At 52.9% G+C, this 43,281-nt stretch carries 29 protein-coding genes and 1 tRNA gene; 11 read left to right on the forward strand and 19 right to left on the reverse strand.

Features of this window, described 5'->3' with window-relative positions; translation table 11 throughout:
• Positions 1–181: 181 nt before the first annotated feature.
• Positions 182–2,194: an excinuclease ABC subunit UvrB gene (uvrB, locus tag ACNRUY_RS13470; RefSeq protein WP_488112160.1), complete on the reverse strand. Its 2,013-nt coding sequence runs from the start codon at positions 2,192–2,194 to the stop codon at positions 182–184.
• A gap of 413 nt (positions 2,195–2,607) precedes the next feature.
• Between uvrB and ACNRUY_RS13475 the strand changes: the two genes are divergently transcribed.
• Together ACNRUY_RS13475 and ACNRUY_RS13480 are read left to right on the forward strand one after the other, a co-directional pair.
• Positions 2,608–3,786 carry a pyridoxal phosphate-dependent aminotransferase gene (locus tag ACNRUY_RS13475; protein WP_488112186.1) on the forward strand — a complete coding sequence of 393 codons (1,179 nt, stop codon included), beginning with the start codon at positions 2,608–2,610 and terminating at the stop codon, positions 3,784–3,786.
• A gap of 84 nt (positions 3,787–3,870) precedes the next feature.
• A tRNA-Asn gene (locus tag ACNRUY_RS13480) sits at positions 3,871–3,946 on the forward strand.
• A gap of 1,333 nt (positions 3,947–5,279) precedes the next feature.
• Here the strand turns inward: ACNRUY_RS13480 and lapB are convergent.
• The 10 genes from lapB to gyrA form a co-directional block, all read right to left on the reverse strand.
• Entirely contained in the window at positions 5,280–6,452 is a 1,173-nt protein-coding gene (lapB, locus tag ACNRUY_RS13485) for a lipopolysaccharide assembly protein LapB (protein WP_488112161.1), read from the reverse strand.
• Positions 6,445–6,792 carry a lipopolysaccharide assembly protein LapA domain-containing protein gene (locus ACNRUY_RS13490; protein ID WP_488112162.1) on the reverse strand — a complete coding sequence of 116 codons (348 nt, stop codon included), beginning with the start codon at positions 6,790–6,792 and terminating at the stop codon, positions 6,445–6,447. Before ACNRUY_RS13490 ends, lapB begins: the two co-directional genes overlap by 8 nt.
• A gap of 8 nt (positions 6,793–6,800) precedes the next feature.
• Positions 6,801–7,106 (reverse strand): integration host factor subunit beta, encoded by a 306-nt coding sequence (gene ihfB / locus ACNRUY_RS13495; RefSeq protein WP_488112187.1) that lies wholly within the window; start codon positions 7,104–7,106, stop codon positions 6,801–6,803.
• Between the two features lie 241 nt (positions 7,107–7,347).
• On the reverse strand, positions 7,348–9,027 hold the full coding sequence (gene rpsA, locus ACNRUY_RS13500) for a 30S ribosomal protein S1 (protein ID WP_488112163.1): 1,680 nt from the start codon (positions 9,025–9,027) through the stop codon (positions 7,348–7,350).
• A 299-nt stretch (positions 9,028–9,326) separates the two neighbouring features.
• Positions 9,327–10,022, reverse strand: a complete 696-nt coding sequence (cmk, locus tag ACNRUY_RS13505; RefSeq protein WP_488112164.1) for a (d)CMP kinase — start codon at positions 10,020–10,022, stop codon at positions 9,327–9,329.
• Positions 10,023–10,202: 180 nt separating this feature from the next.
• Positions 10,203–12,440: a bifunctional prephenate dehydrogenase/3-phosphoshikimate 1-carboxyvinyltransferase gene (locus tag ACNRUY_RS13510; protein WP_488112165.1), complete on the reverse strand. Its 2,238-nt coding sequence runs from the start codon at positions 12,438–12,440 to the stop codon at positions 10,203–10,205.
• On the reverse strand, positions 12,437–13,570 hold the full coding sequence (gene hisC, locus ACNRUY_RS13515; protein ID WP_488112166.1) for a histidinol-phosphate transaminase: 1,134 nt from the start codon (positions 13,568–13,570) through the stop codon (positions 12,437–12,439). The genes ACNRUY_RS13510 and hisC overlap by 4 nt, the downstream gene beginning before the upstream one ends.
• Positions 13,571–13,629: 59 nt before the next feature.
• Entirely contained in the window at positions 13,630–14,718 is a 1,089-nt protein-coding gene (gene pheA, locus ACNRUY_RS13520) for a prephenate dehydratase (RefSeq protein ID WP_488112167.1), read from the reverse strand.
• Positions 14,718–15,803 carry a 3-phosphoserine/phosphohydroxythreonine transaminase gene (serC, locus tag ACNRUY_RS13525; RefSeq protein WP_488112188.1) on the reverse strand — a complete coding sequence of 362 codons (1,086 nt, stop codon included), beginning with the start codon at positions 15,801–15,803 and terminating at the stop codon, positions 14,718–14,720. The genes pheA and serC overlap by 1 nt, the downstream gene beginning before the upstream one ends.
• 224 nt (positions 15,804–16,027) lie before the next feature.
• Positions 16,028–18,640 (reverse strand): DNA gyrase subunit A, encoded by a 2,613-nt coding sequence (gyrA, locus tag ACNRUY_RS13530; protein ID WP_488112168.1) that lies wholly within the window; start codon positions 18,638–18,640, stop codon positions 16,028–16,030.
• A 594-nt stretch (positions 18,641–19,234) separates the two neighbouring features.
• On the opposite strand from gyrA, the gene ubiG reads away from it, so the two are divergent.
• The 3 genes from ubiG (at position 19,235) to ACNRUY_RS13545 (ending at position 21,539) form a co-directional block, all read left to right on the forward strand.
• Complete coding sequence (gene ubiG / locus ACNRUY_RS13535; RefSeq protein WP_488112169.1) at positions 19,235–19,954, forward strand: bifunctional 2-polyprenyl-6-hydroxyphenol methylase/3-demethylubiquinol 3-O-methyltransferase UbiG; 720 nt, start codon at positions 19,235–19,237, stop codon at positions 19,952–19,954.
• A gap of 67 nt (positions 19,955–20,021) precedes the next feature.
• Entirely contained in the window at positions 20,022–20,726 is a 705-nt protein-coding gene (locus ACNRUY_RS13540; RefSeq protein WP_488112170.1) for an HAD family hydrolase, read from the forward strand.
• 54 nt (positions 20,727–20,780) lie between these two features.
• A complete protein-coding gene (locus tag ACNRUY_RS13545) occupies positions 20,781–21,539 on the forward strand; it encodes a YciK family oxidoreductase (protein ID WP_488112171.1) in 759 nt (252 codons plus the stop codon).
• A gap of 55 nt (positions 21,540–21,594) precedes the next feature.
• Here the strand turns inward: ACNRUY_RS13545 and ACNRUY_RS13550 are convergent, their stop codons facing one another.
• The 4 genes from ACNRUY_RS13550 to ACNRUY_RS13565 form a co-directional block, all read right to left on the reverse strand.
• A complete protein-coding gene (locus ACNRUY_RS13550) occupies positions 21,595–22,515 on the reverse strand; it encodes an isocitrate lyase/PEP mutase family protein (protein ID WP_488112172.1) in 921 nt (306 codons plus the stop codon).
• A gap of 54 nt (positions 22,516–22,569) precedes the next feature.
• Positions 22,570–23,085, reverse strand: coding sequence for a lipocalin family protein (locus ACNRUY_RS13555; RefSeq protein ID WP_488112173.1), 516 nt, complete (start codon positions 23,083–23,085; stop codon positions 22,570–22,572).
• A 21-nt stretch (positions 23,086–23,106) separates the two neighbouring features.
• Positions 23,107–23,445 carry an N-acetyltransferase family protein gene (locus ACNRUY_RS13560; protein WP_488112174.1) on the reverse strand — a complete coding sequence of 113 codons (339 nt, stop codon included), beginning with the start codon at positions 23,443–23,445 and terminating at the stop codon, positions 23,107–23,109.
• A gap of 145 nt (positions 23,446–23,590) precedes the next feature.
• Complete coding sequence (locus tag ACNRUY_RS13565; RefSeq protein WP_488112175.1) at positions 23,591–24,328, reverse strand: esterase/lipase family protein; 738 nt, start codon at positions 24,326–24,328, stop codon at positions 23,591–23,593.
• 118 nt (positions 24,329–24,446) lie between these two features.
• On the opposite strand from ACNRUY_RS13565, the gene ACNRUY_RS13570 reads away from it, so the two are divergent.
• Complete coding sequence (locus ACNRUY_RS13570; protein WP_488112176.1) at positions 24,447–26,084, forward strand: HAD family acid phosphatase; 1,638 nt, start codon at positions 24,447–24,449, stop codon at positions 26,082–26,084.
• A 115-nt stretch (positions 26,085–26,199) separates the two neighbouring features.
• On the opposite strand, the gene ACNRUY_RS13575 is transcribed toward ACNRUY_RS13570, so the two are convergent.
• Positions 26,200–28,167, reverse strand: a complete 1,968-nt coding sequence (locus ACNRUY_RS13575) for a GMC family oxidoreductase (protein ID WP_488112177.1) — start codon at positions 28,165–28,167, stop codon at positions 26,200–26,202.
• 277 nt (positions 28,168–28,444) lie between these two features.
• On the opposite strand from ACNRUY_RS13575, the gene ACNRUY_RS13580 reads away from it, so the two are divergent.
• The 4 genes from ACNRUY_RS13580 to ACNRUY_RS13595 are packed head-to-tail and all read left to right on the forward strand — an operon-like array spanning position 28,445 to position 35,878.
• Positions 28,445–29,863, forward strand: a complete 1,419-nt coding sequence (locus ACNRUY_RS13580; RefSeq protein ID WP_488112178.1) for a hypothetical protein — start codon at positions 28,445–28,447, stop codon at positions 29,861–29,863.
• Positions 29,860–30,663, forward strand: a complete 804-nt coding sequence (locus ACNRUY_RS13585) for a chromosome partition protein MukE (RefSeq protein ID WP_488112179.1) — start codon at positions 29,860–29,862, stop codon at positions 30,661–30,663. Before ACNRUY_RS13580 ends, ACNRUY_RS13585 begins: the two co-directional genes overlap by 4 nt.
• Entirely contained in the window at positions 30,660–35,105 is a 4,446-nt protein-coding gene (mukB, locus tag ACNRUY_RS13590) for a chromosome partition protein MukB (protein ID WP_488112180.1), read from the forward strand. Before ACNRUY_RS13585 ends, mukB begins: the two co-directional genes overlap by 4 nt.
• Positions 35,102–35,878 carry a Wadjet anti-phage system protein JetD domain-containing protein gene (locus tag ACNRUY_RS13595; protein ID WP_488112181.1) on the forward strand — a complete coding sequence of 259 codons (777 nt, stop codon included), beginning with the start codon at positions 35,102–35,104 and terminating at the stop codon, positions 35,876–35,878. The genes mukB and ACNRUY_RS13595 overlap by 4 nt, the downstream gene beginning before the upstream one ends.
• Positions 35,879–35,960: 82 nt before the next feature.
• On the opposite strand, the gene ACNRUY_RS13600 is transcribed toward ACNRUY_RS13595, so the two are convergent.
• From ACNRUY_RS13600 to ACNRUY_RS13610, 3 genes are all read right to left on the reverse strand, one after another.
• Entirely contained in the window at positions 35,961–37,442 is a 1,482-nt protein-coding gene (locus ACNRUY_RS13600; RefSeq protein ID WP_488112182.1) for a peptide MFS transporter, read from the reverse strand.
• 310 nt (positions 37,443–37,752) lie between these two features.
• A complete protein-coding gene (locus ACNRUY_RS13605) occupies positions 37,753–40,014 on the reverse strand; it encodes a hypothetical protein (RefSeq protein WP_488112183.1) in 2,262 nt (753 codons plus the stop codon).
• 134 nt (positions 40,015–40,148) lie between these two features.
• A complete protein-coding gene (locus ACNRUY_RS13610) occupies positions 40,149–41,261 on the reverse strand; it encodes a DSD1 family PLP-dependent enzyme (RefSeq protein WP_488112184.1) in 1,113 nt (370 codons plus the stop codon).
• Positions 41,262–41,382: 121 nt separating this feature from the next.
• Between ACNRUY_RS13610 and ACNRUY_RS13615 the strand changes: the two genes are divergently transcribed.
• On the forward strand, positions 41,383–43,173 hold the full coding sequence (locus ACNRUY_RS13615) for a hypothetical protein (RefSeq protein WP_488112185.1): 1,791 nt from the start codon (positions 41,383–41,385) through the stop codon (positions 43,171–43,173).
• Positions 43,174–43,281: the final 108 nt, after the last annotated feature.

The raw sequence follows: 43,281 nt of genomic DNA on the forward strand, positions 1-43,281 counted from the left end.
TGATTAGTATGAATCATAAGGGTTACCTTTTTACGATTTAGATTTCAGTGATTTCACCCTCTATCTAAATCGGTAACCCTTCCCTTTTTTGAAGAGGGAATTGTCAGATCAGATCTGAACTAATGCACGTAATGTGCGCCCTGTTAGCCTCTCCCCCAAGCCCCCCCCTACCCAAAAGGGCTCAGTGCTTGAGCACCTGCTCCCGCAAACGGGCAATGTCATCCCGCACCGCCGCCGCCTCTTCAAACTCCAGGTTGCGGGAATGCTCCATCATTTTCGCCTCCAGCTTTTCAATGGTCTCCGCCATCACTTCCGGAGTCATGGTGACCTGATAACCCGCACTCGGCTCTGCCACTTTCCGTTGACCTCGTCCGGCTTTTTTCTTCCCGGGGGCCACAGCCCCTTCCAGAATATCCGCCACAGACTTATGGACCCCTTTGGGAACAATGCCGTGCTTTTGATTGTATTCCAGCTGTTTGGTTCTTCTGCGCTCGGTTTCGCCGATGGCCCGCTCCATGGAGCCGGTGATGCGGTCACCATAAAGAATGGCGTGCCCATTGATATTCCGGGCAGCACGACCAATGGTCTGGATCAGGGAGCGGTCTGACCGGAGAAAACCTTCCTTATCCGCATCCAGAATCGCCACCAGCGACACTTCCGGCATATCCAGCCCTTCACGGAGCAGGTTGATCCCCACCAGCACATCAAAGGCACCAATCCTGAGATCCCGGATGATTTCCACCCGCTCTACCGTATCGATATCCGAATGCAGGTATCTCACACGCACCCCCTGCTCATGGAGGTACTCGGTCAGGTCTTCCGCCATGCGCTTGGTCAGCACTGTGACCAGCACTCTCTCCTGTTTGGCCACGGTCTTGTGGATTTCCGACAGCAGGTCATCCACCTGGGTACTGGCCGGGCGTACTTCAATTTCCGGATCCACCAGCCCTGTGGGTCGAACCACCTGATCCACCACCTGGCCCTGATGTTCCTCTTCGTATTTGCCCGGCGTCGCTGACACAAAGATGGTCTGGGGTCGTCGGGCTTCCCACTCTTCAAATTTCATGGGCCGGTTGTCCAGGGCCGACGGCAACCGGAAGCCAAACTCCACCAGGGTTTCCTTGCGGGAACGATCGCCCTTGTACATAGCCCCCACCTGGGGAACGGTGACATGGGACTCATCAATCACCAGCAGGGCGTTATCGGGAATGTAGTCAAACAGGGTGGGCGGTGCTTCCCCGGGCTGATTGCCCGAGAGGTAACGGGAATAGTTTTCAATGCCCGTGCAATAGCCCAGCTCCACCATCATTTCCAGATCAAACCGGGTTCGCTGTTCCAGCCTCTGGGCTTCCACCAGCTTGTTGTTGTTTTTCAACACCTCCAGCCGTTCCGCCAGCTCCACCTTGATGGCCTCAACCGCATCCAGAATGGTCTGCCTTGGAGTGACATAGTGCGTTTTTGGATAGATGGTCACCCGGGGCAGCTTTCGCAACACCTCGCCGGTTAAAGGGTCAAACTCGCTGATGGACTCCAGCTCCTCATCAAACAGTTCCAGCCGGATGGCTTCTTTCTCAGATTCCGCCGGAAAGATATCGATCACATCGCCCCGAACCCGATAGGTGGCCCGACGAAGCTCAGCGTCATTGCGCGTATACTGTAGTTCAGCCAGACGACGCAACAGCGTCCTCTGCTCCACCTGATCCCCGCGGTCCAGGTGCAGAATCATCTTCAGGTAAGACCCCGGGTCTCCCAGACCATAAATAGCCGACACCGTTGCCACAATAATGGCATCGTCCCGCTCCATTAACGCCTTGGTGGCCGAGAGCCGCATCTGCTCTATATGCTCATTGACCGACGCATCTTTCTCTATATAAGTGTCGGAAGTGGGCACATAGGCCTCGGGCTGGTAATAGTCGTAATAAGAGACAAAGTACTCCACCGCATTATCCGGAAAGAACTCCTTGAACTCGCCGTATAGCTGGGCCGCCAGGGTTTTATTGTGGGCCATGATGATCGTGGGGCGCTGAATCTGTTCCACCACGTTGGCCACGGTGAAGGTCTTTCCGGACCCGGTTACCCCCAGCAGTGTCTGGCAGGCCAGGCCGGACTGAATCCCCTGCACCAGTTGTTGAATCGCCCCCGGCTGGTCACCGGCAGGACTGAAACGGGAAGACACCTTGAATGCTCGACTCATAAAACCCTTCGATTTCCTGGCTTTTTGACCAGTCAGCTGCCCCCGATCGCTTCAAAATCGTGAACAACCCCCCTGGATTGTGTATCATGCCTTGGAGACTGTCTGACTTATGCTTTCGAGCATAAAATTCAGTAGAACGAGCTAGATTTTTCGATGGATTCGTGCAAATAGCTGACCTATTTAATCGAATTCATCGTAAAATTTGGCCGTTCTTTCTGGATTTTAGGCCGAAATTGTCATAAGTCCGACAGGCTCCCACTGTTGTTCTCACTTACTTCGGAGAATCACTGCCACCGTCCGTTATCATACTGCGACGGACAGCTGATTACCTCAACGAAAAACAACCAGGAAACAATCAACACGGACGACGAACAACAGCATTATAATTCCCTGCGTGACAACCATAAACGAGGATCACCGTGACTCCATCCCAACGCGTGCAAATGGTCAAGCCTTCCCCCACCCTGGCGGTCACCGCCAAAGCCGCCGAGCTCAGAGCCGCCGGTCACGATATTATCGGCCTGGGTGCGGGCGAGCCTGACTTTGACACCCCGGAACACATCAAGGCTGCTGCCGTAAAAGCCATTGCTGAAGGGAAAACCAAATACACCGCCGTGGATGGCACCGCTGAACTGAAACAGGCCGTGATCGACAAATTCAATCGGGATAACGGCCTGGAATACGCTCCTAACCAGATCCTGGTTTCCAGTGGCGGAAAACAGAGTTTTTTCAATCTGGCTCTGGCCCTGCTGAACAAAGGCGATGAAGTGGTGATTCCAGCCCCCTACTGGGTCTCCTATCCGGACATGGTCACCATTGCCGAAGGCGTGCCGGTGATTGTCAAAGCGGGCCTGGAAAACCGCTTCAAAATCACCGCCGAACAACTGGATGCCGCCATCACTGACAAAACCCGTCTGGTGGTTCTGAACAGCCCCTCCAATCCCTCTGGTACCGCCTATACCCGAAAAGAGCTGGAGTCCCTGGCGGAAGTGCTGCTGAAGTACCCGGAGGTGATGGTGGCTACCGATGATATGTACGAACATATCCTCTGGAGCGACGAGCCTTTCTGCAACATTCTTATGGCCTGCCCGGCGCTGTACGACCGCACCATTGTTCTTAATGGTGTTTCCAAGGCTTACTCCATGACCGGCTGGCGGATCGGTTATGCAGGCGGTCCTGAGTGGTTGATCAAAAACATGAAGAAGATCCAGTCCCAGAGCACCTCCAACCCCTGCTCCATTGCCCAGGCTGCTGCGGTTGAAGCCCTGAACGGTTCCCAGGACTGCGTCAAGGAGATGCTGACGGCCTTTAAAAAGCGTCATGACTACGTGGTCGGCCGCTTAAACCAGCTGCCCGGCGTGAGTGCTATTGAGGGGGACGGCACTTTTTATGCGTTTGCGGACTTTAACGATGCCATGAAAACTCTGGGCTTTGAAAAAGACACGGACCTGGCCGCCCTGTTCCTGGAAAAAGGGGTTGCCCTGGTGCCCGGTTCAGCCTTTGGCGCTGACGGCTGCATGAGACTTTCTTTTGCCACCAGCGATGAGGCGCTGGAGAAAGCACTGGATCGACTGAGAGACACTCTGTCCTGAGGGTTATAGCTCCTGGAAACCCGGTTACACCGGGTTTCCGGTTGACAGCTCAGGCAGGACAGGTATTATTCCTGACAAGGTTATTCCCCGATAGCTCAGTTGGTAGAGCAAATGACTGTTAATCATTGGGTCGCTGGTTCGAGTCCAGCTCGGGGAGCCACTTTGCTTTTGTGATCTGCAGGCTCCATTTTCGCGTTCACCAGATCAGGCTCTTTATCATCAACACCCAGCTCGGAAACCACCTCAAACTTAACTCTTCTGCACCCCAGCTTTTTATCAGAGCCATCCCTGTAAAGAGCCAATTCCCATTCCATGGTTGTCACAAGGCGAAGCTTGTTTTCTTGAATGCTGAATTCGGCATGATTCTTTAAGCCACTCTGGTCCGGAAAAATAAGATACCCTGGAAAACGAGAAATAAATTTATCTGCGGCCTTCTGACTCATCCCCATCATCAAAGCCATTCCACCTTGTGCTGCATTGGTCTTAATAAACCTTCCTGCAAAGTCTTTATCCAAAAAGTCCATCTTTGATAACTTTAGAAAACGGGCCAGCTCGCGATCAAATCGACTCAACAAAACATCAAGAATAGCCTCATCGGTTTTCTGATGATTTTCCGGCAACTTCTTTTCCTGCTCCATATCATCAGAAGAGAAAATAATTTTCTCAAAGGGGTTTATAAAACTGCAGCTTACCCTCCTCCTTGGAAAGTCTTTTTTCAACTGTCCGTTTACTTGATCCAGAGAACCCACTGAAATCAAAGAAGAATAATCACCCACAACACCTTCATTATCATTTTCATCCGTTTTGGAGTAACTGAAATCATTAACACGGAATGCTTGAATAGAACAGTCATGCTGTAGCAAAACGAGGGCTTCCCCAATTCCATCTAAAAGGGGCTCATAGCCCTCCAGAGAGCACTCTCGTACATTAGCCGATAAGGTCAACCAATCTTCACCCAGCCTGTCCCGAAGAGCACAGGCCGAATCCGTATCCAGCCCCTTCACCCTTCCTTCTTCACCAAGGTAATATTTATAAACGGCATTCTGAAAATCAGCTTGATGACTCTCGTAATAATGGACCAGTTTCTTAACAGAGTCCGCCATGCAATGATGGTCGTCTTCTTCAACATTACTCACCCCTATGGGTAAATAGCCTTTGAGATTATCAATAATCTGAACTATCGCGCTCTTGTGCTGGATAGGTTTAAGAAGGCTTCCCAGACAGGCATAAGCAACTTCTCTGGCCGAGATAGAACATAACTCAAAATCCCTGCCATCACCAGAAGGAGGCATTTTCCGCTCTTGATCAAACCGACTGACAGCTCCACCGGCCACACATCCCTTCTCAGAGGGATCATCTCCACATGTGAGACCTTCATAATGGGCCGTCAGCTTATTTACATTGACATCCATAACTATCACCGATCAAATACGTCCCTGCGCAGCGATAAAAACACTGCACTGTTGATATCGACCGGAAAACAGTAAAGAAGTTCAATCCCCCTCAAAACCCTGAATCGGTTTAACTGCTCCCCACGAGTGGCAACCAGGGCATTGCCAGTGCATTTCCTTGCCGGAAAAGCCGCAATGGTCACAGGCAAATACCGGTTTAAGCTCCAGCATCCGTTCCGTAAGCCGCCGGATCAGCTGCAGACCTCCACCGGGCTCCTCTCCCTGATAGCGAAGCCTGATGCCAATCAACTCATGGAGTCCTTTTAATGTGGGGTGACGATCCAGCTGTGATGTCAGAAAATGAATGGCCTGCTGCTCACCGTTTTCACGGAGCAACAGTCGGGTCATGGCAATAATAACAGCACTGCCCGGCCGCTCATTAAGGCAACGACCGAGATAAGCCCCCAGGCCGCGATAGCTGCCGAGCCGCTCAAAACAGAGCTCAAGCATGGGAATCGACAGGGGCACAAAGCTGACATCCTGATAAGAAATACGCTGAAGTACTTTGATGACCTCTTTGTAACGTCCCTCTTCAAACTCTATTTTCCCTAGCAAAAGACTGGCCCGGACGCTGTTGCGGTCACGGGCAAATGCCTGACGAACGGCCCGGCGAGCCGAAACACGATCGTTTCTCTGAAGGCTGATTTCACTTTGCTCGCAGTAATAGTGAGCCAGAAACACGGAGTACTGCTCACCGCCGCTTTTACGCAGCCGCTCAGCCACTTCAATAGCACTGTGCCATTCCCGCTCGTGCTCATACACCTTGAGGAGTTGCCGAAGGGCTTCTCGCTGCATTGAGTGATTCTGACGGCTGATATCAACAAGAATGGCCTCGGCACGGTCCAGCAGACCTGCCGAAAAATAATCCCTGGCCAGAGCCAGTTGAACACAAACCGATTGCTGGGGAGTCAGGCTGGGACGGGCCAGCAGATCCTGATGAACCCGGATGGACTTCTCCACCTCCCCTCTTTTCCCAAACAAACTGCCCAGGGCAAGGTAGGTATCGACGGTATCATCATTCAGATCCAGCGCCTTGATAAACACATCAATGGCTTCATCAGTCTGCTCATTGATCAGATAATTGAGCCCGACGAAATAATCTTTGGAAAGGCGATTCGAGGAACCGGCGTTTTTCTTTTTCTGGTCACGCCAGCCAAAAAAATAACCAATAATAATTGCAGCAAGAACCAGCCCCAGTAAAGCAAAATCAGGCATCCGTTAACCCTTTGAGGGCGCTTGTTCTTAACTTCTGCAGCTCAGAATCCCGCCGCACCAGCTTTCTTTGCAGGCTGGCATTGGCAAGACGCAGACGCACAACCACAAGCAGAGAGCCCAACAAGCCAAGGATACCGCCCAGAATAAAAGGGACCATAACCAGTGTAGAGCTGCCTACCGACGGCAATGACCAGCCAAGCATTTCCAGGCTGACCTGCTGGGTATTCGACAACGTAAAATTGACAAAAAACACCAGCATCACAATGAAGAAAGCAAGAAGGAGGAGGCGCTTGAGCCATACGACAATCGTCGTGACAACAGTCAATTTATCGTCCGCCATAAGTCAATTTACGATCCGCTGATGCCCTCTTCCAGGCCACGGTTTACCCGCTCTCTCAGCTCTTTTCCTGGTTTGAAATGGGGAACATGCTTGGCCTGCAGCGTGACGGACTCACCGGTTTTTGGATTACGGCCCACTCTGGGGGCACGATAATGAAGTGAGAAGCTGCCAAACCCCCTTATCTCCACCCTCTCACCGGTTGCAAGCGCGTGGGACATGTGCTCCATAATCGCTTTGACAGCCAGCTCGATATCTTTGATGGACAACTGCGGTTGCAGTTGGGCAATCTGTTCGATCAGTTCAGACCGGGTCATCGTCATTATTCCTTTCCCTGCCACTCCCTGAAGGCCCGGACACCAGAACCACCGATAAGTGTTCCAGCCTCCATCTTTCAACCCCAAGCCTTCGCCGTTTACGACCAAGAAGATTCTACCCTAGCTAACCCAAACCGAGAAATCAAGCAACCCTTTGATTGCCCATAAAAAAACCGCGGTATAAACCGCGGTTTTTATTGCTTTTCCCCGAAGGGAATTAAGCCAGGCCTGTCAGAAAAACTTATTTGTTTTCCATCTGAGCCTTGATCAGATCACCAATGGTGGTCGGACCGGAAGCTTCTTCTTCCTGCTTGCTGCGCAGCTCTTTCATGGCCGCCTTCTCATCAGCCTGGTCTTTCGCTTTGATAGACAGGTTGATGTTACGGTTCTTGCGGTCAATGCTGATGATGCGAGCTTCGATTTCTTCGCCTTCCTTCAGAACATTGGTTGCATCTTCGACACGGTCAATGCTGATTTCAGAAGCCTTCAGAGTCGCCAGAACGTCTTCGGCGAGCTCAACAGTAGCGGCCTTGGCGGTCACTTCCTTGATCACACCCTTGACGATAGTGCCCTTCTCATTCAGACCGGCAAAGGAGCTGAACGGATCTTCAGACAGCTGCTTGATACCCAGGGAGATACGCTCACGCTCGGCATCAATGGCCAGAATAACGGCTTCAACTTCGTCGCCCTTCTTGTACTGGCGAACTGCGTCTTCACCGGCTTCGTTCCAGGAGATGTCAGACAGGTGAACCAGACCGTCAATACCACCGTCCAGACCGATGAAGATACCGAAGTCAGTGATGGACTTGATCTTGCCCTTGAGCTTGTCAGCCTTGTTGAAGGAACCGGAGAACTCTTCCCATGGGTTCTTCTTGCACTGCTTGATACCCAGGGAGATACGACGACGCTCTTCGTCGATATCCAGAACCTGAACTTCAACCTCATCACCCAGAGCAACCACCTTGGATGGGTGGATGTTCTTGTTGGTCCAGTCCATTTCGGAAACGTGTACCAGACCTTCAACACCTTCTTCCAGCTCAACAAAGCAGCCGTAGTCAGTCAGGTTGGTTACGCGGCCAGAGGCACGGGTACCTTCAGGGAAGCGGTTGGTGATAGCGACCCATGGATCTTCACCCAGCTGCTTCAGACCCAGAGATACGCGGTTACGCTCACGGTCAAACTTCAGTACCTTAACGTTGATCTCATCGCCAACGTTGACAATTTCGCTCGGATGCTTGATGCGCTTCCAGGCCATGTCGGTGATGTGCAGCAGGCCGTCAACGCCACCCAGGTCAACAAAGGCGCCGTAGTCGGTCAGGTTCTTAACGATACCCTTGACTTCCAGACCTTCCTGCAGGGAGCCCAGCAGCTGCTCACGCTCAGCACTGTTTTCAGCTTCCAGGACGCTGCGACGGGAAACAACAACGTTGTTACGCTTCTGATCCAGCTTGATAACCTTGAATTCCAGCTCTTTGCCTTCCAGGTGCGCAGTATCACGAACCGGACGGACATCAACCAGAGAACCAGGCAGGAAGGCACGGATAGTAGCCACGTCAACAGTGAAGCCACCCTTGACCTTACCACTGATAACACCCTTAACCACGTCTTCTGCTTCAAAGGCTTTCTCAAGCTCTTTCCAGGCTTCCATACGCTTGGCTTTTTCACGGGACAGACGGGTTTCACCGAAGCCGTCTTCAACCGCGTCCAGGGCAACCTGGACTTCATCGCCAACCGCGATGGTCAACTCACCGTTTTCATCCTGGAATTGAGCCTTGGGAATGACACCCTCAGACTTCAGGCCAGCATGCACAGTTACCCAATCGCTATCGATATCAACCACTACACCACTGACAATGGCGCCGGGCTTCATTTCGATTTCTTTCAGGCTCTCTTCAAAAAGTTCAGCAAAGCTTTCGCTCATGATCTTTCCTGTAACAACGTACTCACAGCCAGAGCGCTCATTATGAGGGTATCCGTCAACCATCAACCCCAGAGTGATAACTGCTTGCCGTCCACACCGCCAGCCAGTGTGGGTTACCTTAATCAGGACCGAATCGGCAGTGCTGGCATTACGCCTGAGCCGGTCCTCCAGTAAAAAAAGGATGAAGCAACCGCTTCATCCCCCGCTATCCCCCTTCCAGAAAAGGGGGCTTAAAACTTGTACGAAGTCAACCTTCGTCGTTAAAAGGAGTCTAGCAGCCAGCCATAAGTCAGACAGGCTCAAAGTAACCCTTTTAACTTCATTTTTGTCAGCACTTCATTAAAGACTTCCTGGATGCTCATCCGGGTACTGTCCATTACTTCAGCGTCGTCTGCTGCTTTCAGCGGCGACACTGCCCTCTGGCTGTCCCTCGCATCCCGGGCCCTGATATCTGACAAAAGGCGATCAAAACTAGCATTTATGCCCTTTTGATGCAACTGTTCATGGCGTCTTTTTGCCCGTTCTTCGGCGCTGGCGGTGAGAAAGATCTTGAGAGCAGCCTCCGGGAAAACCACCGTCCCCATGTCACGGCCATCCGCCACCAGGCCTGGCTTTTCCGCAAAATCCCGCTGACGCTGTAACAGAGCCCTGCGAACGCCGGGCAACGCCGCCACTTTTGACGCCATCGCACCAACCTCTTCCGTTCTCAGACTCTCTCCAACCCTTTCCCCTTCGAGAATAATCGTCAGTTCTTTTCCGTCTTCATCGGGAATAAACTGGACATCCAGATGCCCTGCCAACACTTCCAGAGAGGCTTCATCCTCAAAATCCACCCCGTGATTCATGGCCGCCAGCGCAGTCAGCCGGTAAAGGGCGCCACTGTCCAGCAACCCCCAACCCAGCTCCCTGGCCAGCAGGGAAGCAATGGTTCCCTTGCCGGAACCACTGGGGCCATCAATCGTAACCACTGTTACAGCAGCATGAGAATCACTCACTCACTTTTACCTTTTTTCCTGCAGGGGCACTGGCCATTTTCAAATTCAAGCCCAGAATATCGAACACCGCCTGCCTCTGGCGGCACAGCACCCTGCCATAAACAAAACATCCAGAATCGGTTGACAACAGCAACAACAGGACAGCTGCCTGAGCAATAACCCAGACAGCATTAGAGAAAATCAAGAGGACTTAACAGAAACCTTCATACCAGCCTCACCGGCCAGTGCGATAAAATTCGGAAAAGAGGTGGCCACATTGGCACAATCCAGAATCTGAATTTCCCCTTCAGCCCTCAGAGCTGCTACCGCAAACGCCATAGCAATCCGATGGTCTCCATGGCTGTCAATAGTACCACTGCCAAATACCGTTGCACCAGCACCGCCGGAACCATTGATAACCATGCCGTCCGGCTGAGGCTGGGCATCAACGCCCAGAATTTTCAGGCCGTCGGCCATGGCCTGGATACGATCACTTTCCTTCACCCTGAGTTCACGGGCCCCAGTCAGCACTGTCTGACCCTCCGCACAGGCCGCCGCCACAAACAGCACAGGAAACTCGTCAATGGCAACAGGCACCAGTTTTTCCGGTATTTCTATACCCCGCAGGCGGGCAGAGCGAACCACCACATCGGCCACCGGTTCACCACCGGCCAGCGCCTCATTTTCCAGGGTAATATCCGCCCCCATCAACCGGAGAATATCGATCACGCCCGATCTTGTGGGGTTCATCCCCACATGGGAAAGCCGGATTTCAGCCCCTTCGGCAATGGAAGCGGCCACCATAAAGAAGGCCGCTGAGGAGATATCAGCAGGGACATCAATATCCGTTGCTGTCAGGGTTGCCCCTCCTTCAAGGGAGACGTTGCTGCCTTCAACCTTAACGGGATAACCGAATCCACTGAGCATACGGTTGGTGTGGTCCCGGACAATGCCGGGAGCCTCTGTCCGGGTTTCACCACTGGCATACATGCCTGCCAGCAGCAGGCAGGATTGCACCTGGGCCGAGGCCATGGGCAGCTTATAATCGATACCCTTGAGGGGTTGACCGCCTTTGATCACTAGTGGTGGGCGACCACCTTCCGAGGTTTCAATCCCTGCTCCCATTTCCGTCAGGGGGGCAACCACCCGGTTCATGGGACGGCCGGAAAGGGACTCGTCGCCCGTCAGAGTGACATCAAAAGACTGGGCTGCCATCAGGCCCGCCATCAGGCGCATTGCCGTACCCGCGTTACCCAGATACAGAGGCCCTGGCGGCGGCTGAAGCCCCTTCATTCCAACACCGTGAATCACAACACGGCCTTCACTGGGGCCTTCGATCACCACCCCCATATCGCGAAAGGCCTGAAGGGTCGCCATGGCGTCTTCACCTTCAAGAAAACCCTCCACCACGGTAACCCCTTCAGCCAGAGCACCCAGCATGATGGAGCGATGAGAAATGGACTTATCCCCCGGCACCCTTAACACACCGGACAGTCGACCGCCCGGTCTGGCTACAAATGTTTGTGTACTTTCTTTCATACCTGCCATAAAAGCTCTTCTGGCCAACACTGTGGCAAAATGCTGCCGCGCCGCCCGGGCACGACTGAAAATCCCCATCAGGGTCTGACTGTCTTTTTCTATGATCGCCTTGCGAAACTGCTCGAGCCCCTGGGTAAAATGGTCCAGAGCCTCCAGCACCGCACTGCTGTTTCCCAGGGCTACGTCATGCCACATGACCGGGTCACTGCCGGCAATACGGGTAAAATCCCGGAAGCCCCCGGCAGCATAACGGAAAATATCCTGGTTATCCGGATTACCCGCCAATGTATCCACCAGCGAGAAAGCCAGAAAATGAGGAAGATGACTGGTTTTTGCCAGCACTTCATCGTGCCGCCGCACACCCATCTCGGTGACGACAGAACCGCAAGCCTCCCAGAGCGACTTGACCAGAACAAGCGCTTCCGGGTCGGTATTGGGAAGCGGGGTAAGAATCAGGTTATGGGCTACAAACAGATCCGGCTTTGCTGCAGCCACCCCGCTTTTTTCCGACCCGGCAATGGGATGCCCCGGCACCAGGTTGACCGGAACTTCACCGAAAGCAGCTTCTGCCGCCCTGACCAGGGCTTCTTTGCTGCTGCCGGCATCGGTAATCACCTTACCTTCAAGGGAGCATTGAGCCAGCTCTTTGAGCACCGGCTCCATGGCCAGCATGGGCACGGAAACCATGATGACATCGGCATGGGCCACCCCTTCGGCAATGGAGTTGCAGCCCCGGTCAATCACTCCCAACTCAAGCGCTTCCTCAACCGCAGCGGCGTTCAGATCGTAACCCAGAACCTGTCCACAGGCGGAGACCCGTTTTAACGAAGCGGCAAAAGAACCTCCAATCAGGCCAAGACCGATCACCAGCAGCGAGTCAACGCACTTTCCGGAACTCACGAAAACTCACCCTGGCTGGTTTTGCTGGCCAATACCTGCTCCAGCGCCTCAAGGCAGCGCTGATTCTCTTCCGGCAGACCAATGGAGATTCGGAGATGCTCCGGCATCCCATAATTTGCCACAGGTCTGACAATCACCCCCTGGGTCAGCAGTGCCTGATAAACCGGCATGGCATCGGTTTTCATATCCACGGTAATAAAATTGCCGGAGGACGGAATCCACGACAGTCCGAGCGCCTGCAACCCCTTTTCCAGCTGAGCCATCCCCGCACGGTTCACCTCAACCGACCGACTGAGATAATCCTCATCACCCAGGGCCGCCGCCGCTCCCAGCTGGGCAGGAAGATTGACATTAAAAGGCTGTCTTAACCGGTTAAGAATATTGGCAATTTCCGGACTGGAGATGGAGTACCCCACCCGGGCCCCGGCCAGCCCATAAGCCTTGGAGAAAGTTCGGGTCACCACCAGGTTCGGATAGGTCCCCAGCAACGCCACACCATCAGGCTGTTCTGGAGCAGAAGCGTATTCAAAATAGGCCTCATCCAGAACCACAATCACCTCCGGTGGCACCCGGTCCAGAAAAGCCACCAGCTCATCTCTGGAGAATGCGGTACCGGTGGGGTTATTGGGATTCGCCAGAAAAATCATTCGGGTATCAGAGCGAACCGCCTTTGCCATAGCCTCCAGGTCATGACCCCAGTCAGACGCAGGCACAACAATCGCCTGGGCACCGGCAGCACGCACGGCCAGGGGATAAACGACAAAAGCAAACTCTGAATACATGCCGGAGCAGCTGCCATCAAGAAACGCCTCGGCCAGCAGCACCAGAACATCATTGGAGCCATTTCCCAAGGTGATCTGGTCTGGCGTCACCGCCAAATGCTTCGACAGCGCCTGCCTTAACACAAAACCACTGCCATCCGGGTAACGGGCCAGATCGGCCATAGCATCCATCATCGTCTTTACCGCAGACGGCGGCGGCCCGAGCGGGTTTTCATTACTGGCCAGCTTAACAATTTCATCGACCTCAAGCCCCTGCTCCCTGGCCAGCTCTTCAATAGGCTTGCCAGGTTGATAGGGGCTGAGGCTCTTTACGCCTGGTACCGCGAGTTCCAGAAAATCCCGGGACATAACTTACCTTCAGCTGTTTTTATTGAATAAATAACGGGAGTGCACCAGCCAGGCAGCGATTAAAGCACACCTTTAGGGTAGGACCCTAATATCTTGAGATCATTGGCCCTTTCACCCAGTTTTTCCAGAACCTTGCACACCACCGGGTCCTCCCGGTGACCTTCAAAATCCACAAAAAAGACATAGTTCCACATCCCGGAACGGGAAGGACGGGTTTCCACCCGGGTCAGGTCAATATTATGGACATGAAAAGGCTCCAGAATGGCATGGAGCGCCCCGGGCTGATTGCGCATACTGATCACCACAGAGGTCTTGTCGTTGCCACTGGGCGGTATTGGCTGGTTGCCAATAATCAGGAACCGGGTTGAATTGTCCGGCTGGTCTTCAATCTTTTCCGCTATTTTTTCCAGTCCATACAGCTCTGCCGCCATGTCACCGGCAATGGCCGCTGAATTCCACTCCCCCTTGATCCGCCGGGCCGCCTCGGCATTGGAACTGACAGCCACCCGCTCAGCCATGGGCCAGTGGGCATCCAGCCATTTACGACACTGTGCCAGGGACTGGGCATGGGAATAGATCCGGGTGATATGCTCACGACGGGTATTCTCTGAAATCAGCATGTGCTGGTGAATACGGAGCACCACCTCACCACAGATGTTCAGGGAGGAGTCCATAAAGCTGTCCAGGGTATGATTAACAACCCCTTCAGAAGAGTTCTCCACCGGCACCACGCCATAATTCACGGCACCTGCAGACACTTCCCGGAAAACCTCATCAATGGCCGCCATGGGCACACAGACAGCAGAGTGTCCAAAGTGCTTAAGAGAGGCCTGCTGGGTAAAGGTGCCTTCAGGGCCGAGAAAAGCCACCCGGACCGGATCCTCAAGGGCCAGACAGGCCGACATGATCTCCCGAAACAGCCGGGCCATTTCCTCATCGTTCAGGGGACCGTCGTTTTTTGCCATGATGCTTCTCAGCACCTGGGCCTCACGCTCCGGCCGGTAAAAGACAGCGGACGGATCCGCTTCGGTTTTCACCCGCGCAACCTCCTGGGCACAGCGGGCACGATCACTGATCAACTGCAGGATTTTCTTGTCCAAGCTGTCAATCTGAACCCGTAACTTTTTTAGTTTGTCTTCTTCTGCCATTATCCGTACCGCCGTTCAAATTCTTTCATGAAATCCACCAGCGCATCCACATGGTGCTCAGGTACTGCATTATAGATACTGGCCCGCATACCACCGGCCGCCTTATGTCCTTTCAGATAACGGAAACCCGCCTGCTCTGACTCCGACAGAAACACCGGGTCCAGCTCAGGCTTCGCGAGGGTAAACGGAACATTCATGCGTGAGCGCCATTTCGGATCCACCGGGTTACGGTAAAAATCGGAGCCATCAATCTGACCATACAGTTTGACAGCCTTGCGCTCATTGATCCGATCCATGGCCTCAAGCCCCCCCTGGCGCTTCAGCCACTTGAAGACCAGCCCCGCGAGGTACCAGGCAAAAGTGGGTGGCGTGTTATACATGGAGTCTTTTTCAGACTGAACCTTGTAATCAAGCACCGCCGGACAGATAGACGCACCACGACCCAACAGGTCATCCCGGACAATCACCACCGTTAACCCCGCAGGGCCGATGTTTTTCTGGGCTCCGGCATAAATGACGCCAAACCGGCTGACGTCAATGGGACGGGAGAGGATGTTGGAGGACATATCCGCCACCAGAGGCACATCACCGGAGTCAGGAATAAACGAAAACTCCAGCCCGCCAATGGTCTCATTAGGGGTGTAGTGCAGATAGGCGGCATCCTCACTGACCCGCCACTGATCCTGGGCCGGCATGGCACTGAAGCCCTCAGCCTTGCCATCGGAGACAATATTGACATCCAGATAGCGCTGAGCTTCCTTGATGGCTGACTGGGCCCAGTGGCCACTATTGACATAGTCCGCAACCAGCCGCTCACCTTTCAGATTCATGGGCACCGCCGCAAACTGCCCCCTGGCCCCTCCCTGGAGAAACAGTACCCGGTAGTTATCCGGAATGGCCATGAGCTCCCGCAGGTCCTGCTCAGCCTCTTCCGCCACGGCCATAAACTCTTTACCGCGGTGACTCACTTCCATCACCGAAGCGCCTACCTTTCCCCAACTCAACAGTTCATCCCGAGCCTGCTCGAGCACCTCTCTGGGAATCGGGGCAGGGCCTGCAGAAAAGTTGTACACCCGCCCTTCCAGCCGGGCCAGAACGCTCTCGATAGAATCTGCATCAGCACCAGCAAACGTCTTTTCCACCTTCTCTCCCTCTTTGGAACGCTTTTTCACAAAGTCAGGTTATTCACCCATTTTCTTATCGATTATTTAACGACTAACAAATCATAGGAGCCTGTCAGGCCTACGACAATTTAAAACCGTAAGCCAGACACAAAAACGCCAGCACAAGGCTGGCGCTCAAGTTGAAATCAGGATGCCTCCGGCCCCTGATCCCCCTCAGCCGGCTCGTCACTTTCTCCAGGAGCTTCCTGGGCCACTTCGCCCGGCAAGTCCTCGGGCTCTTCCACCCGGGCAACCCCCACCAGTTTTTCACCGCCGGAGACCCGAATCAATGTCACTCCCTGGGTATTCCGGCTCATCACCGACACCTCATCCACCCGGGTTCTGACCAGGGTGCCCTGATCCGAGATCAGCATGATCTCCTCACCGTCCTTGACCTGAACCGCCCCGACGATTTCACCATTACGCTCAGTGCATTGCATGGAGATCACTCCCTGGCCACCCCGACCGGTAATACGGAAGTCTTCTACAGCGGTGCGCTTGCCATAGCCTTTCTCACTGGCGGTGAGAATCTGGGAATCATCTTCCGGAATAATCAGGGAGATCACCCGCTGGCCTTCATGAAGCTTTATACCCCGGACACCACGAGCCGTCCGCCCCATGGCCCGAACATCGGTCTCCTCGAAACGGATGGCCTTACCACCGTTGGACAACAGCATGACCTGTTTGTCTCCCGTGGTAATTTCAGCCCCCACCAGGGTGTCCCCCTCTTCCAGTCCAAGGGCGATCAGACCACTGGAACGAGGCCTTGAAAACTGCTCAAGGGGCGTCTTCTTGACCGTACCGTTCATGGTCGCCATAAACACAAAGTGGCCTTCGCTGAACGCTTCCACCGGCAACATGGCTGTGATTCTTTCCCCCTCTTCCAGAGGCAGGATATTCACCACCGGCCTGCCCCGGGAGGTCCTGCCTGCCTGGGGAATCTGGTACACCTTCAACCAGTAGACCTTGCCCTTGCTGGAGAAACACAGAATCTGGGTGTGGGTGTTGGCCACCAGCATATGCTGGACGTAGTCTTCCTCTTTCACGGAAGCCGCCGACTTACCCCGGCCACCGCGCTTCTGGGCCTGATAGGTATCCAGCGGAGTGGTCTTGGCGTAACCACCGTGGGACAGGGTGACCACCATGTCCTCTTCATCAATCAGGTCTTCTACCGTGAGGTCGCGGCGGGAACTGGTGATTTCAGTACGACGCTCATCACCAAATTCATCCCGGACTTTTTCGAGCTCTTCGTGGATCACTTCTTTCAACCGTTGGGCACTGGAAAGGATCAGCATCAGCTCGGCAATCTTTTCCAGCAGCTCCCGGTATTCACTGAGCAGTTTTTCATGCTCCAGTCCGGTCAGTCTGTGCAGACGCATCTCAAGGATCGCCTGAGCCTGGGCCGGTGACAGATAATACAGGCCATCACGCAGCCCGTAAGCTTCCGGCAAATCATCGGGTCGGCAGGCATCGGCACCGGCCCGCTCTGCCATCTCGGTCATATGGCCCGGGTTCCACCCCTTCGCCACCAGCTTTTCCTTGGCTTCTGCAGGCGTCGGAGAGTCTTTGATCAGTTGGATCACCGGGTCAATGTTGGACAGGGCAACCGCCAGACCTTCAAGAATATGACCCCGCTCACGGGCCTTGCGCAGTTCAAATACGGTACGACGGGTCACTACCTCACGGCGGTGGCGGATAAACGCTTCCAGGAACTCCTTGAGGTTGAGAATTTTGGGCTGCCCATCCACCAGGGCCACCAGATTGATGCCGAATACCGACTCCAGCTGGGTCTGGGCGTAGAGGTTGTTCAGAACGACTTCTGCATTTTCCCCCCGGCGAAGCTCAATAACGACCCTCAGCCCGTCTTTGTCCGACTCATCCCGAAGTTCGGAAATGCCTTCAATTTTCCGTTCCTTGACCAGCTCGGCAATTTTCTCAATCAACCGGGCCTTATTCAGCTGATAGGGAATTTCGGAAATGATAATGGTGCTTTTGTTCTTCTTCTCATCGTGCTCAATGTCCGCCCTGGCACGGATGTAGATCCGACCCCGCCCGGAGCGATAAGCCTGCAGAATACCGGCACGACCATTGATAATACCCGCCGTGGGGAAATCCGGCCCCGGAATAAACTCCATCAGATCGTCCACCGAAAGGGACTCATCTTCCAGGAGCGCCAGGCAACCATTCACCACTTCCGTCAGGTTGTGGGGAGGAATATTAGTGGCCATACCCACCGCGATACCGGCAGAACCATTCACCAGAAGGTTGGGAACACGGGTCGGAAGCACCGCGGGAATCTGTTCCGTGCCGTCGTAGTTCGGCACATAGTCAACGGTTTCCTTGTCCAGATCCGCCAGCAGCTGGTGGGAAATCTTGTCCATGCGGATTTCGGTGTATCGCATGGCCGCGGCGGAGTCACCATCGATGGAACCAAAGTTTCCCTGGCCATCCACCAGCATGTACCGCAAAGAAAAAGGCTGCGCCATACGCACAATGGTGTCGTAAACCGCAGAGTCGCCGTGGGGATGGTATTTACCGATGACATCCCCCACCACACGGGCAGACTTCTTGTAAGGTTTGTTCCAGTCGTTGCCCAGCTCGCTCATGGCGAACAGTACGCGCCGGTGTACGGGTTTCAACCCATCGCGTACATCAGGCAGGGCCCGACCCACGATGACACTCATGGCGTAGTCCAGATAGGACTGCTTGAGCTCATCTTCAATATTTACCGGGAGAATCTCTTTGGCAATTTCAGTCATGGAAACCCAGTCATCCTTTTGCTTACGCCCGACAGATAACAGTCAGCATCCTTTCCGGATCCACGGGCCAGGAAACCGTTGCAGTGACACCCCTGAGCAGGCCAGGAGAAACCAGTGCAAAAATCTCAATTAATAGGGCCAGCCTGAGGCCTGGCCAGTTTGCAGAAGCTTTCAGAAAACAGTCGAACAGCCTTCAGCGCTTAAACCTGTAAAGGGTCAAGAATACCACAGTCTATGTGGGCTTCGCGAGTCAGACAGAGTTGAAAAAACACCCACGCCCCCATGCAGAGCTTTTTTTAAAAGCCCCTTTATTCTCATATAAGGAGAAATAGCTTTTCATGGTTGAAAGCATTTGAAGAAGGTATAACCGTCAGGAATGGCATGCTGATCTCCTGTGGAAGCCCCGGTTATTGCATCTCGTCTGCGTCATTAGCGAAATGAGTAGTCCAGAGAGTTATCTTAATATTTCCTCTAATCCAGGTATAATTCCCGATAATGGGACACCCTCCCAATCTGCGCGGCTTAGTGATGATCCGGGATAGACCGGTTACACTCTGCAAACACTGGACTTCTGTCTTTTATGGATAACACCCGATGCCCGAGATGCGCTCCGCCCAAAACGTTGACCCTGATGAAATTGCCAAATTTGAAGAACTGGCCAGCCGCTGGTGGGACCCGGAAAGTGAGTTCAGGCCCCTCCATGAAATCAACCCCCTGCGCCTGAACTATATCGATGAAAGGGTTGGGCTCGCTGGCAAAAAGGTGGTTGATATTGGCTGTGGTGGAGGCATTCTCAGCGAATCCATGGCCCGCAGGGGAGCCGACGTCATGGGTATTGATATGGGGGAAGCGCCTCTTTCAGTAGCCCGTTTACACAGTATGGAAACCGGGATTGAAGTGAACTACCGGCAGATTACCGCCGAAGAGCTGGCAGAGGAAATGCCCGGGGAGTTTGACGTAGTCACCTGTCTGGAAATGCTGGAGCATGTACCGGACCCGGCATCCGTCATTAAAGCCTGTGCCAGGTTACTGAAGCCCGGCGGCCAGGTTTTCTTTGCCACCATCAACCGAAACCCCAAATCCTTCCTGTTTGCCATTGTCGGTGCAGAGTATCTGCTCAAACTGCTGCCAAAAGGCACCCATGAGCACAGTAAATTCATCAAGCCCAGTGAACTTGGCCGTGATATGAGGGCCGCAGATCTTGAAGTACACGACATGATCGGCATGACCTACAACCCGCTGACCAAAGTTTACCGGTTGAACCAGAAGGACATTGACGTTAATTACCTGATCTATGGCTCAAAGGCGGAATAACGGATCCTGACCATGGATCTATTTTGAAAGCGCACAATAGAACAGCATTTGAGGCAATAGAATTATTATGCCAGCCATAGAAGGCGTTTTTTTCGATCTGGACGGCACACTTCTGGACACTGCAGAAGATTTTGTAGTCACCATTAACCAGATGCTCAAAGAGCATGGCCGGCCGGCCATGGATGCAGACCTCATCCGAAAGCTGGTTTCATCTGGCTCCAGAGCCCTGATCCAGATGGCTTTTCAGCTAGAACCCGGGGCTGAGCTGGAAAAGAAAAGAGAGCATTTCCTCGATTACTATGACCAGCACATTCGCAACCATGAACGGGAGTCTCCTGCCACCACTTACCCTGGCGCCCTGCCACTGATTGATGAGCTGGAGAGACGCGGCATTGCCTGGGGAATCGTTACCAACAAGCCCAGAGCTTACGCCACCGCCTTGATACAACAGGCGGGTCTTCTGGAACGTACCCATGCACTGGTTTGCCCGGATGATGTAGAGCACCCCAAACCCAACCCCCAGGCTTTGCTACTGGCCTGCCAGCAAGCCAATTGTTCACCAACTCAATCCGTTTATATTGGCGATCACCCTCGTGATATCCAGGCAGGAAAAAAAGCGGGAATGGTGACGGTGGCAGCCCACTATGGTTACATCCTTGAAGGCGACAATCCCTGGCACTGGGAGGCGGACCTGGACATAAATACCCTGACCGAGCTTCACCAACAGCTGCAGCAACTGAACTGGAAAATCCCCACAAAAGTCACTGGCTAACACCCATTTTCCAGCCTTAGTTTATTCAAACCCGATCAATAAGAGGGCACTTCAATGTTTCAATACCAGGCACCCGCTGACCTGCTTAATGGAAAGGTCATTCTGGTCACTGGAGCAGGCAGCGGTATTGGGCGCACGGCAGCCCTTACCTACGCCAGCCATGGTGCTACTGTGATTTTGCTAGGCAGAAACATCGAGAAGCTGGAAGCGGTTTACGATGAGATCGAAGTGAACCAGTGGCCTCAGCCTGCCATCTACCCAATGAATCTGGAAGGTGCTGGAGACAACGATTATATCCAGCTGGCGGAAACCCTGGAGAAAGAGTTCGGCCAACTGGATGGCCTGTTGCACAATGCCGGCCTGCTGGGGGAACTCAAACCCATCAGCCAATTCCCCACCCAGAGCTGGCTGGATATTCTCCAGGTAAACCTGAACGCCCCTTTCATGATGACCCGGGAGCTGCTGCCCCTTCTGCGCCAGTCCGGTGCCGCTTCCATTATTTTCACCTCCTCAGGAGTTGGCCATAAAGGCCGTGCCCACTGGGGGGCCTACAGCGTTTCCAAGTTCGCCACAGAAGGCCTGATGCAGATCCTGGCCGATGAAGAGGACGGTGTCAGCAGCGTCAGAGTCAATACCATCAACCCGGGAGGCACCCGAACCTCAATGCGGGCCGGCGCCTTCCCGGGAGAAGATCCTCAGAGCCTGCCAACCCCGGAAGACATTATGCCGGTCTACCTTTATTTGATGGGGAGCGAGAGCCTGAACGTCAGCGGTCGTGCTTTTCACGCCCAGAAAAGCAATGATGAACAATAATGATAGGCAATAAGGGGGGTTATAGAAGCGTGCTGGGTACAGGGTCACACTGTGCTCAAAGGGTTTCCAGTCTTGACAGCCCGGCATCGTACTCTCTGAAACCCACCAGTTCCTGCAATTGCTGGAAGGCCATTTGTGACTCAGGCGCTTTACCCGCCTGAAAAGCTTCCAGCGCCTGAACCATGGCCGCCATGGAAGCGGCCAGCAGTATCAGGGGATACACCGCCAACTTAAAGCCAACCGCTTCCAGTTCAGACGGAATGAGAACTGGAGTATCCCCGTGTTCCAACATATTGGCCATTTTCATACCGGGTACTTCCCGGCAAAGGAGCTGCATCTCTTCCCGGTCCAACGGGGCTTCAATAAACAGGATATCCGCACCTTCCTCAGAGAAACGCTGAGCCCGCCAGATGGCCTCCTCTATCCCATGCTCAAAACGGGCATCGGTCCTGGCCACAATAACAATGTCACTCCCTTTATCCCGAAGCTGCTGACGGGCATCCACTGCGGCCCTGATTCGCTCCCGGGCCAGAACCCTGGAAACAACGGTTTTCCCCCGGGTATGGCCGCAGCGTTTAGGAGAAAGCTGATCCTCAATCATGATACCGGCGAACCCCGCCTGGGCATAACCCAGAACGGTTCTCTGTACATTCATGGCATTTCCGTAACCGGTATCGCCATCCCCAATCACCGGCACACCTGACCGTTCACAGATCGCTCTACCCTGCTCCAGCATTTCGCCATAGCTGATCAAACCGGTATCCGGAAGCCCAAGCCGGGCAGCCGAAACACAAAAGCCGCTCATAAAGCCGGCAGTAAAACCCGCTTTCTCAACCAGCGCAGCGGTCAGACCATCATAGCAACAGGGAATTCTCAGAAGCCCGGGCCTGGCCAGCAAGCCACGGAGATGGGAGGCAGGATCTGTCAGCATAGCCACCTCAAGTAATCCAGAGGGTTCCAGATAACAAAGCCCCATCACGTTCACCCGATGCGGAGACTTGTTAAAGTGCTGAATAGCTATAGCATAAGTTCAGCGGGAGTGACTCACATAGATCAGCTTTTCCGTATCGAAACCGGCTGCTCTGGCCTTATTCACCAACACCTGCAGGGTTTCTGAGTCCATATTCCGGGTTCTGGACAGAATCCATAAATAGGACTTATCAGGGCCCGACACCAGAGCATGCTGATAGCGGCTATCAAGATCAAAAATAATATAGGAGCCGTAAAAAGGACCAAAAAAGGAGACTTTAAAAAAACCAACGCTGTCGTTTTTTACCGGGTATGCCTTTCCCTCAGCCTGCTGCCATTTCCCTTTGACGGGATCATACCCCCTGTTAACCACCTCAATACCGCCATCGCTCCGAAGTGAGTATTGGGCAGTCACCTCCTGAAGCCCTCTTTCAAATGAGTGATCCAGTCGCGCAACTTCATACCACTGCCCCAGGTATTGTTTGACATCAAAGTGATCAACCGGTTTGACCCCTTCGGGGATCGTGACACAACCACCGAGGATCAACAGAACTGCCCATAAAATGCACTTTTTCATAAAAACCCCGGTAAGGAAAAATCAAATCAGCTTCGACATATACAGCTCATTCACATACTGGTCATTTACCTTCAAAGCATCTCTCTTAACCCCTTCCGGTTGAAAGCCACACTTATTATAAAGGCCAATTGCTCTTTGATTTTGCTCCATCACCGTCAATTCAAGGCGATGAATACCCTGAGCCGACGCACAATGCTCGAGATGCTGGAGCAGTTGAAAACCGATCCCCAGCCCTGTAAATACCTGTCTCACCCCCATTACACAGTACATGGCATGTCGATTTCTGGATAAAGCTCCACCAACCCCAACAACGAAACCGGCCAGCTCACCCTCATCCTGATCAACCGCCACCCACATCATTCAGTTCGGTTCAGTATTAAAACTCTCTATAATTTTCTGCTGCTCATCCACCGTCGTTGTTCTTTCACCCGGCTCAAAAAGCATGAACCCTGTTTCATTGTCGATGCCCCTGAACAACTCCAACCGACTTCCAGCGTCCGCTTTTTCAACTTCCCTGATGCTTATCATCCCCGGTATCCGCCTCCTCTTCTCTGTAAAACGCGCCATGCCTGAGAAAATAAATAACCTGACGCACGGCTTCAGAGTCTTTCATTATAAAAGGGTGTGATACCGGCAAGGTAATATGATCAGCCATGCCTTCCAGCCGTGTGCTCTCCACAGAAACCTTGCCATCGTCCGGGTCTGGCAGCATCGTCGACAAAATCCAGTTAATACTCTTTGTTCCCGCAATAATGCCGACCTCAAAACGGGCTGGTCCCAAACGCCTCGGAATACTCCTGCCTTCCGTTCCCAGCTGCATACCGGCAGGCCCGTTGATCAGCTTGAACCCGGGGACGTCACGAAGCTGGTCAACCACCTCACTGCCCTGGTTGGGAGGACCCAGCATAACCACACGGCCCAGGTTCTCAATGGCGTGCCCCCTCAAATACTGGCGCACAAGAATTCCTCCCAGAGAATGGGTGACAAAATGCACTTTTCCTCCAGGTGGGCAGTGCAAAATGGCAGCACTGATGGCTTCTTCAGCCAATTGCTCTACAGGAAACCGGGTAGATGGATAATCAAAATTGACCACCTGATACCCTTCTTTTCTAAGGAAGATGGTCATTTTGTCCATGGAAGCACTGCTTCTTGCCAATCCATGAAGCAGTACCACACAGTCATTAGCTTTCAACAGCGCAGGGGACAAAAACAGTAAAAGAATGATCCTTTTTATTTTACTCATGCTTCAACTCAATAATGGCAAGCGCCCATAAAAGTGAGGCAAACCTCAGCCACTCAACTATATTGTTCCGTTATAAACCCGTCCAGCCCACAACCAATAATCAATAAGACGAACTCTCATGCGTTCTATCCCACTGATGATGATCCTGGCTGTTTCCTGCCAGACCCCCGCCTTCGACCAGAAGGACCTTAACAATGAAATGGTCATTGCCGCCAACTGGCAGCAGCTTTCCGGTGAGTATGAAGCCTACTTGCACCAAACCTTCAATGGCGCCCTTGACCAGCTGGACCAAGCCCTTAAACAGGTGCCTGAAGGCAAAAAACCGGCCATTATCACTGACATTGATGACACATTGATTTCCGGGATTACCTACTTCACCAGCCTCACAGGAACCCATGATAACAGGAGTATTGAGCGGTCACGCCACTGGTGGAGGAATGGCCGGGCAGAAGCCCTGCCAGGGGCGGTTTCTTTTCTTCAGGCCGCCCGCCGTGCGGGAGTTGAGCTGTTTTACATCAGTGGCCGATTTGATGACGTTAAACCGGCTACCGTCAAAAACCTGAAACAGCTTGGATTTCCAGTTACCGGAGATGACTTCGTGATGCTGCAACCCGCTCTGAACAAAACCCTCAGTAAGGAACAGAAGCGGCAACACATTCAAGCCATGGGCTATCACCCGGTGATGATTCTTGGGGATCAGCTGGATGACCTGGCGGACGTCCCCCCCGGAAACATCCCGGTTAAAAGTCAGTGGGTATTCAGCCACCAGCGCAATTTCGGCACCCACTGGTATTTCCTGCCAAATACCCTCTATGGCAGCTGGGAAGCCGCTCTGGCGGAAGGCTATGGAGATCTGTCACCAGAAGAAAAGCACAAGGCCAGAATCAATGCACTCCCCCACAGTGAGATCTACCGGCAAACCCCTCCTCCAGACTACAGCAGGCACCTGCTGCTGGCGGATGTGTGGCTGCAAACCTCCGCAGATTTTCAGGCCACTGCCTTTCAGGCCTATAACCAGGCCGTAAAAAGGCTGAGTAGTGAAGCCAGCCGGAATCTCGAACACCGGACCATTATTCTCGACATTGATGGCACCCTTCTGGAATATTTTCCCATCCATACCGGAGACGCCCTCACCGACCATAGCCGGAGCCCACAACAAAAACGCCAGCTCTTTGAGAAGCATCAAAGCGCAAAGCCCGTTCCCGGCGCATTGGCCTTTACCCGCTCCGCAGCCAGCATGGGCTACACCCTGTTCTATGTTACATCAAGGGACCGCTCTTCCGGAGTGCCTGGAAACGAGGGGGACATAGAACAGATCACCCTGAATCAACTCATCCGTCATGGTTTTCCCATGGCCGACCGGGAACACCTGCTGACCCGTCAGGCCTTCTGTCCAGACGGACACAAAACCTGCGGCAAAGAATATAAGCGTCAGGCCATTACCGGAGGGCGAATCAACAATACCCGCTACCAGGTAGTCCTCTACGTAGGAGACCTGCTGGCGGATTTTGACCTGGTTGAGCAGGGACTTTCTCCCTGGGAAAAGTCAACAGTGACGTTGACTCACTCCCAGTATGGGCGACGACTGTTCGTTATCCCCAATCCGGTCAATAAAACCTGGATGATGAATACCTATTCACGGGCAGCCCACAAGGATGCTTACCAGATGACAGACAGTGAGCTGGCCAAAATAAGGGAGAGCCTGGTCAGGGACTGGCCGGAGAAAAATCAATACCGACAAAAGAAACAGCCATAGGCAGAAAGAGAGTCGGTAAGAAAAAGCAAAGCTCATCATTTTCAGGGAATTTTTGCCCAGGCTGCACCACCGGATTCACAGGTTTTCAGGAAAGGGGAGAGAACCTCTTACAGGGTTAACGCCGGTTTTTCCTGTCATAATTCTTAAGAATCATGCTGGCTCCATACTCTGCAATCATAATGGTGGGAGCCTGGGTGCTGCCTGAAGTGATCCAGGGCATAACTGATGCATCAATCACCCTGAGATTCTCCGTACCCTTTACCTTAAGGTCAGGTCCAACCACAGACAGGTCATCATCTACAGCCCCCATCCGGCAGGTGCCAACAGAGTCATAACTGGTCATGGCAAAATGCCTGATAAAGCAGTGCCAGAAACGGTCAGTATTCTCCCCATACTGATCACACCGGTGGCTGGCCTGTTTGACTTCCAGTGTCCCTCCAATGTCTTTCCACGCTTTTGCAGTCATTATTCTTTCCATCACCCTGATTCCCTTGATCAGTTTCTCGGTATCGGCTTTAGAATTTAAGTAATTTGGAAGGATGACCGGATCCCCTTCGGGGGACGCGGGGTTCAGTCGAACCCTTCCACGGGACTCAGGATGAAGCAAGGTAGGCAGAAGATACACATAGTTCCTGACAATACCACGGGCTTCCTCCTCTTTACTGATCCCCTTTAAAGGGGGCAATAATTTTGGATTGGTATTAAAGTTTTCAAAATCTTTGGGAGTGCCACTGGTCACCGCAAGATACAGCATAATATCCGGAGACTCGTATTCTGCCCCCACCAAATCATCCCCTACTCTAAAAAAACCAAGCGCTTCAGCCACATTGGACTGAAAACGGTCATCCTGCCCTGTGAGATATTGCATATAGTTCAGCACGGTGTCATCCCTTTCCGACAAGGTTGAGTGGTTAACACCATAGGGTATGGGTACCATCAGGTGATCCTGAAGATTCTCTCCAACCGGTAAGTCAGCAATTACCTCTATATCATGACTCCGAAGGTGTTCACCCGGCCCAATCCCGCTGAGCATCAGCAACTTGGGAGAGTTGACCGAACCGGCAGAAATCACCACCTCTTCGCGAGCCAAAGCCTGATAGTTCTGGCCATTGTGACTGAAAGTAACGCCCTTCACCCTGACAAGTCCCGTCCTCTCTTCCGAAAATTGAATTCGGTTCACCTGGGCATTGGGGATGATCCTCAGGTTTTCGTTATCGACGTCTTTGTCTAAAAACGCTGACTTCGTACTTTCTCGCCATCCATTACGGATATTAGCCTGGGCAAGACCACACCCATTCGTCATGTACTCACCGTTATAATCCTCAAGCTTTTGATAGGATGAGGACTCACAGGCATTCAGAAACGCCTCTGGAATGCCTTTGCCCCTCCCGGGGATGGATACAGCCATTTCCCCCGTGGTACTATGAAACGAACTGAGCTGCAATTGATCATCCAGTACCTCTTCTGAACTCTCAAACCATGACAGCACTTTGTCATAGGACCACCCCTCACAACCGGAGCAGGATGCCCAGCGGGCAAAATCCGCCCTGTGTCCCCGTATGTAAAGCATGTTGTTGATACCGGAGCTGCCACCCAGCATTTTTCCTCTTGGCCAGGCAGAGCGACTCGCACGAAACCCTTTATGAGAGAATTCCTGAAACTCGGTTTTATAGCCCCAGTCATATTCCCCCCGCTGCAGGGTAGGCGCAGCAGCTGGAATCCAGCTTTTTAAAGGGGGATCACCACCCGCCTCCAGTAGCAAAACCTTTACCTCCTCGTGTTCAGAAAGACGGCGAGCTACGACACTGCCCGCACTACCAGCACCGACAACAATGTAATCATAAACCTCTCCGTCATAGACGGAAGCAGGTGGGTGATAATAGGCAAGATGTAACCCAACTCCAATTCCAACTCCAGCAACAGCTACAGCAAGGAGCAAGGAGTAATTCAGAAAAGGCTTGCTCGAAAAAAAGTTCTCCGCCATTGCCCCACAGGGCTTCAACAACATCAGCACCAGAAGCGCTGACAAAAGCCTTTGATAAAAGCGCCCTTTCCTGAAAATCACAAGGTATAAACCGGTCATGGCAAACTCCAGAGCCTGTTGAGCTATATAAAATTCCCCAGTCAAAATAGTCTCAGCCAGCCTTCTCTGCATTATCAGAAATTTACGTACCACCTCCATCAGGCAGCAGAATAAAAAAGCCCCATCACCTTTACGCCTGCAGCAGACTTTTTCATAATCAAATGCCATAGCGAAAGAAAAGCAGTGAACGCGGCAAAACCGGATAGCCCGGAGGGGGTTCTATCTGGACAATACCCTCCCCTGACCCCAGGGTTTATCTGAAAAAACGGAGTACCGATTGCCCGAGACGAACCACATCCCTTCGCTGGTAAGCAATATCCTTACCCAGGGGCTGAAACTGGAACTGCAACCGGCAGACCTGGCCTTTATCGCAGCCCTGCGCTTCTGGAAAGAGAACGAATCCCAACCGGAATTCAGTGAAGAAGAACTTCACGTGGTGTTTCAGGGTGTGGATCGCGTCCAGCTGGACAGCCATGAAGAAACACGACAGAGACGCTGCAACGAAGCCATCCGCCGACTGCTTGAACAACACCTGCTGATCTGCCTGGAAGGGGGGGAGCACCGGGCCCATGCTTACCTGATCACCCCCCTGTCGGAACAGATCGTGGACTCCGTCTGCACGGGTCTTGAAGCCTCGCGGGAAGCCTTGAGTACTCTGTTTATGACCGTCTCCAGTCACCTGAAAGAGATCCGGGACGCAGCGGCTATCGGCGGTAACGAGCCCTTCTGGAAACTGCAGGTGGAGGCCCCCCTGGACATCACGGTCAATCAGCTGATCACCGCCATCGACCACCGCCAGAGGCAGCTGGACAGAGAGGCCGTCAACACCCGCAAAGAAGTGGTGGAGCTGCTGCGCCAGGACTGGCAGAACACCATCAGCCAGTGCGAACATCTGTTATCCAGCACCCAGTCACGGTTGCAGGACCTCCAGCAACTGCTGCTGGCCTCTTGCCATGATGTCCGTCTGCTGCTGGAAGCCATCTCCCGCTCCAGCGAACAGGCAAACCGGGTCACTGCCGTCAATTGTGTACTGCGCCTGGAACAGCACCTGGACCGCATTGAGCACTGGAGCGCCGAGCGGATGACCCACTGGGAAAACTTCCACCACCGGGTCCACCAGTACCTGCGACAATTCATCAATATGGATGAACGCAAAGCCCTTATGGAACGGGTACTTGAGGGAATCCGGCACTACCGGGGCAATACCTGGTATCTCCGTTATGCCCGGGAAGAACGGCTGATGCGGTTAAGGGATATCCAGCCGCCCCAACCTCCGGAGATCCGGGCCCAGGTCATCCATGATGAAGGGGAAGCAGCCCCCATGGAGGATCTGGATGCCCTGAAAGCACAAGTCAGCCACTGGCTGGAACAACAGTTGAACCAGACCGGCACCCTCCCTTCCTACGAACAGGCCCTGGCCTCCCTGGCCAGCGAATGGCCCATGGAAAAACTGCATATGGTGGCAGGCTGGCTGTTCTCCGCCCTGACCGAACAGGGCTTCCAGCGGTTCAGAACAAAAATTCCTGAACAGAGCTGGCACCCGGTGGCACCGGAATTTTACGCCGAACATCTTAGCCTTGACCCCAGAAACAGCCCTGAGCCAATAACAAGCCCTGAGACTCCATCAACAGAATCTGTCCAGCAGGCCCAAACCTTGCCGGGCATAGCCGGTAAAGGCGAAAGGACCAGCAAATGAGCCATTCCATGGATACCCCTTACTCGCATCTGAGCGACCTGATACTGGATGAGTGTTTTCCCGAGCTGGATACCCGGCTGCGCAGGGGGGAACATATCGATGCCCGCCATCATCGCCTGTTCAATATCCTGCGGGACAGTTTTCCACTGCTCAGTGACTACTACCAGCGGTTCGGAGCCGACCTGGTCCATGGGCCGGAAGAATACTATTACCTGAGGCCGGGCACCGGCAGCCGACAGCTCATCCGGTCCAGCAAACTGGACGAACTCACCATGGTCACCGGTCAGGTACTGGCCCTGTTCCACCTGGACCCGGAGCAACTGGAAGGCAGTGGCTGGATATCCGCCGATGCCGTCTACGAACGAATGCGCCTGTTGCTGGAGAGGGACCACTTTTGCAAATTGCTGGAAAGAACCCGGATCGAGACCCAGGCAGACAGGGAAAAGGCCATGGACACCCTGCGCCGCTCCATACGGGTACTGGCCCGTCTTGGCATGGTGCGCCTGGAAGGAAACCAGACCAACCGGTTACAGACCCAGGCGCCCTTGATGCGCTTTATTGAGCCGGTCCGGACCAGCACGTCGACACCGGAAGCCGCCCATGCCGCCATGGAAAAACTGGTGCAGGATGGCTTTATCAGTCTTGAGCCTGAAACGACTGAGAATGAAACGCCTGAGACTGAAAGCCCCCCGGAGCAGCCCCCTTCTCAGAAAAGTGAACCTGCGCCATTAGCCGATGATGCTTTACCGGATGAGTCCGACAGAGCCGTTCAATTGAATAAGGAAGAACAGGAAGCATGAGCCAGAAGCGAACCCGGATCCGCAGCCTCACCCTGGTCAACTTCCGCGGCGTCTTTTTCAAGACCCTGGAAATGCACCCCCTGATGAGCAACCTCATCGGACACAATGGCGCCGGAAAAACCACCATCATGGGAGCCCTGCTGATCAACCGGGTGCCCGATAACCGCCTGGTGCGACTGCGCAACAATTCCGACAGTGGCCAGGACCGCAGTGACAACGGCGTCTGGGGCCGGATCAGCCCGGGCATCTGCTACAGCCTGGTGGACTACGAGGCCTTCACCGGCGAGCGGGTCATTGCCGGAGTCCAGTTAAAGCAACTGAGCAAGCCCAGGGTGGAGCTGAAACTCTTTGCCATCACCGGTATCCACCCGGAGGTGCCGGTTCGTGACCTGGTCATGAAGCCCGTTGCGGAAAAACCCGGGCACTATGAGCCCCTGGAAGGCAGAGCCCTGAAAAACCAGGTGACCCTGATGGGGGGGGAATTGAAGCGGTTTGACACCACGGCCCAGTACATGGAGTGGCAATTTAACCAGCGCATTGTTCCACGACGGATGGAAAACAGTCAGGACCGCCAGCGCTACTATCGCATGCTGGAAACCAGTCTCTACGGCGGACTCTCTTCCGAACTGCAGAAAGGGCTCCGGGATTACCTGTTGCCTGCGGACCACCGGGTGCGCCAGTCCATTGGCTCCATGCAGAATGCCCTGCAGGAAACCCGTCGTACCCGCAACCAGATCGAAGACACCCGAAAAGACCGCAAGCTGGTTAAAGAAGTGCTTGAGTCCAGCTTTACCCTGGGCGAGCACGTGCTGGCCTGGTCGGAAAAGCGCCAGGGCACTCTGCAGGCCCAGCTGAAAGAAAAGCGCCAGGAAGAACAACAGGCCAGAAGCCGTCTGGAAACCCGCCGACAACAGCTGGCGGCCATAGAGACCCGGCTGCAAACTCTGGAGACCCGAGCATCGGAACTGGAGTGGCGGGAAGAAGAAGCCAGCCAGCGGCTGGACAGCGCCCGTGATCTGGGCCGTCTTCATACCGAACAGGATCGACTCAAGGATGAGCAGTTCAACCACCAACAACAACTGGAAGAACTGAAGGAACAGAAGCAGCTGCTGGATGCCCAGCACCAGCAGCAGGCGGATGAACTCCAGCGACTGGAAGAAGACATCGCCTCCCTGGTGGAGCAGCTGACCAGCGTAGAACAGGCCTATTCCGAAGAGGCCCGCAAAGCCGGTCTCTACCAGGCGGCCCAACGGGCTCTGGAAGCGGCTCGAGACAGCTTCCAGCAGCCGGAACTGCCTGCCGATGGACTGGATGCCCTTCTGGCCAGTCATCAACAGCTCCAGGACAGCACTTCCCGGCAGTATTATCAGCAGAAACCCCGGCTGGAACAGGCTGAGAACATTCGCAGCCACTTTGACGCCACCCTGGAGGTACTGGACCAACTGGGCGACCAGCAGATCAGCCTGGAACAGGCAGCAGAGCGTACTGACTTCTGGCTCAGCCATGGCCGTAAGCAGGAGACCCTGGCGGCCACCCACCCCCTGCTACAGCAACAAAAGCAACAGCGGCAGCAGGAAGAGCAGCAGCTGACGAAGGTTCGCCAGGCCCTGGAGACGCTGCCTGAAAACTGGCGCAACAGCATCACCGATGAAGCCAGCTGGAACACCAGCCTTAACCGTGCAGAAACCGCCCATAGCCAGTGCCAGCAAACCATCGAGTCAAACCGCCAGCAACAGAGCCAGGGGGAAAAAGAGCGCGACCAGACCCGACGGGATCTGGAGCAGGCCAGAAAAGACCATCAGCACTGGAGTGAAACCCGACAGGTCTGCCAGGAAATCACACGACTGAGAGCAGATATTCAGCTGACCAGCGGCGAGGATTTTACCCGGCTGAGGGAGCAACTGGGCCAGGAACAGAAACAGAACCTTCAGGATGAAGTACGACTCAATGAACAGCTGGACAGCCTGCGCAGGAGAATGAGGCAGCTTGAGGTCAAAGCCTCTGCAGAACTGCAACAGCTTCAGAAACTGGCGGAGCTCACCGGTGGCGTGGTCATCAGTGACTACTTTGACAGTGACGATATCTCCCTGGACGAAGCGGCCTGGCTGGAGGCCAAGGTGGGCCCTCTGCGCCATGCCCTGCAGGTACGGGATATTAACCGGGCCGCAGCCATCATCCGGGAAGAAAGCGACCGGCCTGACCATGTCTGGTTACTGGCGGGAGAACCGGGACAGTCCTTTTCCGAAGACGACTACCTCCATGCGCCCCTGGACCAGCAGGAAGACGGCAATGTTCTGGTGACAATGCTTTTCGAGGACAGTGCTCTTAAAAACAGCACCCCAAAAATCGCCCGACTGAGCCGGGAGCCGGAGTTTCCCACCATTGGCCGCCTTGCCCGGGAAAAAGAACAGGCACGGCTCCGGGAACAGGAAGAGATCCTGCTGGATCAGAGCCAGGAACTGGCGGTGGCCCGCAGCCTGCTGGACAAACTTCAGCCGCTGATGGACCAGCTGTCCGCCAACCGTCAATGGCTTGAACAACCTGAGCCACCGGTGCAGGCACTGGCGGAGCAACAGGAGGTTCTCCAGCTGCAGCTGGAAGCACTGAAGGAAACTCTGGAGGATGCCAGAGAACAACTGAGTGAACTCACCGGGGTCCTGCGGTGCCTGCAACAGTGGCAGGCCAGCGCCTGGCTGTTGAATGACGATCCGGACCGGGAATCCCTGGCGGTCATTACCGAAAAGCTGGAACAAGCCACCCGGGCCAGACATTGGCTGGAGCAACACACAACAGACATCCAGCAACTGAACGACCATCGTCTTTTTATTCAGCAACCTCCCGTTGACAATCTGGACGCACTGCGCCAGGAACTGGAGACCCTGGAGCAACACCTGAGCCTGCTGAGTGAACAGAAGGATCTTCTGAGGGACGCCATCGCCAAGGCTCCGAACCTGCGCTTTGCACAATCCGTCACCCGACAGGAGGAGAAAGGCAATCTCCAGAGTCAGCTTCGACAGGAACACGAAACGAAAAAGACCCTGAAACACAACCAGGGGATTCAGGTCCGCCAGCTAAGGGAGCAGTGCAGCCAGCTGGAGAGAAACATAACGGCGGTGGCCACCCGGAAAGAGGAAAACGAAAAACGACTGTCGGAGTGTCAGCGACAGATCAGTGATATTCCCCTGGAATGGAAAGCCGGCCTGGAAGAGGAATGTCAGCACCAGCTGACCGCCCTGAAAGTGGAAAAGGCCGATCTGGTCAGAGAAGAGAAAGCCCAGAACAAAGAGGCCACCGAGGCAGAAGCTGATCGCCAGAAGATCGAAGAGAAACTCAGTGACACCATTGCCGATATCAAGACCCTGGAACCCAAGGCCCTTTCGGCCACAGACAGTCATCAGGCTATTCAGGAACAGGCCAGATCTTCAGGTCTGGGAGAGCGTCTGCACACCCACCACCTGTTGAACAATGACGGTGAAACCCTCAGAAATGGTCTGGCAGAAGCCCGGGCCAGCCTGGAAAAAGCCCTGGAATCGGAGTCCGGTTCCGAGCTGTTGCAAAACGTTCAGCAAGGCACGCTTTCTGATCTTCCCGGCCTGTTTCAATGTTTTGCGGCGTCGCAGCATTACCTGTCCCAGCGCATGGACAAAACCCTCTATCAATCCGATGACCCCCGCCAGAGCCTGGAACAGCTGGAGGCCCATCTGACCCGATTGGAAACCCTGCTGAAAGATGCGGAAAAACAGTTCCTGGCGGAATCCGATAACCTGGGCCGCAATATCCAGCGGCGGATCAATATGGAAAGAAAGCAGATTCACCAGTTGAACAGCGCCCTTTCCTCGGTCTTTTTTGGCACCATCCGCGCCATCAAAATCGAACTGAACGTGATTGACAGCTACCAGCGGGTATTGGATGCCCTCCAACAGCAGTTTTACGCCGATCTGTTCCAGCAACCGGATATGACCGTAGAAGCCGCCCTTGAATCCCTGTTCAAGAAAGAGACCGGCGGGGTCATTGCCGGAGAGAAGCTGCTGGATTACCGGGAGTACATTCAACTGCGCATTCTCATCCAGCGCGCCGGCCATCATACCTTTGAACCGGCCAACCCCACCAACCTCTCCACCGGGGAGGCCATCGGTACCGGGCTGGCAATTCTGACAATGGTACTTCATTCCTGGGAAGTGGCCACCGAAAAGCGCTATGGCCAGGGACACGCCGCCAGCCGACTCCTGTTCCTTGATGAAGCCGCCCGGCTGGATGCCCGGGCGCTGGCAACCCTGGAAGAGCTCTGTGGCCATCAGTCACTGCAGCTGCTGGTAGGAGCGCCGGACAATGTACTGCCCAAAAATGGCATCACTTATCGAATGGTGCGCCTGATGGAACCCTATGAACATGTCATTTTCTCCGGTGTGAAAGGAAGGCTGCCCCAGGAAAGCCAGCCATGACACCAGACTGTAAACAAAGCCCTGCAGAAAAGGCCCGTTTAAAAGAAGCCTTCTTCCAGGAGCGACTCCGGGAGCCACTGCCAGACACAATGCACGGCAGGGTTATCAACGCCCTTTGGGGAAATCACTCCAAACAGGAAGTTGATCCCCCTCCGGGTATTGAACGCCGCGACAGCGGCGTGCTGCAGTTGCGAACCCGGACCGATATCCAGCTGCATTTTCGAGGCGGGAGAGTGATTCATTGCCGTGAAGAAATGGAATTTGCCGGTGCAGTGCTGCTGAATGAAAACGCCCTGGAGAAACTGGAGGCGCTGAAATATACGTCAAATGGCGCAAAGATCCATATTGTCACCATTGAGAATGAAGGCGCCTGGCAGCATTTCCCTCTTCCCGAAGGGATTGTCGCCGTCTTTTTGCCAGGTAATAACCAGAAGCTGGCTAAGCGGCTGTTTTCTTCTATTGGGGAGTGTCCATGGACGCATTTTGGGGACCTGGACCAGAAAGGCATTGATATTCCCTACCACCTGGCCGAGGCTTTGGGAAAACCCCTGGAATCCGTGAAGCTGCTGATTCCACACTGGTGGCAGGAGTACCGCTGTTTTTTTGATCTTCCTGTCAAGCAGCTATGGGTCAGCCTGACCCGGGCCCAGAGCAGGCAGTCCCCTCTCCTGAAACAACTGAAATCAGACCAAAAATGGCTGGAGCAGGAACCCATCGTTCTGGATAAGCGTTTTTATCAGGCGGTTCAGGCCTTAATTGAAAACAGTACCTGAACCATTGGTTTTTCGAGCCTTGTTATTATTAAGCTCCCATGGTGGACATGGGAGCTGTTATTAAAATCTTACCGTTCGGTGATCAGGCCAGTGCCGGGGTTTCGTCCTGATCATCCAGCTCAGCCTGCTCACTCTTGTCCAGAATTTTCCGGATCATGCCGGAAGCGGCCAGGGCGATCACCGCCATCACCACTGCCAGAACCGTCAACAGGCTGAAGTAGTCACCGTAAACGTTCTGGACAAAGTCCGTGGTGATCTGTTGTCCTTTCTCCTGGGCAATGGATGTGGACAGGACGGCACCCACAATACCACTGAGGGCAATGGCCACAGAAAACAGGCTGACAGAGAAGTTCTCAATCCGCTTGGGCGCTACAGACAGAATAAATGCCACTACCATACTGCCCACGATGACTTCAGCAAACGCCTGGAATGCATGGATAGCCAGGAACACTTCAGGGCGAATCACCACATCACTGCCGACACTCTTGACCGCCAGGGTCAGAATGCCAAAGGCTACCGCTGTCAGAATAAAGGCAAAGCCCACCCGGGTTGCAGTAGAAAACTGGATATTCCGTTTTTCCAGAGCAGAAAAGACCAGTGTCACCAGAGGACCACCCACAATACACCACAGCGGGTTCATGGCCATAGAGGCTTCCGGGGCCACTGGGATGAACCCAAACAGATCACCGCGCATGGTATTAATGGATACCATGGTCATGGAGGTCATCATCTGGCCGTAATAGACAAAAAATGCGGTGGTCAGAGCCGTCATAATCAGGATGGTGGACATCTTCAGGGCTTCCGACCTGGGAGAGCTGATCATGTTGAAAATAAAGTAGACAATGGCTGCGGCACCAATGGCGTAAACGATGTACTGCCCGGTTTCCATATTGGAAAACATGAAGAACACCAGGCTGATCATGCCCACTGAAACCAGAATAAAGGCTACCCAGTTCACCAGGCTAACCGGCTTCTGATCAATATCAGCAGCAACGGCCACCAGTGGCTTACGTGAGATCACCAGTGTCGCCACCGCTACAAAAGCCATAACCGCCGACAGGGTGAAGCTGCCATTAAACCCGATGGCCAAAACAAACATGGGGAAAAGGTACTGTCCCAGAAATGCCCCCACATTGTTAACGGAGTAGTTCACCGGATACCCGTTTTCAAAGTCTTCCTCGGTAGCAAAGGTTCTTTTGTACAAGCTTGGATAAGTAGGTGACATCAGGCCACGGGAGTAACTGGCCAGGGCAATGCCCACCAGGCTCATGGGCACATTGGCCGAGGAAGCTCCCATCACCAGCAGAACATAGCCCACGGTAAACCCGGCGTAGCTGATGGTCAGGGAACGGTAGGCCCCCAGGAATTTATCCGCAATAAATCCGCCGGCAATGGCAAACAGTGGACCGATAGAAGAAAATGCCCCCACCACCATCATGGTGTCTGCTTCGCTGTACCCCAGGTCTTCCAGGAAAAAGCGGGTGAGGATGACCATCACCCCGTAAAAAGACAAGCCAAACATCATCTGGCAAACCATCATCGACTTATTCAATCGGTTCCACATATCTCAACAATCCTCGTACGACACAAACAGTTTTAAGGGCTTGTTACTTCCAGTCACTCCGGGGACTCGGAGCTCTTCAAGATCATTGTCCTGAAGGCTATTCTCTTTTTTTAATCAAGGGGTTACCGGTATTGCAGCTATGGGCTGAAACCATACAGGGTAGGAGGGGGAAATAGAGTGGAAGCAAGTACTTAAAAAACAACCAGTACACGGTTTAAACAGGTTACAGTCAAACAATACCGAAACGAACTACAGAGAAAACGCAACACCGTGCCGGGCAAAGCCTATCCAAACCCAGAAGTCTACGCAGTTATACGACCAGAGACTGACCAGCTAATGTTTTGAGATCTTCAAGCCTTGTGTTGTTTTCCTGGCGCACCATCTCAAGGGTGCCCTGCACCAGCAACTTGGCAATGATGGCATTCAGGGCGATCAGCGGCATACGACCTGCACGGGGACCTAATCGATTACCGGGTGAACAATGTACACTGTCGATAAAACCGCTATCAGCAAGGTCCGCCATCATATCCCCAGGAAGAATGGCGCTCTTCATCTTTTCCGGCAAATGAGGATACACACGACGGTTGATTTCCCCAGCCCGGATATCAGCAACAAAAGGTGCGCTCTCCGCCAACCAGTAACCGATCTCACGGGAACACTGATTCAACAAATCATCTTCCAGCATCAGCTGCTGGCAACGTTCTTTACTCAGGGGCATGGAAAAGCTGAACAGATCCGACAAAAGACTGCAGATATCCCTGGCAATGCCATCCATTGACGCCTGACACTCAATGTCAAATGTCTTTCCCAAACTGCGTCCATAAAGAAGCACCAGACCCTGGGCGGCTCTTGCCAGTTCATTGATCTGTACTTTTTTCTGGAATCCCGGCTCTCCGGGCCTTACTCCATTGCCACCAAAATAAAGATGTTTAATTTCACCAGGAGTCCGGATATCCGACATATCACGCATACCCAGCCTTATCCCGCCCACATTGGGATGATTGGTAGCCTCCTGATTCCAGCTGTCCAGACACCCCTCGCTGTAAGTTCCGGCAAAAGGGGCGATAGTGATATACGCCCTGTCCCTGCCGCAATGAAAAGCATTAATAGCAGGAGGACCAAGCAAACCTCTTTTCCACAACCGGCCATAATCCCGGGCATAGGTTGCCAGTCCCGCCTTCAAATGTTCCGGTTGACTGACATCATAAACATACTGCTCATAATCAATATTTTCAGGTGTTTCAAATACCATGGCCAGCCGAAGCTCACACCCTGTAAGATTCAATACACTTTTTTTATCCTGCTCACTTAAAGCGGAATCATTTAAAAACTGCTGTGGAACATCAATCCAGAATAATGAACCCGGTGTGACGCAGGTGCTCTCCAGAGCTGCCTCATCCCTCATTTCATGGATCACCTTAAGACGGGCAAAACTTCGATAAAAGTCATCATCACTCTCATTTTTTAACTGTATTTTTATATAAATATTTTTACTGTCCACCGTCTTTTTTAATGTCCGTCCAAAACAAAAATCCACATTACGGATATTCAAAGGCTGATCAAAATCGGCGCGACTTTCAGGAAAAACAAAGGCTTCTGACATTTTTTCATGCAGTACTCCTCCCTGAATGTCAGGGAGGCAATGACTTATTGGCTCAAGGATCAAATTCCATGGATAGCACTCATGGTGAAATGTGTTAAGAGGATAATAGTTTTGTTGAAAAATCCCCTGACGTATTGCCTGAAACTCACCAGAGTTCAACCAATCTGATACCAGCCTGATGGCATAACCATCCGGTGCATAATTCAACATCGCTTTGATAACACTGGCTTTCAAATAAAAAAAGCGGATAGGATAACGGGTAATTGAAGCGCCAAAAAATGTAAGATTAGGGTCGTATACAGGGATTGAGCTTTTCTCAACCTCCCCACCCAGGCTTTTACAAAGCTCGGGCCGAATAGACTTATAACCCAGAGTTAAGTGATCAATAATAGACAGAGGCGGGTTTGCATCTGTAATCGTATCAAGCTGAATCAACCAGTTCATAAACTGCTGATAGCATTCATAGGTTCTGCAACCGTAGCACTCTCTGAGTTTATTCATTACTGCGCGATAAAAGCTATTTTGTCTGAAAACCCCTTCATATTGAGTCAGTCCCAATTGAGCATCACTGTAACTTTCAGTAGGCCTTCCAGCGTAGTGCAATACCATCAGACAAGTAAACCACTGCCTGTTTTTCAGCCACGACGACATTATCTCGGGGGCGGGGTATTTTCCTTTCCGGCAAAGTTGTTTTACCGCTTCTATTTCATCCGGAAACTTGTCTTTTGATAAGAAATAATGCCGGGCGGCATAATACACATCTGAACTGCCATAATGGTTTTGCATACGGTTAATGTGGGATTCGGCTCTATCAGCCTCTTTTTCCAAAAACAACTCATCGGAGTCGTCTTTGGGTTTCAGCGACCGGTCAAAAGCCTGAAATAAGAAGTCCTCATCCTCTTTCTCCTTGATTTCAGCACTTTCTACCGTCAAGGATAAAGCTTGCCCAGAGCTGACTATAGGTTGCATACCACTTCTCACTGATTATTATTCTTAACTGGACTCTCTATCCCCCTTAAGGCGCAATACCACCCCGTGCCCCCTTTGACAATTGATCGCCCGGTTAGTTTCACCGCCAAAAACCATGCGCCCTGCCAGAAAGCTCAATCACTCCTCCCTCGCCCTTCAATGATCCATTGCTTCTCAACCACACCCTTACGAATACCATAGAGGGTGGAAAACTGGTTCAGTGTGGTATCGCAGTGACTGGGAATCATCAGAAGGCGCCGTCCTATTTCAAAGGTTTCATCCGGATCTGAAAAGTGAAGTATCCCGTGCTCATCGCCGCCCGTTCGATACTCAATATCATTCCGCCCTTCAACCCTGGGCATCCCGGAATCAATGGACAGGCATTTCATTCCCGCATCCACAACAGCCCTTGAGGGCTCAGGCTGGCTGATCACTGTTGTCCAGACCTTCAGGGAGCAGGCAAAGTCTCGATAGATCTCATCACCATCCCGAGCCCCAATGGTGTGATAATCCCAATCCATAAAGAGGTAGGAACCCGCCTGAAGTTCAGTGAAACCCATTCCGTTGCAGGCATCATAGGTGCCACTGCCCCCGCCAGAAACAATCTCGGGGCTCAGGCCGGCAGGCACCAGATTCTGCTCTATAAAATCAAATACGGGTCGGACCGCATCCCGGGCCATCTGAACCCGTTTCTGGTAGCCATGAATATGTTGCAAATGTCCAGAATATGCCTGAAGGCCCCGCCAGCATAGCCCAGGCAGTCCTGAAATCTGCTGAATCAGTCTCAGAAGGTTTTCCCCTGGCAGAACACCACACCGTAGCTGGCCACACTCAACTTCCACCAACACTTCTACTACAACCCCTGCCTCCATGGCTGCTGTATTGATAGCAAGCGCATGAACTTCATGATCAATCACCTGAATAAGCCGTGCTTCAGGATACGCCCGACACAAGTTGATAAGCCGGGCAATCTTCAGGGGGTTCGCCACCGGAGTTGTGATCAATACATCATCCACCCCTCCCGCCAGCATCACCTCGGCTTCTCCCAACTTGGATACACAAACGCCCTTTGCCCCCAGTGCCAGCTGCATGGCGGCAATTTCAGGAATTTTATGGGCCTTGGTGTGAGGTCGAAGCACCCTGTCAGTGCTATCAACATATGCCTGCATTTTCTGCAAATTGGCCTCCATCTGGTCCAGATCCACCACCAGGGCCGGAGTATCAGTGGATTCGAGTTTTTCTGGCATGATGCCCTCCTTCAGTACCGGGATAATTACCCCTGACTTCTTGATGCCTTGCGAAAGCATTCTAGACTGAACAACTCCATATGCTTGGCCCCTATAAAAACAGATGAAGCCCATTAGCAAGATGACGGCAACCCTACTGGTCATTATCTGGTTACCCTTCCAGAAAGGTAACTGTCAGCAAGTTGATACACCGCTGTTTTCCAGAAATATGACACCTCCGGTCAACCATTCGTTCCCTGCTATTGAGTCTGACCGGGATAAATCCGATCAAGATGGAGATGACTCATTCCCGGGTAATGATCCTTTTTACCCGGGCGGTGGGTCACAGTATTCAGTAGAGTGGGATATCAAAAATCGTTCCGGTGGCCTTTTCCCGGGACTTCGCACCACACCCAGTTACTTTATGAGAGGATTTGACTCATTCGACCTTGGCCCAGACCACTCAGGGGTTCCCTTTGGCAACAGCAGCAACCAAACCGGTTATCAATGGACAGCTGGATTCATCAGAGGCCCCTGGATATTCAGGGAGTCCAACAGCACAGACACCTGGTTTGAAGCATTGACACAATCCCTGTCATGGTTTGTTAACGTGCTTCCTGTCAGCCTTAGGGAACAGCTTTTTCCGGATCCAATTCAAGAATACCAGCAAGAGCTCAACCCCAACTCTCCACCATTGACCAACTATGGCCGAAAAGGGGGTAGCAAACGCAATCATAAACATTCTGAAACTCAACAGCAGAGAGCTGGCAAACACTCAAGAGAACAACAAGACAATCAACCGACGGTTACATCAGTAATCAATCGGGGAGGAGCATCTGCTTCAGGCGGGGGATCGGGGGGAAAACCACCTCCAGGCCCTGGGGAAAACAATAAGCCACCACCAACGCCCAGGATTGTCACGCCGGACGAAGAACAAAAACAAGCTCCACCCATGGAAAATGAGCTTCCACCAATGACTGCTGATGAAATATCAGAAAACGCCAAAGCATTAACAATGACTAACGGGAAGCACCTCGTCGCCAGGCCTTTCAGCCTTTTGAGATATAGAAATGTGGTTCAAAAGGGCCAAGCTTTAACCTTAGAAGCAACTGCTCAAGATCTTTTGAAAGACGCTCCGCACAATACTCCCTCCCTCGACATTACCTTTGAAAACCAACCAGAAAATGAGGTTTACCCAGAAAGTGCTGACCAATTGACGCTAGAATACACAGAGAGAGAGGAAAAAATTATTTATGAACAAAGAGAAAAGCTAAAGCCGACGCAAAAAGAAATGACAGGTACTACAGAGCAGGCACAAGGATTATTTCAACTCATTCAAACCTATTTTACACCAGCAGAAGCATGGCAGCTTCTCAGTCCAGAGGACGTTGAAAATATTGAGCCAGGAAGCTCCATCCCATTTTTGCACTTTCTCATTATCGAATACGCCGCAAGAGAAGAAGTCTCGGCCTTTATAGCCTGGCATGAGATAATTTTACCCTACCAGCTCTCTCCAAATCATCACCTATGGAGAACGCTGTATTTAGCAAGACAGCTTGTAAAAACACAAAGGCTTAAAAAAAGGGTTAGCCCACAGCATGATCCACTGTCGTCAAAAACAGATACGTCCAGAACAACAATCCAAGAACATATCAAGTCAAAACTCAGTGACCAGGGCCATCTAATAAGTATTGAACTTAAAGATACTATACATGACGCTCGGGATACCTTGTTAATTGAATTCTGGCTCAACTTTGTTGATAACAATCAAGAAGCAGTACATAATTCTCTGCAAAGGATTCTTAAAAGTACTGATGCAGTAACCGGTTTAACCCCATGGATCCCTGTTCTTGATTTGATTTACCAGATGGAAACAGGGCAGGAAATGCCTGGATCATTTGATAATCAGAGCGCCCGGCGCTGTTCAAATTAAGTGTTGCTCTACCCAATGTATAGAAACTTGATCTAAAAAAGCCTCCTCTGAGAAGAGTTGAGTTTTAAGAAACCTTTTCCACCCGAGGTAACGAGACAGGTATTTTGT

This window comes from Endozoicomonas sp. Z74 (assembly GCF_057680865.1).

Excerpts from the sequence above, each read along its gene's own strand:
- mukB (WP_488112180.1), top strand. The coding sequence starts at position 30,660 with ATGAGCCAGAAGCGAACCCGGATCCGCAGCCTCACCCTGGTCAACTTC.
- ACNRUY_RS13585 (WP_488112179.1), top strand. The coding sequence starts at position 29,860 with ATGAGCCATTCCATGGATACCCCTTACTCGCATCTGAGCGACCTGATA.
- ACNRUY_RS13555 (WP_488112173.1), bottom strand. The coding sequence starts at position 23,085 with ATGAAAAAGTGCATTTTATGGGCAGTTCTGTTGATCCTCGGTGGTTGT.
- ACNRUY_RS13615 (WP_488112185.1), top strand. The coding sequence starts at position 41,383 with ATGACGGCAACCCTACTGGTCATTATCTGGTTACCCTTCCAGAAAGGT.
- ACNRUY_RS13595 (WP_488112181.1), top strand. The coding sequence starts at position 35,102 with ATGACACCAGACTGTAAACAAAGCCCTGCAGAAAAGGCCCGTTTAAAA.
- ACNRUY_RS13490 (WP_488112162.1), bottom strand. The coding sequence starts at position 6,792 with ATGGCGGACGATAAATTGACTGTTGTCACGACGATTGTCGTATGGCTC.
- ACNRUY_RS13565 (WP_488112175.1), bottom strand. The coding sequence starts at position 24,328 with ATGAGTAAAATAAAAAGGATCATTCTTTTACTGTTTTTGTCCCCTGCG.
- lapB (WP_488112161.1), bottom strand. The coding sequence starts at position 6,452 with ATGCCTGATTTTGCTTTACTGGGGCTGGTTCTTGCTGCAATTATTATT.
- ACNRUY_RS13600 (WP_488112182.1), bottom strand. The coding sequence starts at position 37,442 with ATGTGGAACCGATTGAATAAGTCGATGATGGTTTGCCAGATGATGTTT.
- ACNRUY_RS13560 (WP_488112174.1), bottom strand. The coding sequence starts at position 23,445 with ATGATGTGGGTGGCGGTTGATCAGGATGAGGGTGAGCTGGCCGGTTTC.
- ACNRUY_RS13575 (WP_488112177.1), bottom strand. The coding sequence starts at position 28,167 with ATGACCGGTTTATACCTTGTGATTTTCAGGAAAGGGCGCTTTTATCAA.
- ubiG (WP_488112169.1), top strand. The coding sequence starts at position 19,235 with ATGCCCGAGATGCGCTCCGCCCAAAACGTTGACCCTGATGAAATTGCC.
- uvrB (WP_488112160.1), bottom strand. The coding sequence starts at position 2,194 with ATGAGTCGAGCATTCAAGGTGTCTTCCCGTTTCAGTCCTGCCGGTGAC.
- gyrA (WP_488112168.1), bottom strand. The coding sequence starts at position 18,640 with ATGACTGAAATTGCCAAAGAGATTCTCCCGGTAAATATTGAAGATGAG.
- ACNRUY_RS13540 (WP_488112170.1), top strand. The coding sequence starts at position 20,022 with ATGCCAGCCATAGAAGGCGTTTTTTTCGATCTGGACGGCACACTTCTG.
- ACNRUY_RS13570 (WP_488112176.1), top strand. The coding sequence starts at position 24,447 with ATGCGTTCTATCCCACTGATGATGATCCTGGCTGTTTCCTGCCAGACC.
- hisC (WP_488112166.1), bottom strand. The coding sequence starts at position 13,570 with ATGTCCCGGGATTTTCTGGAACTCGCGGTACCAGGCGTAAAGAGCCTC.
- pheA (WP_488112167.1), bottom strand. The coding sequence starts at position 14,718 with ATGGCAGAAGAAGACAAACTAAAAAAGTTACGGGTTCAGATTGACAGC.
- ACNRUY_RS13545 (WP_488112171.1), top strand. The coding sequence starts at position 20,781 with ATGTTTCAATACCAGGCACCCGCTGACCTGCTTAATGGAAAGGTCATT.
- ACNRUY_RS13610 (WP_488112184.1), bottom strand. The coding sequence starts at position 41,261 with ATGCCAGAAAAACTCGAATCCACTGATACTCCGGCCCTGGTGGTGGAT.
- ihfB (WP_488112187.1), bottom strand. The coding sequence starts at position 7,106 with ATGACCCGGTCTGAACTGATCGAACAGATTGCCCAACTGCAACCGCAG.
- rpsA (WP_488112163.1), bottom strand. The coding sequence starts at position 9,027 with ATGAGCGAAAGCTTTGCTGAACTTTTTGAAGAGAGCCTGAAAGAAATC.
- ACNRUY_RS13550 (WP_488112172.1), bottom strand. The coding sequence starts at position 22,515 with ATGGGGCTTTGTTATCTGGAACCCTCTGGATTACTTGAGGTGGCTATG.
- ACNRUY_RS13605 (WP_488112183.1), bottom strand. The coding sequence starts at position 40,014 with ATGCAACCTATAGTCAGCTCTGGGCAAGCTTTATCCTTGACGGTAGAA.